Genomic DNA, 57,671 nt, shown 5'->3' on the forward strand with positions numbered 1-57,671 from the left:
GCGGAGATCGATCTCGGCACCACCGATGGCGCTTATTTCCTTCAGGCGCGTCTGTTCGTCAGTCTTCCTGGTGTTGAGCGTGACGTGGCGCACGGGTTGATCGAGCGCGCGCATCTGACCTGCCCGTATTCGAAGGCGTTGCGCGGTAATGTGGATGTGCAGACTACGCTCGTTTGAGCGTCGCTGAGGGTGGTGGCGGGGCCGCGCCGAAGCATCGCGTGGCCCCGCTACGCCGCAGGCGCAACCGACGCTCCCGCGATGTTGTGCCGCGCGAGCGATTGCGCGACAAAACCCGAGCCCTTCATCTCTTCGACAAACGATCGCAGCGCGTGAGCCGCCGCTTCGCCGCGGCTCTTCGGCACACCCATCGCCTGCCGGATCACCATGAAGCGCTCGTCTAGCAGCCGCAGACCGGGAGTTTGCTTCGCATCGGCCTCGAGTTGCTGCTTCACGCCTGCCGCCACTTCCAGATGCTGCTCGATAAACGTCGGCACGACGCTCGGCGAGCTCGGCGCGCGCACGATTTGCGCGGATTTCAGCTCGCGCGTCAGAAACAGATCGTATGCACTGCCTTTGCCGACGACGACCCGATTGTGCGCCCGATCCACATCCTGATTCGAGCGCACCGGCGAGTCGTCGCGCACCAGGTAGAAGCCTTCGATCAGCACGTACGGCGCCGTGAATGCAATCGTCTCGCCGCGCGACGGATCGATCGCGAAGAAGCCGAAATCCGCGCGCTCGTCGCCGACGGCCTGCACCGATTTGCCGGCCGTATCGAAGACCACCAACTCCAGTTCGACGCCCAGCTTCGCGGCGAACGCGCGCGCGAGATCGATCGATACGCCGAACGGCTCGCCGGAGTCGGCGTGACGATTGGCGAGGATTGGATTGCCGAGATTGATCGACGCGCGCAACTTGCCCGTGGGCGTGAATGCGGTGACGACGGAGGGATCGATGGTCATAGAGGCTCTCGTGGCGACGGCGTTGGGGCGAGCGAAGTCTCAGGGTTCAGAGATTTCGCTCGATCTCAAGCATGCTGCGCCTTCAGACTCTTCTGCAATGTCGGCGGGATGTCAAGACGCGTTTCGATGACCATGGTCGCGTCGAACGGTCGAATGGTCAGAAGCTGGTGAAGGTCAATTATTGATAAATCTATCTGATGCGCATGAACTGCGACCAATTTTCAGAGTTGGTCGATTGTGGCGCGCACAAATCTGATGAACGATCAAAGCGGATGCGGCGGAATCATTGCCACCATTCTCAATAGGCGCCTGACTTGCGTCACTGGCGCATTTTTCATTAAGGAGCACTGCAAAATGCCGGACACACGACAACGTAGTAGCAAGTTCTATCGGTTGGTCACAGGGGGAGGGCGTTATCGCAGCCCGGACGACGGAATGTGGATAGATATAGCTAGCAGTTCGGCCAGCAGCACCAGGCGTTATGGGACAGACGGCGTGCGATCCATTCACATCTATCCTGGTCATAGGGGGCGTAATGCCTGATGCACTTGGAACGGCACTAACGAACACCGATCCCAATTCGAATGTAACGGTCCAATCGGACCGGCTCGGCAAGCCTTGGCGTCTTTCGACAGACGGGTATACGTTTATGGCCGTCCTCGAAAGTGGCGTAGTAAATGGAACCTATCTTGGCATGCCCGTCGTAAACGGCTTTATTGTGAAGGTCTATGACGACGGTTACGGAATTCCGACAGTAGGCTTGGGGCATAAAGTGCTCCCACACGACAATCTCAGAATTGGCGATGTGATATCTGTTGAGCGAGCGAAGGCTTTTTTTGAGGTAAATTTGCGGCCAATTGAGAGAGCCATAAATAACGACATCCGGGTGCCCCTCTATCAATACGAGTATGACGCGCTTGTGTCGATCCTTTATAACTCAGGACCATATCCACGTGATGGCGATGCGTGGTATCCGAAATCGCGCTGCAAGTATCTCGCGGATCATCTAAACCGCGGTCAATACGACAGAATGCGCGATGTAATTCGCTCGTTCATCGCGCATAGAGTGCCGTGGCGTCGACGCCTGGAAGCGCAACTGTTTGTAACGGGGGTTTATGATGCGCGCCACTAGCATATTGGCGTTGCTCTGCCTGGCTGCGCAGCCGACTCATGCATCCACATCAATCTATGGATCGGCTTTCGACTATAAAAAGGCGCAGCCCGCAAGCGTATATTTCACTGGGAAAAGCTCCGCAGAGATTGCGTCGTATTGCCAGAAGGAGTATCTCGCGACGATGGATGTATCGGCTTGTGCCCAATTCGATTACGAAGTGGCAGCCAAAGCCCTAAACGGGAAGATTGCCGAAATAGAAATGATAACGAAAGGCTATGATCGCGAGCATCGAGCTAACGGAGAACCTGAGGCACTTCCTTTTTTTGAAAACGCGCAAGCGAACTGGCAACGTTACAGGGACAATAATTGTTACTCGGAGACTTATCAGGTTGGGCAAGCATCATTGCACTTTGTATACTTTTGGGACTGCATGACCCGAATGACAAAGAACAGGCTTGATGAATTGACCAGGCCGGACGCCAAGGAATGAAGAAGCGGCCCCCCGTGTCTGCGGGGCCGTGCTTGCAACGGCGAGGAACGCCCCCTATCCATACCACGTCCCCCCGCGCTCTCACCCACCAGCGCCACTTCAATCCCGCAACTTAACCGCCGTCATCCGCGGCATCAACAGATGAATGATGCCCAGCGCAACCAGATACGCCGACGCGCCGACCGTAAAGAGCGCCCAATACTGCCCGGTGCGCTGCAAAGTCTCGCCGATCACGCCGGAAAAGAAAAACGAACCGACCATCCCCGCCACGCCGCCGATACCGACCACCGTGCCGACCAGCCGCTTCGGAAACACGTCGCCGACCGTGGTGACGAGGTTCGCCGACCAGCCCTGGTGCGCCGCTGCCGCGAGACCAACGGCGAAGACCGCCCACCACAGGCTCTGGAAATACGACAACGTTGCGATCGGCACCACGCACAATGCACAAATGAGCATCGTGAGCTTGCGCGCGAAATTCGGCCTGTTGGTGCGGGCCATCAAACGCGACGATAGCCAGCCACCCGCCACGCTGCCGACCGATGACATCGTATAGATAGCGATCAGCGGCAGGCCCATGTTGCCGATGTCGATATGGCGCGACTCATTGAGCCACTTGGGCAGCCAGAACAGATAGAACCACCACACCGGATCGGTCAGCAGCTTGCCGAAGACAAACGCCCACGTTTCGCGGTACTTGAGCACCGACAACCAGCTGACTTTCTGCTCGACGAGTTCCTCGCGATCCGCATTGATGTAGTCGAGTTCTTCCTTCGACACCGACGGATGCTCCGAAGGCTGCCGATAAACCAGCATCCACACCGCCAGCCAGATGAAACCGGTCGCGCCGCCCGCGATGAACGTCGCGCGCCAGCCCCACATCACGGCAGCGATCGGCACGAAGGCCGGCGCCACGATGCCGCCGATCGTCGCGCCCATGTTCCAGAAGCCCGTCGCTAGCGCGCGTTCCTTCTTCGGAAACCACGTGGCGGTAGTGCGGATCGCAACCGGAAAATTGGCTGCCTCGCCGAAGCCGAGCAGACCGCGCACGGCCGCGAAGCCCGGCACGGTCGATGCCACCGCGTGGAGCATCGCCGCGAGACTCCACAGCGCCATCGCGCTGCCGTAGGCCTTTTTCGTGCTGACGCGATCCGCGATGCGGCCGAAGATCGCGAGACCCACCGCATAGGCGACCGTAAACACCATCACGGTCTGTGCATACTGCACCTGGCTCCAGCCGATATCCTTTTGCAGCAGCGGCGCGAGCAGCCCGAGCATCTGACGATCCATGTAGTTGATCGTCGTCGCGGCGAAGATCATCGCGCAGATGGTCCATCGGTATCGTCCGACGGCCGTGCGTGCGGCGGCCGTCGTGGCTTCTATCGTTTTCATTGTGTCTCCTTAAAGTTTCTGGGAATGGTGTCTATACGGTTGTTCGATGCAGTTAATGCGCGGAGGCTGGCATTGCTTCGCGCGGGCTCATGCGGGAGAAGAACACGACCCCGGCGGCCACCACCGACATCAGCGCGAGTCCAGTGAGGCCGCCCTCGATCGAGCCGGTCTTCTGTTCGAGGAAGCCGAAGGCCGCTGGCGCGACGAAGCCGCCGAGGTTGCCGATCGAGTTGATCAGCGCCAGCACCGCGGCGGAAATCCGCGCGTCGAGATAGCCCTGCGGGATCACCCAGAACAGTGACGAGGCGGCCTTGAAGCCGATCGCCGCAAAGCAGATCGCGACGAACGAAAACGCCGGGCCGCCCTGGCCGGCCGCATACATGCCGAGCGCGGCGATCAGCAGCACGCACGCGACCCACGCCTGCTGGAACTTGAAGCGCGCCGCGAGCATCGCGAACAGATACATCGCCGCGATCGAGATCAGCCACGGAATCGAGTTGTACAGGCCAACCTGGAAATCGTTGAAATGGCCCATCTTGCGGATGATGCTGGGCAGCCAGAAGGTCGCGCCGTAGATGGTCAGCGATACCGCGAAGTAGATCAGGCAAAAGATCAGGATTTGCGGATCGCGCAGCAGCGCTCCTATCGATGGCATGACCGGGTGCGCGGCGGCGCGTTGGCGTTGCTCTTCGTCGACCGCATCGAGCAAGGCGTCCTGCTCGGCGCGGGTGAGCCACGCGGCGTCGCGCGGCTTCGAGTCGAGCCACAGCAGGATGAAGCCCGCGAGCACGACCGAGAACATGCCTTCGATAATGAACATCCACTGCCAGCCGCGCAGCCCCGCGCCTTCGATCAGCATGAGCCCGCCGGAGATCGGCCCGGACAGCACCGAGGCGAGCGCCGAGCCGCTTAGGAAGATCGCCATCGCCTTGCCACGCTCGTTGCTCGGCAGCCATTGCGTGAAGTAGTAGATGACGCCGGGAAAGAAGCCCGCTTCAGCCGCGCCGAGCAGGAGCCGCATCGCGTAGAACGACGTCTCGCCGCGCACGAACGCCATGCCGGCCGCGGCCAGCCCCCACGTGAGCATGATGCGCGCGAGCCACAGCTTCGCGCCGTAGCGCTGCAGCAGGATGTTCGACGGCACTTCGAAGATCGCGTAGCTGATGAAGAAGAGCCCCGCGCCGAGCCCATAGGCCGCCGCCCCGATGCCCAGATCGGCGCTCAGATGCTGGCGCACGAAGCCGATGTTCACGCGGTCGATGTAGTTGACGATGAACATCACGACGAACAGCGGCAGCACGCGCCATTTGATCTTGCGCACCGCGCTCGCCAGCGCGCTGGCGCGCTCGGGCCGCGCCGGGTCGGCAATCGGGCTACTCATGGGGTTGTCTCCTTCGATGGCGAAGCGCGTTGCGCGTCGCAGGGCTCGTAGGCGCGGATTGGAAGTGGGAGTTAAAAGCGCGGATTCTTGCCGGTGAAGCCCAGCTCGTACTTGCGCATCTGCGAGAGGTCATCGCGACTGCGCACGCCGCACGACAGATACTGCGCATGCAGTTCGGCGAGCCGCTCGCGGTCGAGCTCGACGCCGAGGCCCGGCGTAGTGGGCACGCGCACCGAACCGTTGTCGAACTTCACGCGACCGCCCTTGATGACTTCTTCCTCCTGCCACGGGTAATGCGTGTCGCACGCATAGGTCAGGTTGGGGATGCTTGCCGCGACGTGCGTCATCGCCATCAGGCTGATGCCGAGGTGCGAGTTCGAATGCATCGACATGCCGAGATCCCACAGCTTGCACATGCGCGCGAGCGTCTGCGTCGCGCGCAGGCCGCCCCAGTAGTGGTGATCCGACAGCAGGACCTTGACCGAACCCATCTCGGCGCCGCGCCGGAAATCTTCCATCGTCGTGATGACCATGTTGGTCGCGAGCGGCAGGCGCGTGTGCTTCGCCAGTTCGGCCATTCCTTCGAGACCCGGGCACGGGTCTTCGTAGTACTCGAGCAGCTCGTCGAGTTCCGGTGCCGCCGCGATGCTCGTTTCGAGCGTCCAGTTGGCGTTCGGGTCGAGGCGCAGCGGCACGCCGGGGAACGCCTGATGCAGCGCGCGCATGCACGCGATTTCGTGTGCCGGTTCGAACACGCCGCCCTTCAGCTTGATGCTCTGGAAGCCATACAGCTCGATCATTCGCCGTGCCTGCGCGACGATCTGCTCGGGGCTCAGGCCTTCGCCCCAGGTGTCGGGCGCATAGGGCTTGTCGACGTGCTCGGCGTACTTGAAGAACAGATAGGCGCTGTAGGGCACGGCGTCGCGCACCTTGCCGCCGAGCAGATCGACGATCGGCGCGCCGACGATTTGCCCTTGCAGATCGAGCATCGCGACTTCGAGCGTGCTGATGACTTTCGGCGCGTTCTTCGCCGAGTGCGAGCCGGGCGCGAGTTCGAATTCGACCGCGCCCGGCCTCGCCTTGATCGACGCTCGCACGCGCTCTTCCATGCGATTGAGGTCGAACGGCGACAGGCCAGTCACTAGCGACTTCGCCTGTTCGAGCACGCGCAGCATCGGTTCGTCGCCATAGGTCTCGGAGATGCCGACGCGGCCGTCGCTCGTCTCCAGCTCGACGATGGCGCGCAGCGCCCAAGGTTCGTGGATTCCGGCGGCGTTGAGCAGCGGGCCGTCGCGGAAGGCGATCGGGGTGGTGCGCACCTGCGTGATGGTGATGTCGCGAGTCATGATGGCAATCGGCATAAGAGGAGTTTGATGGGACGGATGGTAAAGCACTAATGTATTAGTGCGTTACTGGGGTAAATACCCACGTGCACTTTTCGCGGAATTCCACTCGCAAGCCCGCTGGAAGGGGCGGGCGTCGGCTATAGTACTAGTGCCTCAGCGGACCGCCATGCCGGGTCACGCCTGCTTCCATGCTTCAGTTTCTGCCATGAAAAACCACGCTCATTCGTCGACGGTAACCCGGCTCGACCGCTCCCGCCACGCCGCGCCGCAAGTATTCGAACGACTGCGCGAAATGATCCTTTCCCTCGAACTCACGCCGGGTACGGTGCTGTCGCGCACCGAGCTGGCGAACCGCTACGGGCTCAGCCAGACGCCGGTGCGCGACGCGCTGATGAAGCTCGGCGAAGAAGGTCTCGTCGACATCTATCCCCAGCACGCGACGGTCGTCAGTCAGATCAACGTGACGTCCGCGCTGCAGGCGCATTTCCTGCGCCGCTCGATTGAACTCGAAGTGGTGCGCACGCTCGCGGAGCAGCGCGACGCCACGCTGATCGCTGAACTGCGCCTGACGATCGCGCGGCAAACGGAATTGCTCGACCTGAGGAACTATGAGCAGTTCTCGCTGCTCGATCAGGCGTTTCATCGGCAGATGTACGAGGCGGCCGGCGTGCCGCAGCTATGGGATCTGGTGCGTAGGTTGAGCGGCCATATCGACCGGCTGCGGCGCCTGAATCTGCCGGTGGAGGGCAAGACGATAGCGGTCGTGCGCGATCACAGCGAGATCGTCGATGCGATCGACAAAGGCGATGTCGAGGCGGCGCAGGCAGCGCTACGCAAGCATCTGTCGGGGACGCTGAGTCAGATCGATCAGATCCGCACAAGTCATCCGAATTTTTTGGCGGACGAGTGAGCGTTCGCTGATTCGCTGGCTACGGCTGGTTCACGGTCATTCTGAATGGACCGCCGTTCGCGGCCGCGTGGGATACCGCTTCGTTGAGCGGACCGCAGCATCCTCGTTTTCATGTTCATCGAACTGGAAGCGCGGCGCTGTTCGGACCCGCCTGGGAAAACGAAGCGCGCCGCATGATCGCGTTCTTTCGCGCACGCATGATCTCTTTGCCACCGACCCATCGTTCGTCGAGCTAGTGGAGCGCCTGCGTTCGTCCAGTGCGGAGTTCGCCGGCTGGTGGATCGCGCACGACGCGACGACCCTAGGACCTTGGTCCGATTGACGCGACAGCCACGCGTGGCACCCTTGTACAAAGCCGGCATACTCGTATTCAACCTGTCAGGGAGGTCGCCATGTTTTCATGGAGCCGGGAGTTCGGGGTCGCGGTCATGGCTGTGTCCGTGATGGCTTGCGCGGGAAGCTCCTGGGCAACCGAACAGGCTCAGCAGCGTCGCGCCGGACGTGACGTTCGCCAGGAGACACGCCAGGGTTCCCGCCACACGAAGCAGGAGTGCCGGGCCACAGACCAGAAGAGCAATTCGCAATGCCGGCAGGACAAGCGGCAAACCAAGCAGAACGGCCGTGAGGCGGCCAGGAATATCAAGTATTGAGCGTTTGCGTTCGCGTGCGCCAGCTGGGCACCGAACCAGCGACAGCACGGGAAGGCGGACGCCACGTCCACCAGATCAAGCGGGGAAGCTGATGCGAGCCTGCCGATATGTAGCGCTGTGCACTTTGCCGTTCATGATCGTCGGCTGTAACACGCCTCCGATCGCACCGGGTAAGCCGGTCGATATCCCGACTGCCCTCGAGCAGGTTCTCCAGGGCCTGTGCAATTTCCGCAAAGATCAGGCCGGCCGGAAGCAGGATCTGGGCGCTGCAATCGACTCTATCACCGTGGAACTCGACCTGACCGTCGACGGAGCGAGAAATCCCCCGGTGGCGGTCGCGCCGGATATTCAGTTCATTCCCACGGTTAGCTATGGTCAGATCATGACGGCAAACAGAGGTAGCAGACTCGTGCTTACGCTGAAAAACACCGACAGCGGTGCCCACGGCGGCGACTGCGATGTCACCGCGCCGGCCAGGTAGAGACCACTTTCGCTCGCCATAGCCTATGGCTTTGCGAAAGCGGCCTTTGCGACTGGAGGCATCGCGAATCAGACGACTGGGCACTTGCCGCGCGTTGAACAGCGCGGGTCGCGCCAGCGTTGCACGTCAACCTTGGGCGATGCTCTCCCACGCGCCCGATTGAGCCGAGCGGAACACGGCATCGATCACCCGCATATTCGCGCGCGCATCTTCTAGCGGAATAGCCTGCGGGCCTCCACTCAGGATCGCCTCCGCGAACGTGGCGGCGGCTACGCCATATTGATCACACACCGCAAGCTCCAGCCAGCGATCAGTCGCGACACCGTCGCTATTGTGCTCACTGATTAGCAGGCGAGTCGGTCGATCGTTTGGTGCATTGAACGGAATTTCGACTTCGATTCGCCCTTTGGTACCGTGAAATTGCATCCGCTGGTACGGATAGGTCTGAGTCGAGTAAAAGAAACTCGCCTGCACGCCATCGAAGTCCATCAGCACGGAGCCGAGCCGGTCCACTTTGAAGGTCGGATCCTGCTCCACCAGCGCAACTACGCGCCGTGGCTCACGCCCGATAGTGAAGCGCGACGTCGTGATCGGATAACAACCAATATCGAGCAGACCGCCGCCACCTAGCTCGCTCTTGTTGCGGATATTGTGTTCGTTCGTGTTGTGATAGGTGAAACCGCCGGTCACTGCCCGCAATTCGCCGATCGCGCCTTCGTCGATCAAGGTCCGCACCTTCAACCATTGCGGATGCGTGCGAACCATGAACGCTTCCTGGATGTATCGGCCGTCCTTGTCGCGCGCGGCGATCAGCCGTTCAACCTGTTGAGCGTCCAGGCTGATCGGCTTCTCACACAGGACGTGCTTGCCCGCCTCGACCGATTTGATCGTCCATTCCACGTGGAGATGATTGGGTAATGGAATATAGACCGCGTCGATTTCCGGGTCCGCGAGGAGCGCCTCGTAACTATCGTATGCGACAGCCAGACCATACCTGGCCGCGGCTTCCCGCGCCTTCTCCGGAGAGCGTGACGCGATGCCTTTCACCCGACACTTCGGCGCGTTGTGCATGGGCACGACCACCTTGTCGTTGATCTTTGCGGCGCCCAAAATTCCCCAGGCTATTTCATCCTTTGCCATGACATCCCTTTATTCGATTGCGTATCCGATGAGTCGAGCAGGCTGAACTTCGCGTGAGTCGACAAGTCGCGTGAGTCCGCGAACGACCAGAAGCACGCGATCGTATCAGTTTAACCGTGTCGACCCGCGATACCCGATACCCGGTCCGACCGAAGGCACGACCGCGACTCGTCAGCTAGACTTCGGTCCGCCTGAGCAGATAGCCGAGGCCGCCCACCCGATACCATCGGTAGCCGAACGGCTCGAGCACCACCGCGTGGCGGCCGCCATCGTCGGACTCGCTGTGGTCGTCGGACAGAAGATTGATCAGCGACTGTCTACCCGGTTCGTCGGAGCTTAGGCGGAATTCGACGGTACACGCTTCGGCGCGGAAATTATGCAGAAACAGCACGGAGTTGTTACGCCACTGATAACTGAGCGCGAGCACATTGTTTCGCGAGGTAGGCAGCACTTCGACGTCCCCCCAGCTGATTTCCGGCACTTCCTTGCGCATGCGAATCATCCGCTCCGTCCAGTTGAGAAACGAATCGGGATCGCGTCGCTGCTTCGCCACGTTGACCCGCTCGAAGCCATAAGCCCCGCCGCAGATCGTCGGGACGGGCGGGTTTGAATGACTGGTGAAGCCGCCTTGCGGCTCGCCCGACCATTGCATCGGCGTGCGCGCACATTGGCGCTCGGGCCGGCGCAGGTCGTCGCCCATGCCGATTTCATCGCCGTACCGGAACACGGGTGTGCCGGGCAAACTCAACATCAGGCTGTAGGCAAGTTCAAGGCGGCGTCTGTTGCCCGACAGCATCGGCGCAAGTCTGCGGCGGATGCCGCGCCCATACAGCTGCATGTCGGGGTCCGGAGCGAACGCGGCGAACACTGCCGCGCGCTGAGCGGGCGTCAGCCGGCCCAGATCGAGTTCGTCGTGATTGCGCAGAAACACCCCCCATTGCGCGCTCGGCGGCCGTGGCTTCGTCGCAAGGAGCGCGTCCTTCAACGGTTTCGTGTTGCCCGTCGCGAGCGTGTAGAACGTGTTTTGATTGACCCGGAAGTTGAACATCATCGGCAGGCGCTCGCCCTCGTCGCCGAAGTAGTGGAGGTCCGTTTTGGGCGGCACGTTGGCTTCGGCCAGAATGATCGCGTCGCCCTCGCGCCACTGCAGAAACTCGCGAAACGTTCGCAACATGTCATATTGCTCGACGGGGCGGCGCACCTTCGGGCCCTTCGTCGCGATGACGAAGGGCACCGCGTCCATGCGGAATCCGGAAACCCCCAGCTGGATCCAGAAGCCCATGATCTTCAGCAATTCCGCCTGCACATGCGGATTCGATGTATTCAGGTCCGGTTGAAAATCATAGAAACGATGGAAGTACCAGCGTCTCGCCCGCTTGTCGAAACTCCAGGTGGACTTCTGCACGCCCGGAAACGCGACGCCACGTTGCGCATCGGGCGGTTTGTCGTCCGACCAGACATACCAGTCGCGATACTTCGAAGCGGGATCGCTGCGTGCTTGCAGGAACCACGGATGCTGGTCGGACGTGTGATTGACCACCAGATCGATGATGACGCGCAAGCCCCGCTCGGCGCACGCATGCGTAAACTCGGCGAAATCACCGAGCGTGCCGTACTTCGGGTCGACGTTGTAATAGTCGCAAACGTCGTAACCGTTATCGCGTCCGGGCGAGGGGTGGAAGGGCATCAGCCAGATCGTCGTCATGCCAAGCCCTTGCAGGTAATCGAGCCTGCGCATCAGGCCCTGGAAGTCGCCTACGCCGTCGCCATTCGCATCCATGAAGGTGCCTACCGAGAGGCAATAAATGATCGCGTTCTTGTACCAGAGGTCATTGAGCATAGGTTCCCCGCGTAGCGCCAAAACGATCGATCGCCAAGAGGAATTGCAATGTCGGAGCTTGCGTGGTGGCAACGCGGCGTGATCTATCAGATCTATCCGCGCTCGTTTCAGGACAGTAACGGCGATGGCATCGGCGATCTACCCGGCATCAGAGCGCGCCTTGAATATGTCGCGGCGCTAGGCGTCGATGCGGTGTGGATCTCCCCCATCTACCCGTCGCCCATGGCCGACTTTGGCTATGACGTCGCGGACTACTGCAACATCGATCCGATATTCGGCACTCTGGACGGGTTCCAGCAATTGATGGGCCACGCACATCGGCTTGGGCTCAAGGTGCTGCTCGATTTCGTGCCGAACCATTCGTCGAGCCGGCATCCGTGGTTCGAGGAAAGCCGCTCGTCACGGGACGATCCGAAACGGGACTGGTATCTGTGGCGCGATCCCGCGCCCGATGGCGGGCCGCCGAACAACTGGTTGAGCCGCATGGGAGGCTCGGCGTGGGAGTGGGAGGAGATGACGGGACAGTACTACTATCACGCGTTTCTGCGGGAGCAGCCTGATCTGAACTGGAGGAACCCGCAAGTACGCCGCGCGATGGATCAAGTACTGCGATTCTGGCTGGATCGCGGGGTGGACGGCTTCCGCGTGGACGCGCTATGGCTGTTGATCAAGGACGCGCAGTTTCGCGACAATCCACCCAATCCCGGCTATCGGCCCGGCGAGCCTGAACATCATCGGCTCTTGCAAAGTTACACGGAGGATCAGCCGGAAGTGCATGAAATCGTCCGCTCGATGCGAGCCACACTGGACGAGTACGGCGAGCGCGTGCTGATCGGCGAAATCTACCTGACTGTCCCGCAACTGGTGAAGTATTACGGCGTGAACGGCGAAGGTGTGCAACTGCCGTTCAATTTCCAGCTGCTCAACGCGAGATGGGACGCGGAGAACATCGCCCGCATGATCCGGGATTACGACATCGCGTTGCCCGAATACGGGTGGCCGAACTGGGTGCTGGGAAACCACGACAATCCGCGCGTTGCATCGCGCGTCGGCGCGGCGCAGGCGCGGGTGGCCGCTGTGCTGCTGTTGACGCTCCGGGGGACGCCGACGCTCTACTACGGCGATGAGATCGGCATGCCGGATGGCTTTATCGCGTCAGATGCGATCCAGGATCCGGCGGAACTCCGGCAACCGGGCATTTGCCAGGGGCGCGATCCCGAGCGCACGCCTATGCAATGGGATGGCTCGCTGCCGAATGCGGGCTTTACCGACGGCAAACCGTGGTTGCCGATTGCGACGACGACCAGCGTGCGCGAACAGGACGGCGACATGTCGAGCATGTTGTCGCTCTATCGGCGCCTGCTGAGCCTGCGCCGCAGCAACGCCGCGCTCGTGCGGGGCACGATAGAGAACGTCGTTGCTGACGGCGACGTGCTGACCTATGAGAGGCGATACGGCAATCAACGCCTTTTCATCGCGCTGAACATGGGCGTCGAGGATGCCACCGTGCAATCGCGACCGGGCACGGTGTTGCTATCGACGGTGAGTACGCGCATCGGCGAAACCTTCGTGCAGGGCGCCAATTTGCTTGCCGCCAGCGAGGTGGTCATCGTGATTCTTACGCGAAGCTTGTCCGATGCCGTGCGGCCAACTAACGGGCCGAACGATGCAGTTCGGTAGTCGTCCCCCAAGGTGCTTCAACCTCATTGGTTTCCACGAGCAATTGCGGAGTCGCCTGAGTGCGATCCGGCGGCCGCGCTCGCGCGCTCGAGCGTCAAAGCCGATCACGCAGCGGTCAAAGGCGCGGCGCTGGCGCTCTCATCGATCGATGAAACGGTACTGCGGATGCGCGCGGCGATTCGCGCGTCGAGCGGCGTGTACACGAGCATGCTCAGGTCTGGCCGACCATCGACGGCGAACAGCGAATACTCCATTTCGATGGTCCCGAACGCAGGATGCAGCAGGCGCTTAACGTGCTGTCCTTCGCTGTGGCCGAATACCTGGTTTTCGCGCCACATGCGTTCGAAGTCCGGGCTCGCGCGACACAGATCGTCGACCAGATCGCCCACCTCGGAAGCGAGCCCCGCGCGAGCAACGTCCGCTCGGAACGTCCCCCACGACGAAGCGCGCGACACTCTCCCAGTCGTGCTGTTTTGCTCGGACGGCCGGATCGCCGAACAGGAAGCGCAGGATGTTGCGCTGGCCCGGCGGCAGCGCGCTGTAGTCGGTCAGCACGACGGCTGCGGCGCGATTCCACGCGACGACGTCCCACGTCGCGGTCTTGATGATCGACGGGCTGGCGTCGAGCGAATCGAGCACGCGCTGCAAGCGTGGGTCCACTGCGTCGGTGGACCGGTAGCGCACTTCCGGGGGGCGCCCGAGGCCCAGCATGAAAAGATGTTCGCGCTCGGTATTCGTCAGCATCAGCGCCGCGCAGATCCGCTCAAGCACCGCGGCGGATGGCGCGCCGCCCCGGCCCTGCTCGAGCCACGTGTACCACGTCGAGCTGATATTCGCGCGCTGCGCCACTTCTTCCCGGCGCAATCCGGGCGTACGCCTGCGGCCCGAGAAGCCGAAGCTGGCCGGATCGAGCCGCGTGCGGCGGCTGCGCAGAAAGTCCCCGAGGGTTTGGGCGGTGTTCACTGGGATGATTAACCTGTTAGTCGCTTTACCGGGATAAGCTCACTACTTCAATAGCATAGTGAATGATCGCATAGTGCGTCGGTGGCTATTCTGGAGACTTGACCATGCGAATCTTTCTGACGGGCGCAACCGGGTTTATCGGCTCGGCTTTGGTGCCCGAACTTATCCAAGCCGGGCATCAGGTCATCGGCATGACCCGGTCCGACCAGGGCGCGCAGGCGCTCAGCGCAGCCGGTGCGGAGGTCCATCGCGGCACGCTCGAAGACACCGACAGCCTGCGCAGCGGCGCCGCGAAGGCGGACGCCGTCGTTCACCTTGCTTTCGACCACGATTTCTCGCACTTCGTGGAGAACTGCGAGAAGGACAAGCGTGCTATCGCTGCACTGGGCTCGGTGCTGGCCGGCTCGGATCGGCCGCTTCTGATCACGTCGGGCACGGGCGTCGGCAGCCGCGATAACGGGCAGCCGGCCACCGAAGACGTGTTCAACACCAGTCACCCGAACCCGCGCATCGGCTCGGAGCTGGCCGGCAACGCGCAACTGGAGGCGGGCGTCAACGTGTCGGTGATGCGCTTGCCGCAAGTGCATAACCCGTACAGGCAAGGCCTCATCACGCCGCTCATCCAGATCGCGCGGGAGAAAGGCGTGTGCGCATATGTGGAGGAGGGACACAACCGCTGGCCGGCGGGGCATCTGTCGGATGTCGTGCGGCTGTACCGGCTCGCGATCGAGAAGGGCGAACGCGGTGCGCGCTATCACGCGGTCGGCGAAGAAGGCGTTAGCGCCCGCGAGATCGCCGAGGCGCTCGGACGCGGCCTGAAGTTGCCGGTCGTCTCGATCGCGCGCGACGAGGCGCAGGCGTACTTCGGATGGATGGCGATGTTCGCCGCGCTCGATATGCCGGCATCGAGCGCGCGGACGCAGGCGCGTTTGGGCTGGCGACCGACAGGTCCGACGCTTCTCGCGGATCTGAACGAAGCGCGCTACGTTCAGGTGTCCGCGTAGCTTTTGCTGTCGCTGTCAGCCGCCGTCGCACGAGTCAACCGAAACGAATCGACGGCCCACATTTCGCCGGCACGCAGATGCTGCTGTCCAAGGGCGGGCAACCATCGCCGCCATCATAGGTGTTTCATTACGCCACTCGCCAGCTTGCGCAGTTCGTCGAACTGCGTGACGAGCTGGAGGCACAGAATAAAGGCGAGCGTCGCTGCGGGCGCCGGGTGGCGTTCGGTCCATCGCAGCACCGGCGTCGCGTAGCGTACGCGGATCGCATCCCGCGTCATCACCAATGTAATCACGATTCCCACCGCGGCGCCCACCAGCAAATCGGTCGGATAGTGAAAGCCAAGATAGGCGCGCGGAAGGCAAATGAACAGCGCAGTATAGAGAAGCGCCAGCACGCCGACGCGCCGCGACATGAGGAAGATGCCGGTGGCGACCGCCATCCATAGCATCGCGTGATCGCTCGGGAAGGAACTCCAGTTGGTCAACACTGCGTCCTTGATTTCGCCGCTGGCAAAGCGCAGATGCAGTTCGGTGTTGTAGACGGGGCGCACCCTGAATGGCAACCAGTGGGTCAGCAGTCTTCCGACGAAGAGCGCCACGATGCCGCTGGCAAGCGTCGCGAGAACCATTTCTCGCCGCCATTCGCGGCACTCGTCTTGCTGAAACCACATCCACCACAGCACGGGAATGAGTACGAGGCCTTTGAAGGTGTACAGGTTGTCGATGGCCTGGATGGATAGAGTCGCGAAATTACCGAAGTGTATGTTGGACAGATATGTTTCGATGGACAGATCGAGGCTATTCATTATTTTCTACAGAAATTGAGCCGGTCGCGGATGTGGGTCAGCATAATTCATCGCACGCACGGCATTTTTTGGCGCTTACTTTCACTGACAATTTTTACTGCGCAATTTCATCGCTAACTCTTAGTGACCTCGTGGACGCTCATAACAACGGGAAGCGTGTGGTTGATATGCGCTCAGCATCGGAAGTTACTTCCGTGACAGCGCTAGCGAAGGACCTCGATCTTTCCAAGTCGTCCTGTCCAGCGCTGATTCACCGCGCAGGATGCGGCGATACACTGTAGCCGGATCTTTCAAGGAGGCCGTCATGAAACTGGTCGACTGGAACATTCAGTGGGGATGCGGCGTCGACGGCCGCGTCGACATCGGACGGATCGTGCGGGAAGCACGCGCGTTGTGCGACTTCGACGTCCTGTGTCTGCAGGAAGTCACGCGCGGCTTCAACGAAGAACCGGCGGCCGGCGGACTGAAAGGCGCGCCATCGTCCGATCAGTTCGCCGAACTTGCCGCTCTGCTGCCGGAGATGACCGTGCTCGATGCGATCGGCTCCGATCTGCCCTCGTTGGGCGTGAGCCGTCATCGGCGGCAGTTCGGCAATGCCATTGCGACCCGTTTGCCGGTTCGTCAGGTGCTGCGCCATTCTCTGCCGTGGCCCGCGGACCCCGCCAAGCCGTCGATGCTGCGCGTCGCGCTCGAAGCGGTGCTCGAAGCCGACGTCGGTCCGCTTCGTGTCATCACCACGCACCTCGAGTTCTATTCGGAGAAACAGCGGCTCGCACAAGTGGCGAGACTGCGCGAGTTGCATCAGGAGGCGTGCGCTCACGCGCGCGCTCCCGCGCGTGGCGAGAAGCCGGACAGCCCGTTTGCCGATACGGCGCGCCCGGTCAGCGCGATTTTGTGCGGAGACTTCAACAGCGCATTCGAAGACACCGCCTTTTGCCGGATGCTCGAACCGGTCACCGAGGCTCCGGCGTTCGTCGATGCGTGGGCCCGCGCGCACCCCGGCGAGCCGCGTGCCGCGACGGTCGGCCTATACGATCACGAGCAATGGCCCGACGGACCATTCGCGTGCGATTTCGTTTTCGTCACGGAAGACCTGGGCGCACGCATTGCATCGTGCGATGTCGATCAGCACAGCCGCTCGTCCGATCATCAGCCGATGTGGCTGGAACTGCGTTGAAGGGACTCGGCGTTACCGCCCGTTATTGGCGCAGGAAAATCTGACCGCGTGATTCGGTGGGATGCTTAAGGTGCTGTTAAGGATTGCTCTGCGATGGTTGAGCCGATGTTCAAGCCATGAGAATAGTGAGCACGTCACATGAATAGCAACCCGTCGCAAACTCGCGCGCATGCAGTCAGTAAAGTCCCGCAGATCACGCTGGGCTTCTGGATCATCAAAATCGCCGCCACGACGCTTGGCGAAACGGGCGGCGATTGGGTGACCATGTCGCTAAAATTGGGTTATCTGATCGGCACGGCGATTTTTGCGGTTATTTTTATTGGGCTGGTCGCAGGGCAGATCAGGGCGGAGCGGTTCAATGCCTCGCTCTATTGGGCGACCATCGTTGCAACGACCACGCTCGGTACCACGCTGGCCGACTTCTTCGATCGTTCGGTGGGAGTCGGCTATCCGGGCGGTGTAGTCATCGTCTTCGCGCTTCTGCTTGCGAGCCTGGGCGTCTGGTACAAATCGGAAGGTACGGTGGCGGTGCAGAGCGTGACCACGCCCAAAGCCGAGTGGTTCTATTGGGTGACGATCCTCTTTTCGCAGACACTGGGTACGGCCTTGGGCGATTGGGTGGCGGGATCGGACGAAGGCGGTCTGGGGCTTGGCTATGATTACGGCGCGTTGATCTTCGGTGCGGGTCTGCTGATCGTCGGTGCGCTTTATTACTGGTCGCGGCTGTCACGGACCGCTATATTCTGGGCGGCGTTCATCCTGACGCGTCCGCTCGGCGCGACCTTGGGGGACCTGCTCGACAAACCCATTTCTCAAGGTGGGCTCGAGATCAGCCGACTCTATGCGTCGGTGATTCTGGTTTCGTTCATGGCGCTCTGCGTGATTTTCTTACCGCAACGTCCTGCTGGGCGAGCGATGCGGTAGATGGCGCGAAGAGGCTACGAATGTTCGGGAATAGCCATTGCGTGCCCGCTTTCGCCGCGACACCGACGCGCAGAACGAGCGCGTCGACCTATCGGTAGCTCGCCCGCTCGACGTTCGTTCAATCGAGGCCGACATGAAGAATCCGTGGACGAAGAAGAACCCGTTCCTGAGCATGTGGTTAAGCGGCGCCAATACCGTCGCCAACTCAGCGCGGGTAAGAACGACAGCGGCAGCCAAACGCGCGACCTCCGCATTCTGGAGCGCCGCACTCACCTCACCGAAGCCGAAGAAAAGCAGAAAGACACGCCGCTGAGCGGACTCGTCCGCTGTCAGGCGAATATGCCGGCTGGCGTGCGCGTCCGGACGCACGGCGTGTCAGGATCGGGCGTTTCTCGACTCTCGGGTGGCGCCGCGTTGTTTGCCGTGTCTGCTCCTTCGATTACGGCAGCGACGAGTTTGACGCAACGCATTGGCACAGTGCCAATTCATCCTCGCGAAGCTCGGCCCCGGGAATTTCGCTGCGCGCTCAAACTGGATGCGGTCCTGTCAACTCGGCCAAAACGGAAAAACGAAGGAGCGCGATAGTCGCGCTCCGTTCATTCATGGGTTACAGCAGGCAGGCTTACTTGATCGCAGTCAGGTAAGAGCCGGACAGGAAGCGTTGCGAACGCGGAATGGTCGCCGTGTAGGCCTGAATCGCGGCTGCCAGCTGCGGACGAATCAGGTTACGGTTGTAGTCGTAGATCGAATAGCCGTCGCCTTCGCCATTGCTCGGATCGCCGTTACGCACGACATACCAGAACGCCTTTGCCACCGAACCGTTGTTCATCAGCACCTTCAACTGGTTGAATGCGGCCGTTTGTCCGGCGTCCGTACCGTTGGTGCCATTGTTGGTCTCGGTCAGCCAGATCGGCTTCGCGCCACTGCTGACGAGGTTCGACACCGTGGTCATGAATGCCTGCACCAGCATGTCGTATTCGGCGCTGCCGAAGTAGGGGTGAACGTCGACGACATCGATCGTGGTGTTCAACGGGCTGGAAGCACTCTTCGTGTTGTTACCCATTGCCTTGATGTAGTCGGTCGCCTGGATCAGCTCGTTTCCTGCGGGCGGTTGCCAGCCGTTATTCGGGTACGCCGAGTTGTAGAAGTACGAGATGCCCTGAGTGTGCAGAACCGTTTTGTAGCCCGACTGGCTTTTCGTGTTCAGGATCTGCCTGGCTTCCGAATAGAGCGTCTTGCTGCGATTCAGAATGTATCCGGAGATACCGTTCGGATCGCCGTAAGACGGGTCCGAAGCGGAGAACGACCAGTTGGTCTCATTGAACAGTTCGATGTCAGCCGTGAAGGGCAGAACGACGTCCATGAGCGAGCCGAGATACTTCGTGAACGTCGCGTCGCAGAAGTCGAGTCGCGGTGACGATGCGGTCGGCGGATTCCTGGTGGCCGGGCATTGGTATGCGCTAGACGGCGCGTACATGCCCACCTGGAACAGAATCTTCATGCCGCGCGTGCGTGCGGCGTTCAAAAGCGACTTCAGAAAGGCCACTTTGTTGGGGTCCAGCGTGCTGCCGTCGGCCAGCGTCATGAAGTCCCACGAAACGCCGAGGCGAACCGTACCCACGCCCAATCCGGCAATCAGATCCAGGTCCTTTGAGCATTCGTTCAGCGCCGTCTGATTCGCACTCCAGAGATTGCAGTTCACGTCCATTGCAAAACGGTCGTTTCCGCTTCCGGTGGGCGGCGGCTGCAGCGCCGCGAGTTGCTTGGCGGTGGCGGCGGTCGAACTCGTCTGGGAGAACGCTGGCATCGATTGCCCGCACAACAGGGCTAAAACGGCGAATAGTGAGTAGAGTCTGAGTTTCATGGCTTAGCTATAAATTGCTACTGAGCGGGGATGGGCCGAGAACGTTGGAATTACGTTTGCCGATGACCATCAGTTCCTGAAGCGATGGCATACGTAACGCAAACACGTCAAACGCGTGAGTCAACGGTCGCTGACATCACGATTGAAAATGCTCTTGCACGGGATATGCGGGTTTCGTATCGATCGTCGCGAAACGGTTCAATCGCCTTGTCCCGCCCGTTGCACCGGGGCGCGGTTGTAAGGCTGACCGTTCGCCTGAACCGGCGGAGAGCCATTGTCGGGGGGCACTACGCCGTTGCTGTACGGATCTGTAGCCGCGTTCGCGACTGTGTCGGCAGGGAGGGAGTTAGCGGTCACGGACGCGGTACTGCCATCATCGCTTGTTTCACCGCCACAACCCGCAAGGCTTAGTACTCCTGCGATAAATGCAAGCGCCGAAGCAGTTCTTGCGATCTGGGGAAGCCGACGAACTGACGGTTTTAGTCTTGGAGAGAGTGTGCTGGAGAAGGACATCTGTCTATCAAGGCCGATGGAACCTGGCCGCTAAAACGAACAACGTTCGCGTGATAAGGACGTCGCCACGAAAAAATACGCAACAACACGAAGTACAACTGAATAATGATCGGCTTTTGTCAAGAGCCGCCCGCTGCCGCACTCGCGTGGGGCACTAATCGCGTTTAATCTTCAGATTTAATGCGACCTAGAAAACCACTTTTATCACTTTCAATCGGAAGATTCGGTAATTCGTCGCAAATTGTGAAGTTTTTCCAATCGAATCAAAATCGACAAGGTTTTCCCTGAGTGATCTGATGAATACGAATGATACAGAATTGGAACAAATCTCGCGCCATCGGACGTAACTAAGCGTAACAACGAACTTTGTGGTACGTGAGCCTATCGGCAACGCGTCCCTCCTCCCTTCCCACGCGTATCCAGACGCGTTCTCACGCCCGAATTCGAGATTCACAAAACAACAAAAAAACCGTTACAAAATTGTTACTAGTCGCTTTTAGGCAGTCGGGCACTTTAATTTCCGCCAATGTATGGTTCCTATCGGGAGGGCTTGGGACCTAATTAAATGCTAATTAAATGTTTCGGTATGGTTTTAGAAAGAAAATAATGCTGCCGAGGTATTTATATGGGCCGCACCGGTTGCATCAAATAAATCGCGGAATGCGAATTTTGCCACGGTTTGACTTTGTGCTTCGGAACAAGGAGACGGCCGGGAGCCAGGGGCGCGGAACCTGCATATCATCGCCAGCGAAACGCGCGCAATGGCTCGCCGTGGTCGCGGCGAAACTCGAAGCCACCGGAACACCGGCGCTGCTTGCTATTCGCCAGCGCGGACTTGCCATCGTGCCGATGCTGAGGGCTTGTTGGGCAACCCCTTCGTTATAGGAGCAGGGTTTGGCAGTTCGGTAACGGTCAGCCGAGTCTCTTCGGCCAGACCGACCTGGTCCGCCTGCCTAACGCGTGTTGCCGCCACGTTTGAGCGCGCAATCCATTTTCGAGACTTCGGCCATTTCCGCCGCCTCACGACGAGTCTCGTTGCCCATGTTTTTCTTGCTCGGCGAGAACTGCAGTTCTCTGATTTGCCCGATCACGGACTGCCGTCCTGATACTGCTTGCGCCAGTGAAGCACCTGGTTCGGATTGAAGCACTGCTGGTGTGCAACCATCGACACCGACTTGCCCGGCTCAAAACGCTCTCGCGCCATCGTTAGCTTTTCATTGGCTGACCATCGCCTCCGGCGCTCCGGCTCCGTCAGCGCCTTCATCGCTTATTGCCGCCTGTTAGTCCGAAACGCAGGTGTATGCCTGGCTGCTGTTTTAAGCGGGAGATCTTGGTCGGTGATTCAGTGGGCTGCTCCAGATTTGCAGGACGACATAGGGTTTTGCTCGGGCTTTCTAAAACACCCAGTTTTTGAAGTTTCATTGTTATGTGGCCGACCTCACAAAGCGGAGCAACTCGCGGGCCTGACGCTGTCATTTTCCGGAAGGTTCTCTGCTACGCTCCCGAATACCGTTGATTCGCAATTAGAAAGAGAACGTAGCCGTCGCGCGACTCGTGCGCATTATCGCGCGGGTAACACGCAATAAGAGATGGCGACGAATGGTTCTGCGAGCCATTACACGTTGCAGGAGATCATAGTCATGTTCCATCAACACGCGCCGACTCGCGCGGCGTTGCGTGCGTGCGCGCCGGTCCGAAGTCCGGGACGCCGCGCGCTGCTGCGTGGCATATCGGCCGCGGCGTTAGCCGGCGTTTCTTTTCCGCTATACGCGCAGCACGCAAGCGTAGGACTCGTCACGCCGCCCATTCGTCTCGACGACTTCTGGCTGGTCGATCAAAGCGGCCAGAAACGGTTGCTAACCGACCTGTTGCGTCAGAAAGTGACTGCGTTGCAGACGATTTACACAGGATGCAGTTCAGTTTGTCCTTTGCAGGGTGCGCTGTTCAGCACCGTTCAGCAACGGATATCGCAGTTGCAGCACCGCTACCCCGTTCAGTTGGTGTCGATCGGAATCGATCCACTTTCCGACTCGCCGCCCGCGCTGCACGCATGGCTCATGCGCTTCCAGGCCGGACCCGAATGGCGGGCGGCCACGCCGACGTTGCAGGACGTCGACCGGATGCGCAGAGCGCTTTCGGGCAGCACCCTGCCACTCGGCAACATTGCCGATCACTCGACCCAAATCTACTGCTTCGACGCGAACGCAATGTTGCGCTGGCGAAGTGATGACCTGCCTCGCGCGGATCAAGTTTGCGATGTACTGGGCGCATTAGGGCGTGTGTAACCTATTGGACTGAGGCTATGTCAAAAAACCGGTCGTTTAGGATCCTCTCGCAATTGTTCGAGAGGTGCGTGAAAGCGTTGCTGCCAATCACATTCATGGCGGCGCTGTCGATGTTCTCTACAGCTGCCGACGCGCAGACATCGAGCACGCTCACCGTCAACGGCACGACCTTGTGCGCCGACGTGAACGCCGAATCGAAGACGCCTGGCGCCTCGGTTATCGAGTGGACGTGCAATGGCGGGAATAACGAGCACTGGACATTGACGCAGAACAACGGGCTTTATCAGTTCGTCAACGTCAACAGCAACCTTTGCCTCGACATCTACGGTGTCAGCATGGACGCCGGCGCTGGGGCGGACCAGTGGACCTGCAACGGCCAGGCGAATCAAAGCTTTCAGCTGATCCCGCAAGGTGGCGGCTTTGCAATCGTCGCGTCGCAGAGTCACCTGTGTCTGGCTGTTGCCAGCCTCACGGCGCAGGGCTCGCAGATAACGCAGCAGCCTTGCAGCGGAGCCGCTCCGCAGACGTGGCAGATCAGCGGTATGACCGCGAAAACATTGCCGGCGAAGTGGACTACACCCTATAACCTGTCGATCGTGCCGGCAGCTGCGGCGAATCTGCCAGATGGCACCGTGGTAGTGTGGTCCTCCGACAAGAAGCTGGACTTTACGGCTGGCGAAGTGACCCCCGGCAACACATACACCGCAATCTTTAACCCGACTACCGGCACGAGCAAACAGGTTCTCGTGACGAATACTGGCCACGATATGTTCTGCCCGGGCATCGTCAATCTTCCGGATGGCCGTATTTACGTCACTGGTGGCTCGAGCAGCGACGCGACGAGTTTCTACACGGCTTCGACCGGAAAATGGTCGTCAGGTCCTCCAATGAATATTCCGCGCGCCTACCACGGCAGCGTAACGTTGAGCAATGGCAACGTATTCCAGGTGGGCGGCTCGTGGAACGGAGGCGAGGGCGGCAAGACCGGCGAAACCTGGTCACCGAGTACGGGTTGGCAGGTCAATAGCGCCATTCTCGCCGACTACATCCTCACGAATGACGCGGCTGGCATTTTCCGCTCCGACAATCATGCATGGCTGTTTGCGGTGGCAAATGGGCGGGTCTTCCACGCCGGTCCGAGCGTTGCCATGCATTGGTTCGATACCGCTGGCGCGGGCAACGTGACGCCTGCCGGCAACCGGGGCAGCGATACCGATGCGATGAACGGCAACGCCGTTATGTACGATATCGGCAAGATCCTGGCTGTAGGCGGTGCGCCGAGCTACGAGTATTCCAACGCGACTGCGGACGCCACGCTAATCGACATCAGCAGCGGCACCGCGGTGACGCAAACGCTTACGCCGATGAATTACCGCCGCGCCTTTAACACCAGCGTGGTCTTGCCGAACGGTCAGGTGGTAGTCCTAGGTGGAGAGGCGTACCCGGTAACGTTTTCGGACGACACCGCCGTGCTGGCGCCAGAGTTGTGGGACCCTACCACCAAGACTTTCTCGGTGCTCCCGCCGCAAGCCGTGCCGCGTAACTATCACAGCATCGCACTGCTGTTGTCGGACGGTCGCGTACTGAGTGGCGGCGGTGGACTGTGCGGAAGCTGCTCGACAAACCATACGAACCTCGAAATTCTGACGCCGCCTTACCTGCTCAACGCGGACGGCTCGGCGGCAACACGACCGACCCTCACGGCCGCGCCCACCACCGCCCAGCTCGGTACATCGATCGCCGTAACGGGCAGCAGTGGCATCACGGCTTTTGCGTTGATGCGCATGTCTTCGTCGACCCACGCGGTCAACAACGAACAGCGGCGGGTACCCGTGACTTTCACGGTAGGAACGGCGGGCGAATATCTGATCAATATTCCTTCCGATCCGGGTGTCGTCGTACCTGGCTACTACATGCTGTTTGGCCTGAACGCGAAGGGCGTGCCGAGCGTTTCGCGCACGGTGCAGATCCAGTGATGGCGTTACGGTCACGGCGAACCGCGGCGCGCGCGCTGGCGCTGGCGCTGGCAAACATCACGTATGTCGCGCATGGCGCGCCGCTTTGTGAGTCGAACGATCTCGGGTGTTCGATCTTCAACGGGCAGCATTCGGTTGAGGCGCAATTGCGCGACGACGATCGTCTGTTGCCCGGCTCGACCACGCGGTGCGCGAACTGCCATTCGCAAACCGGCTCGGGCGACGCATTCGCACCACCCTTGACCGCCGGCAACCTGTTTCCTGCGAAGAGTCGAAGGGCCGGTCCGGCGAGCAGTTACGATCAGGCAACGTTCTGCAGGGCGCTGAGGGAAGGCATCGACCCAGTCAACGTGATGTTGCGCAAAGCCATGCCTCACTACCGGATATCCGAGACCGAGTGTTCGGCGCTCTGGCATTTCGTGACGAAGCGCTAGCACCGTTGCGTGCGGTTGCGCGAATTCGGCGCCGTTTGCTCCACCAGCTTTGTCGGTGTTTTCACGCTATACGAGCGCTTGTTCGAAATGATCGAAATAGCGACATCGCAATTGCGCATGACCCCGTTGGGGCGAAAGACGCGAATGTGCGGCAGCGTACGGAGGTGCGGCAAGCCGTCAGATAGGCTGCGATGACGTCTGCTATGAATAACTCGATTTCTGTTTGCTGGCGCAATACATCGGATGCGGAAAAATTAGAAGTCTGCGCCAGACCCGGCGGAAGTCCCTTTAAAACGATAAGACGATTTATTTCGAGCACGCGGCGGGGTGTAGATCATAGGGATTTCCTCTCCGGGTGCGTTGCGAGCAGGACTGACGTACTCGGCCTGTGCGTCCGATTTCAGCCGTCCCGTGACAAAAAACGAGATCTGGCAATGCCGCATCGCCTGCACATTAAATCCGGCTTCCACCCTTTTCGCACACCCGCCCCTGGGGTTTCGATGAATCAGAACTCTCTGCTTACGAATGCTGCCGTGCTCCGGAATAACGATGTAAGTCTTTCGCGTTATTTCGACGTTCTATTGGCCAACCGTTGGCTGGTCGGTGGAATCGCCGGCAGTGTGCTCGCCCTGGGCGTGGCCTACGCGTTTATCGCGCCGTCGGTGTACCAGGCCGATATTCTCGTGCAGGTTGAAGACAGCATTCCGACCAACAATTCAAAAAGCCCGCTGGGCGACGTCTCGAGCATGTTCGACGTCAAAACAGAGGCGACGGCTGAAATGGAAATCCTGCAGTCGAGAATGGTGGTCGGAAAAGCCGTCGACGATCTGCACCTCGACGTCAGCGCAAAGCCCAGGCGCTTTCCATTGATCGGAGACTGGTTGGGCCGGCAAGCCAGGAGTCTTTCCGAGCCAGGTATCTTTGGATTTGGCGGATATGCATGGGGCGATGAAGCGATCAAGGTGTCCAGTTTCGACGTCCCGGAAGCATTCGAAGGCGAGAAGTTCGTTCTGACGGTTCTGGAGGGCGAACGCTACCGGCTGGAGCAGTCGGATCTCAGCGAGCCGATCGAGGGTCGCGTGGGCGAAAAGCTCGACACGAAACTGCCCGATGGCGCGATCACGCTGCAGGTCGATTCGCTGAACGCAAAGCCGGGCACGCAATTCATTCTGGAGAGACAGTCGCGCGAAAAGACGGTGGAAAGCCTGCAAAACCGGCTGACGGTCTCGCAGAAGGGTAAGGACAGCGGCATCATCGGCGCGTCGCTGATGGGCTCTGAGCGGTTGCTGACGGCCAGCACGCTCGCCGAAATCGGCAATGCGTATGTTGAGCAGAATCTGAAGCGCAAGGCGGCGGAAGCCGAGAAGTCGCTTGCGTTCCTGAGCGAGCAGCTGCCGCAACTCAAGAGCGACCTGGAGCGCGCCGAGGGACGCTATAACGACATGCGCAACCGCATGGGCGTGTTCAATCTGAGTGAGCAGGGCAAGGCCTATCTGGATCAAAGCGTAGCCACGCAGCGCAGCCTGCTCGAACTGAAGCAGAAGCGCGCGGAGATGGGCGCGATCTACGCGCCGGGTCACCCCGCGATCCAGGCGATCGATCAGCAGATCGGCATGCTGAGCAGCAAGATCGGCAGCTTGTCGCAGCAGGAACAGGCGTTGCCGGACCTGGAGCAGAATGCGGTGCGCCTGACCCGTGACATGAACGTGAACAACGAGCTTTACGTCGGCATGCTGAACAACATGCAACAGCTCAGACTGGTTCGCGCCGGCAAGGTTGGAACGGTGCGGTTGATCGATAACCCGGTGGTGCCGAAAGAGCCGATCAAGCCGAACAAGCTTCTGGTGATTATCTATGCTGCGTTGGGCGGCCTGATTCTGGGCGTGGGTGCGGCGTTCGGGCGTACGGCGCTGTATCGGGGCGTGACCGACGCGCAGGAGATCGAGGAGCAAACGGGCCTGAACGTCTATGCGAGCGTGCCGCTGTCGCAGGCGAAAGTCGCGCGAATCGGCAAGACGCCGAAGCTGCCCGCTGGCGAGAAGTTCCTGCTGGCGAGCGAGTTTCCGCGCGACCCGTCGATTGAAAGCCTGCGCCGACTCAGAACCGCGCTTCATTTTGCCATGCTGGAATCGGAATCGGGCGACAATCGCGTGCTGCTGACGGGGCCGACGGAACAGGTGGGCAAGTCGTTCCTTTCGGCGAATCTGGCGGCGGTCGTATCGGCGGCCGGCAAGCGGGTGTTGCTGATCGACGCGGACCTGCGCAAAGGTCATCTCGAGCAATACTTTGGTCTCGACTCGACCCCCGGTCTGGCTGACTATCTGACGTCGGACGTGACGTCCGACCCGGTGATCATGCGTGACGTGCGTCCGGGCCTCGACTTCGTTGCGCGCGGAGCGATACCGGAGAACCCGGCCGAGCTTCTGGTGAGCGAACGCATGCAGCAATTCCTCGCGAAGACGAGCGAATACGATATCGTGCTGATCGACACGCCGCCGGTGCTCGCCGTATCCGACGCGACCGCGCTTGCGGATAGCTGCGGCACCGTGCTGCTGGTGACCCGCTTCGAGACCACTTCCATTGCGCAGGTGGTGGAGGCCACCAAGCAGCTCAGGCAGGCGAATGCCCGGGTGAAGGGCGTGATCTTCAACGCGATCGATACGGATGTCTATCGCTACAGTCTGGGCGCGCGCGCAGGCCTCTATCGCAGTGCTTCCTATCTCGATGCATTGCCCGCCAGCGGAAAGACGCAGAAAGACTAGCCTTCACGGCGCGAGGGCCGTCGTCACGAATGGCGATGAAAAATCAGCCGACTTTCGCGTGGATGATTGGCGGATATCAAAGACTCATTCGTCAGTGTCGCTGGAGTCGTACTGAGTCAGGCGCTCAATTTCGTTTCGATTCTATTGATCGGGAAGTTCTGCGGGCCGACGGTTCTCGGGTACTTTTTATCCGCTCGTTAATCGGCTTGCGTCTGGAGGTTGCGTGCATGGCGGCGGACAAGGCCCAAGCCGTGCGTGCAATGACGAGTTCCTGCGCCGTCGCCATACCGATCGGCCCGCGCCTGGTGGCCACGATCATTTCCGACCCCTCCGATTCGATTCCGGTGATCGCCTTCGCATTCAGCGTGTTTCTGCAACAGACGCTGGGTGAAGCGCTGACCAGCGAAAGGGAATACACGAAGATCGCCACGGTCCGTTTCTTACCGATCACTGCGTTCGCCGGGAACTTGATCTGCCTGATGGCGCTTTGGAAAGCTGAGCGCACGGGCACCGGCGTCTTCATCTATGGCGGGATCTTTTCGACCTCTCTGTTTGTGCCGGCCGGCGGCTGTCATTTTGATGCTGATGATATTCGTCCATCGCGACGCCGGCATCTTCGCGCTCTCCTACCGCGTCGGCTATTTACGTACGTCACGGGCTTCTGAACCCGCGCGCCCGCCGGCGATGCAATGCGGTTGCCATTCTGGAGTTTGGCGCCGAAAGCGTGGCTAAACCCGTGGTATAGTGAGTTCGATTGTTAGGTCGGCATCCATCCGCAAGCGGGACACTGCGCCCTTGTCAATCTCTGCCGGACTTTGGATTGCCTTCATCACACTGTCCGGTGCCGCTAGGGAAGATCTCAAGCCATAGCTACGCCACCGATGACATCGTGCTGTTCAACTTCTCAAAAATTCGATGTGGTCGTAAAGGGAGTGGAAGATGGTAACTTTCTTGACGCATGCCGCCTGTCTGCTGATCGGCGTGGCGATTGGGGTCTTCGCGTGCGCGCTTTGCGTTGCGCGCGCGAGAGGATCAAAGGAGGATAATTAGTCTCATCGCCCTCTTATGATTCATCCGTCATTGCGGATGTCCGCTGCCTGCCTCCTCTTTGCAACACCATCAAGCACGTTGGAGCAGGGCAGAACAGCAAAATGACGCAAACGCCGGAGTCGGCGTTCGCGTTCATCTCGTCGATTGCAATTAGACGCCTTCACTAGACCGGGGTCAGGTAGGGACCCGATAGGAATCGCTGCGATCGCGGGATGCTCGCGGTGTAGGCCCGAATAGCGGCTGCAAGCTGCGGACAAATCAGGTTGCGGTTGTAATCGTAGATTGAGTAGCCGTCGCCTTCCCCGTTGCTCGGATCGCCGTTTCGCACGACATACCAGAATGCCTTTGCCACCGAACCGTTGTCCATCAGCACCTTCAACTGATTGAATGCCGCGAGTTGTCCGGCGTCCGTACGGGTCGTCCCGTTGTTGGTTTCCGTGATCCAGATCGGCTTGGGACCGCTAGCAACCAGAGTCGAAACGGTCGTCTTGAACGACTGCATCAGCGTTTGGTAGTCGGCGCTGCTGAAGTAGGGGTGAACGTCGACGACATCGATCTCGACGTTCAACGGACTGGAAGCACTCTTTGTGTTGTTACCCATTGCCTTGATGTAGTCGGTCGCCTGGATCAGCTCGCTGCCTGCGGGCGGTTGCCAGCCGTTATTCGGGTACGCCGAGTTGTAGAAGTACGAGATGCCCTGAGTGTGCAGAACCGTTTTGTAGCCCGACTGGCTTTTCGTGTTCAGGATCTGCCTGGCTTCCGAATAGAGCGTCTTGCTGCGATTCAGAATGTAGCCATGGATACCGTTCGGATCGCCGTAAGACGGGTCCGAAGCGGAGAACGACCAGTTGGTCTCATTGAACAGTTCGATGTCAGCCGTAAAGGGCAGAACGACGTCCATGAGCGAGCCGAGATACTTCGTGAACGTCGCGTCGCAGAAGTCGAGTCGCGGTGACGATGCGGTCGGCGGATTCCTGGTGGCCGGGCATTGGTATGCGCTAGACGGCGCGTACATGCCCACCTGGAACAGAATCTTCATGCCACGCGTGCGTGCGGCGTTCAGAAGCGACTTCAGAAAGGCCACTTTGTTGGGGTCCAGCGTGCTGCCGTCGGCCAGCGTCATGAAGTCCCACGAAACGCCGAGGCGAACCGTACCCACGCCCAATCCGGCAATCAGATCCAGGTCCTTTGAGCATTCGCTCAGCGCCGTCTGATCCGCACTCCAGAGATTGCAGTTCACGTCCATTGCAAAACGGTCGTTTCCGCTTCCGGTGGGCGGCGGCTGCAGCGCCACGAGTTGCTGAGCAGTGGCGGTAGTCGCGTTCGTTGTCTTGGCGCGACCGTTCTTCGCGAAGGCCGACATCGGCTGCCCACACAAAAGTGTTAAGACGGCGAATAAAAAGAAAGGTGTGAGTTTCATTTCTCAACTATAAATGCTGTCGCCTGGAAGTGGTCCGAAAACGTCAAAGTTAAGTGTGCCGATGAACATCAATTGTCGAACACTCGCATCGAATACCGTGTCGACGTCAGAGTCCCGCACTGACACTACACTTCCGAACAGAGCGACTCAATCTTCCTAAGGATGCACCCCCTTGTTCGCGGGCTGTTTCGGCAATTATCACAGCATCACGCGGTTAGCGGCCGATGGGCGACTGCTGAGCGACAATGTCTGACTGTGAGACCGTTACGCGCATTTTCGCCATGCGCTCAGAGACGGCATCAGTCCCAGCTGAAGTTTGTTGTGTGACGCAATGTCTCACTATCAGATTTCCGACGCCGGTTGCGCCACGCTTGTCGGCATATCACGAAGTCTTCGCGTCGAACTCCGCAATGAGCGAATCGTCCGATCATGTACGGGAACGCACATCGATTCTTAGTGCCGAGCCGGGATACTTGCGACTTCGATGTGCAGCGCGAGTCATCGCATAGACCTTGCCGCGGTCAGTCATTACACAAGTTGTTCCTTCATCAAATTTTCTCTTTTTTCTTCATTGAACGCGCAAATAAGGTTTATGTGGAGATGAAAACTGTCGTCTCTCTTTAGACAAATTCGAAATCACGAGCTTTGGAAAGAACGGTTAAACGTCTGATAAAGGTATGCGTCTCACCTGATCGCTTTGTCCTGATATTTACGAGTGACACCTGGCGACAAGACCAATCAAAGAACGAAGACATGATTCGAATTCTGCGTATTTGATTGCCAGAAGAGCTGTCGGTGCGCCTAATGAAGGCGACGTGTCGCGATCGAACTGTACGATGGCGGGACTTTATGCGCTATTGCTAACATTCGGTCTTTGAGTGAGATGTTACGCTCGTCGTGACTCATCTGTGAATCAATGAAATTAGCGTCACTAAACGATTCATTTCCACACCAGAATCTGTTTTGCAAGCGCACGTGCCTACGCCGGCATCGTTCCCCACGAGTTTCCGAACTGAGGAGATAGCATGTTCGAACCCAACGCCACCGCGGTTCCGAAACTGGAAGAGGCGTGCCTTGAGGCGAATTCAAAACAGGTCGCCCTGGATGACTCGAACCCGCAAAGCGAGAACATCTTCGTCGCAAGGTGGGACGACGCAGTGAAGAGAACGATGGACGTTTGTGGGGCGTCGGTTCTACTCATCCTGCTCTTCCCGGTTCTTCTGATAATTGCGCTGGCAGTCATGAGCGATCACGGAAACGCCGTATATGGTCATCCGAGAATTGGCCGGGGAGGACGTACTTTCAAGTGCCTGAAGTTCCGCTCCATGGTCAAGAACTCGGATGAAGTTCTCGCCAAACTGCTCGCAACCGATCCGCAGGCTCGTGCGGAATGGGACCGCGATTTCAAGCTTAAAAACGATATTCGTGTGACGCCGGTTGGCCGCATTCTGCGCAAGACGAGCCTCGATGAGTTGCCGCAACTATGGAACGTGCTGCGCGGCGATATGAGCCTGGTGGGACCCCGTCCTATCGTGCAGAAGGAGCTGGTGCGATATGGCCGCGATGTTCGTTACTACCTCGCGCTGAAGCCGGGAATGACAGGCTTATGGCAGGTCAGTGGCCGCAACGACGTGGACTATCCGACGCGGGTTTCGCTCGATGTTAAATACGCAATGAACCGCTCGCTGACATTCGATATGTCGATTCTTCTGAGAACCGTCAAAGTGGTGTTCGCGAAAGACGGCGCCTACTGAGCCGGCTGAGGTCCTTTCCCGGTCGTAGATTGCATGTCGTCCCGATCGCCGTGACCGATCGGGGATGTGTTCCGCTATTGCTGCGCAATTCACGAGAAACATGTTATGAGAGTGGTCCACGTAATCGAATCGACTGCTACAGGAACGCTTGCAGTTGTGAGCACGCTTGCGACGCGCCTCGCCAAGGAAGGTCACGAGGTGTATGTGATCTATTCAGAGCGCGAGGAAACACCGAAGAATTTGCGCGCGATGTTTCACTCTGACGTCGTTCTGCGGCATCTGCAGATGAAAGGGCCATCATTGGCACGGATCATGTCTGTCTTGCGCCAACAACTCATCGAATTGAACCCGGATATCGTCCATCTGCACTCGTCATTCGCAGGTTTCCTGGGACGAATGTCGACCTTGTTTGCGTTGCCGTCAACGGCGCTTCTTTATAGCCCGCACTGCATCTCTTTCGTACGGCGAGACATAGGCAGGTTGAAGCGATACTGTTTCGCCGCGTTGGAGTTGCTTGCGTGTGTGAAGAACTGCACATACGTTGGCTGCTCCGAGAGTGAATGCGCCGCTATTCGCCGCTATCTTCGGCGAGATGCAGTACTGGTCGAGAACGCGATCGATCGGGCTGTCAGTGTCCAGGGCACCAATCGTTTGGAAAGCGCCGAAAAAGTCGGATCGACGAAAAGGCGAAAAATTGTGACTGTCGGCGGCATTCGTGTGCAAAAGAATCCGCGGTTGTTCGCGGAGATTGCACGCTCGTTTGATCGGGACGGCGTCGAGTTCGTATGGATCGGCGACGGCGACGCAGATCTCAGGAGGGCGCTCGAGGACGTCGGCGTGCGCGTGACCGGTTGGCTTACGCGTGCTGAAGTAATCGCGGCTGTGGCGCAAGCGGATATTTATTTGTCGACAGCTTCCTGGGAGGGAATGCCGATTTCTCTGATTGAGGCAATGACGCTCGGCACACCCGTTGTGGCGTCAGATTGTCCCGGCAATATAGACACCATTCGTCACAATTCGACCGGCGTTCTTTATCGGACGGCTGCGGAAGCGACTTCGCTGATCGTGAAGTTGATAGCCGAGGATAAATTTCGTGAAGGTTTATTGCGGCGCGCGCAGGAGGAAGCGCGCAACAGATTCAGTGAAGATCGTTTCTTCAACAACATCGCGCTGCTTTATTCGGCCCAGTTGAGAAGCATTCGCCAGGGCCGTTCGGTGCTGAGCGAGTGACTACGTGAAGCTGCGCGGCGGGGCTTAGCGAGATTTTCCGGCGAAGAGGGGACGCGGCGCCGGTTTCAGTTGCTTGCGCAGACTGCGCGATTTGCAGCAAGCCGTCGTCTGGGACCGATCGCATACAGTGCTCTTGCCGAAGTGAAGAGTAGCGGACAAAAGCCTCTTCACGCGCGTGACCATCAACTCTTCATCGATTCGCGCAGTCGGGACGGGCGAAGAACTTGCCCGAACGTGCCGATGGGGCGCGGCAAGAATCGAAGCACCACTCCGTAACCAACGTTCACGGAACGCCGATCGCGACGAGACTGACTTGCGCCGATCGAAACGTCGTTACCGAGCTGGTTGCTCTGATTGGATGAAACCGCCTCCAGGCGCGTCTCGCGCGGTTCGCGCATTTTTTGATTCGATCAGGAGATTCGAAAAAAACAGCATCCGGTTATTTTCGTATTAGCGACGCAGCTTTCGTGGAAACGATTCGAGAATTCGCTTTTTCAGAAATGGTTTGCGTGTGTCATCGCGCAAACCATTTTAATTTTTAGAGCCGCGCGAGATATCGATCCACGCCCGAGGCGGCGATTATATCTGTCCACCGCAAATGCAGCAGCGTGGAGGGGTCATTTTTCGGCACCATATCGCCGTGGAAATTGCAGATGCTAGAGAATACGTCTGGGCCCGTTACTTTACATAGAATTCCAAACTTGGCGGCGGCGTTCAGATTCGAAGGCGAGTCATTGCAGATGATTCTTTTGCCGAGCGCAGCATATTCCAGAAGCTTGGTCGGCGTCTGCAGGTCGTACGGACGCTTGTACGGGATGGTTGAAATAGCAATCTCGCAGTTGCGAACCACCGCGAGGGCATCGCGTTGCGCAAGGCGTCCCGTGAACAGGATGCCGGGCGATCGAAGATATGCGTCGGAGATTTCCTTTTCAACAGGCCCAATCAGAACGAGGGTATCCGAGTCGCGCTTGGCGGCCAGGAAGTCCCTGATGAAGCCGACAAAGCCGCGTTCCCGCGTTATCTCGCCCAGATAACAATACGTTCCCGACGGAAGCGCCTGGTTGCGGTCAGCATCCGTCGTGAAAATCCAATCGGGTACGCCCATCGGCAGGAAAACGGTATCGACGCCGTCGCGGAAGTCCATGACTGCACTCATTGAGTCGTTCTGAAATATTCGAAGATCGGGCCGTGATTGAAACGTTTTCTTGATGCTGTCCTTTAGCGCACTGTTACGCCCGACCGACAGCGAGCGGTAATCGTGGATGACGTATTTTGCAGCAGGGATCCTGGGGTAAAAGCCCATGATGCACCAGAGAACGTACTCCTCCGGATTCTTGACTTTTTTGTAATCATCCAGTGTCCCTGACGTTACCTTACAGTCGTTTCTCACAAAATACCTGGTGTAGGCATCTATCTCAGGATAATTCGCCCTGCCGGGGTGAAGGATGAATATCTGCATGTCATTGCCACCGTTCAAGTGTCTCTTCGGCTGACTCAGCGCTACCAAGGGCAGTTCGGGTCGCCTTCGTTGAAATGTCGCACGTCAATGGATTGGTCAAGCGTTGGTTAGCTTGATATCCTTCGGCAGAAACGCCGCGACGTTGGATTGCTCTATCACCCGGTCCCAAATGAGGTCTGCGAAGTCCGTCCGACGATTCGCTGTCGCACCGCGCGCGGCGTCTTCATCGATTCCGTCAAAGATGTTCGCCGTGGTGATCACACTATGGATGCCCATCTCTTCACAGCATCTGATATTCGACGGCGAGTCGTTGCACACGATTTTCTTGCCGAGCGCAGCATACTCGAGCAGCTTGGTCGGCGTTTGATAGCAGTGCGGCCGGTGATAGGGGAAATAGCACACCGCAACATCGGATTCGACCACGTGCTTCAGCGCCTCACGCTGCGGCAACGGCCCAGTGAAAATGATATTTTTTGCATCCGAAAATCTTTCGTAGATGCGCGGGTCCGGTTTTCCCACCAGGAGGAGGGAGACGTCGCGCTTCTGAAAGTTGTTTATAAATGCTTCCAGCACGCGATCGAAGCCCCGCTCGACGCTCATTTCGCCGATATAACAGAAATCAGCTTTCTTTTCGGTCTGACCGCCATCCCGCACCTCGAAGATCCAGTTCGGCACGCCCATGGGCAGGATCACACTGGGTACGCCGTGACCGAAACCCATGATCTCCTGTTGCTGTTTGTTCTGGAAGATCCGCAGATTCGGCTGGCAATTGAAATACCGCTTCGCGACGTCTTTCATCGCCGGCCAGCCGCCCACGGAGAGAGAACGGTAGTCATGGATGACAAAGTCGGATTCAAACCGGTTCGGATAAAAACCCATGATTTCCCACAACACGAAATTTCGTTTGTTATCGAGGGCGCGGTAATCGCTGATTGTTCCGACCACCACATCCACGCCGCGCGCTTTAAAATAGTTTTGATAGGCAGTAATTTCCGGATAATTGGCGGTACCCGGAGACGTGATGAAGATTTTACGCATGCCGCCTTCCTTTTTAACCGTGGAGATAAGGAACAATAAGGCCGTTACGAATATTGCACTGGCGGTCCGGTTGCGCCTTTGATTGACAGGTGCTCGAACGTTGACCGCTTGTTCTGCTCGAAGCCGAGATCGCGCGCGATAGTATTTTTATTAGCGAATACCTTATCGTGACGATTCGCTGCCCTGGGTTGGATGCAGCGCGGTGCACGACGGTGTCATACGCCGCTGCGCGAGTTGTCGCGTCGGCGCTCGGTCGACATCTCCCGGCCTCGGCAGTTTCTGTCAGCGCGCTGTCGTCGGCGGCGCGGTGCTTTCTACGCCTGGTTCAATGCACGTGGCCTGCTAAAGATGCGCTGAGCCAGGCGCCTGACGCGCCCCAGTCGCAGATAGCGCGGCACCAACGTCAGGCCCGTGAGCTGCGCGGCGAACCACGACACGGAAGAGTCATCGTCAATGTCGAACGCCTTGAGTCGGAACGGGTCGCTTCCTTCGTCATTCCAGCCTACGTCGGTCGTGCGTGCGGTCTTGTAGCCGGCGGCCTTCAGCAGTTCGACTTCGCGCGGACCATAAATGCCATAGGGATACGCGAAATGCTCGCAAGGCTTACCTACAATCCGTTCTACCTCCGACTTTGATAGCGCAAGCTCTTCAAAGCATTCGTCATCGTCACAGAAGGTTAGTGTCGGGTGATAGCGTGTGTGAGACTGAAAGTCGACATAGGGGCGCATCTCTTCAATATGGGCGGCGCTGAGGCCACTAATCGTCGCCGATGAGTCTGGCAAGTCCTGACGAAAGCCTCGCGCGTCGAGTTCAGCCAGGCGCTCGTGATTTTTCATGCGAATCAGCCGCTTCACACCCGCATCCCTCGCGACAGGATGTAGGAACCAGTGAGTACGATCGTGCGCCACGACACTGCTGCAGATGTAAATGGTCGGGTACACGCCGTACTTGATGAATACGGGCAGCAGATTTGCATTGCCGATATGGCCGTCGTCAAACGTGACGGCCACGCGCGGGCGACCACTACCTCGCGAATTTGCCTGCGACAACGGCACGAACTCGACCTTGTCTTTCAGGTACTCAAAATGAGCTTCGAGCGTGGCGGGCGACGGATCGTGATAGAGCAGAATCGCGGTGCGATCGCGCCAGAGAAATGCTCGAATCGCCGCGGGGGTTCCACTGAAAAGCAGCGCGCGTGTGAATATCTCACGCATCAATTGTTTCATATGCATCCCAGGCTAACGGCGTTGAATGGGATTGTGCCGTCACGGCCACGGAAGCGATGTGCGTTAGCGTACAGAGGTGATGACCGTCTTCAGATAGTCTGGGATACATTGTTAATGTGAAATATGCGCTAATTTTCCACCGAGGAATCTACTGCGGGAAAACAGTGGTTAAGCAGAGAATTAGGCAGTCTTATGTTTGTACGGTAAGACGATTATTCTGAAGTTGGTGGCGCGCAAAGCAGAGGAATTGTTGACAGATTGCGTTGCACACCGAACTGACGCACGCAGCGCCAGCACCCAAAATGTTGCCATCTCGTGACAAAAAACGAGATCTGGTAATGCCGCATCGCCTGCACATTAAATCCGGCTTCCACCCTTTTCGCACACCCGCCCTGGGGGTTTCGATGAATCAGAACTCTCTGCTTACGAATGCTGCCGTGCTCCGGAATAACGATGTAAGTCTTTCGCGTTATTTCGACGTTCTATTGGCCAACCGTTGGCTGGTCGGTGGAATCGCCGGCAGTGTGCTCGCCCTGGGCGTGGCCTACGCGTTTATCGCGCCGTCGGTGTACCAGGCCGATATTCTCGTGCAGGTTGAAGACAGCATTCCGACCAACAATTCAAAAAGCCCGCTGGGCGACGTCTCGAGCATGTTCGACGTCAAAACAGAGGCGACGGCTGAAATGGAAATCCTGCAGTCGAGAATGGTGGTCGGAAAAGCCGTTGACGATCTGCACCTCGACGTCAGCGCAAAGCCCAGGCGCTTTCCATTGATCGGAGACTGGTTGGGCCGGCAAGCCAGGAGTCTTTCCGAGCCAGGTATCTTTGGATTTGGCGGATATGCATGGGGCGATGAAGCGATCAAGGTGTCCAGTTTCGACGTCCCGGAAGCATTCGAAGGCGAGAAGTTCGTTCTGACGGTTCTGGAGGGCGAACGCTACCGGCTGGAGCAGTCGGATCTCAGCGAGCCGATCGAGGGTCGCGTGGGCAAAAAGCTCGACACGAAACTGCCCGATGGCGCGATCACGCTGCAGGTCGATTCGCTGAACGCAAAGCCGGGCACGCAATTCATTCTGGAGAGACAGTCGCGCGAAAAGACGGTGGAAAGCCTGCAAAACCGGCTGACGGTCTCGCAGAAGGGTAAGGACAGCGGCATCATCGGCGCGTCGCTGATGGGCTCTGAGCGGTTGCTGACGGCCAGCACGCTCGCCGAAATCGGCAATGCGTATGTTGAGCAGAATCTGAAGCGCAAGGCGGCGGAAGCCGAGAAGTCGCTTGCGTTCCTGAGCGAGCAGCTGCCGCAACTCAAGAGCGACCTGGAGCGCGCCGAGGGACGCTATAACGACATGCGCAACCGCATGGGCGTGTTCAATCTGAGTGAGCAGGGCAAGGCCTATCTGGATCAAAGCGTAGCCACGCAGCGCAGCCTGCTCGAACTGAAGCAGAAGCGCGCGGAGATGGGCGCGATCTACGCGCCGGGTCACCCCGCGATCCAGGCGATCGATCAGCAGATCGGCATGCTGAGCAGCAAGATCGGCAGCTTGTCGCAGCAGGAACAGGCGTTGCCGGACCTGGAGCAGAATGCGGTGCGCCTGACCCGTGACATGAACGTGAACAACGAGCTTTACGTCGGCATGCTGAACAACATGCAACAGCTCAGACTGGTTCGCGCCGGCAAGGTTGGAACGGTGCGGTTGATCGATAACCCGGTGGTGCCGAAAGAGCCGATCAAGCCGAACAAGCTTCTGGTGATTATCTATGCTGCGTTGGGCGGCCTGATTCTGGGCGTGGGTGCGGCGTTCGGGCGTACGGCGCTGTATCGGGGCGTGACCGACGCGCAGGAGATCGAGGAGCAAACGGGCCTGAACGTCTATGCGAGCGTGCCGCTGTCGCAGGCGAAAGTCGCGCGAATCGGCAAGACGCCGAAGCTGCCCGCTGGCGAGAAGTTCCTGCTGGCGAGCGAGTTTCCGCGCGACCCGTCGATTGAAAGCCTGCGCCGACTCAGAACCGCGCTTCATTTTGCCATGCTGGAATCGGAATCGGGCGACAATCGCGTGCTGCTGACGGGGCCGACGGAACAGGTGGGCAAGTCGTTCCTTTCGGCGAATCTGGCGGCGGTCGTATCGGCGGCCGGCAAGCGGGTGTTGCTGATCGACGCGGACCTGCGCAAAGGTCATCTCGAGCAATACTTTGGTCTCGACTCGACCCCCGGTCTGGCTGACTATCTGACGTCGGACGTGACGTCCGACCCGGTGATCATGCGTGACGTGCGTCCGGGCCTCGACTTCGTTGCGCGCGGAGCGATACCGGAGAACCCGGCCGAGCTTCTGGTGAGCGAACGCATGCAGCAATTCCTCGCGAAGACGAGCGAATACGATATCGTGCTGATCGACACGCCGCCGGTGCTCGCCGTATCCGACGCGACCGCGCTTGCGGATAGCTGCGGCACCGTGCTGCTGGTGACCCGCTTCGAGACCACTTCCATTGCGCAGGTGGTGGAGGCCACCAAGCAGCTCAAGCAGGCGAATGCCCGCGTGAAGGGCGTGATCTTCAACGCGATCGATACGGATGTCTATCGCTATAGTCTGGGCGCGCGCGCAGGCCTCTATCGCAGTGCTTCCTATCTCGACGCATTGCCCGCCAGCGGAAAGACGCAGAAAGGCTAGCCTTCAGACGATAACCATCGTCGTGTAGAGCGATGAAAAATTCACCCGGACTTCGACGTAGATAAATTGTGAATATCAAACACTCGATCGTCAGTATCGCTGGAGTCGTACTGAGTCAGGCGCTCAATTTCGTTTCGATTCTATTGATCGGGAAGTTCTGCGGACCGACGGCTCTCGGGTATTTCAGCCAGCTCATGGCCGGTGGTCTTTTTATCGGGTCGGTGATCGGCTTGCGTCTGGAGGTTGCGTGCATGGCGGCGGACAAGGCCCAAGCCGTGCGCGCAATGACGAGTTCCAGTGCGGTCGCCATAGGGATCGGCGCGACGCTCGTGGTGGCCACGGCAGCGGCCGGGCATACGGAATACCTACCTGTTATCGGGCTGGCACTTGGCGTGTTCCTGCAACAGGCGTTGTGCGGAGCACTCACCACCGAAAGAAAGTACGCGCAAATCGCGACGATCCGGTTCTTCCCTAATGCCGCGTTCGCCGTCTACTTCGTCTGCATGATGATGTTTTCGAAAGGGGAGTGCACAGGCACCACCGTATTCAACATCTATAGCTGGATTTTTCTGGCCTCGACCGTTGTGCCCGCCGCGATCTGCCTTTACTCGGCGCGCCGGATGATCCCGTTGGCCTTCATCAGGTTCTCCGCGCTTCAGATCCAGTATGCAAAATTTGGTGTGCCGACCACTACGCTGAATTCATTCGTGATCTATGCGTCCGCCATTTTGATGCCGATGATCTTCGACCATCGTGAAGCCGGCATCTTTGCGCTGGCGTATCGTGTGGGGTACTTCCCTGCGTCCCTCTTGTCGCAAAGTTTGGGCGCTGTCTTCCGCCGCGATCTGATCGATTATTTCGACGGCCACAGAAAAGACAGAGTGAATCCCTCGAAACAGTTTTTTATTATGCTGACGTTTATCAGCATTTCTCTGGTGGCAGCGTGCTATGCAGGCCTTAGCCTCATTATCCACATGAAGATGGGCGACGAATGGGAACCGTCGATGTCTGTGTACCTGATCTTTATTCCCTATTTCATCACGATGGCGATCTATGGCTCGATGGCTCAGGTATTCATTGTCGCGAACCGGCTGAAGATCGACTTGATGATTCAAGCAGTCAATGCCGTATCGATCTTCCTGATCTTTGCGACGGCTCAATTCCTCGGCGTCGGGTTCATCCACTCGCTTCTTCTGCTCAGCGTCTGTGGAACGATCGTGGCAAGTGTGGGGACTTACCAGGCGCTCAAGATCGGCAAGGAGCCGGACGCTTATTTGAATCGCCAACCTAGTTATGAAGCGCCGTGATCTCTGCGCTCAAAAATCAGCGACGCTGCAAGTTTAGCTCCTCCACCGCGAGGCGAGTCGCTCACTTGTTCAGGGAAAGAGTATGCGCATTGTAAAACTCCCCGGCATCATCGGCAGGAATGCGAGTCCAGGCGTGTCGGCCGTGGTCTGGTTCATTCTGTTCATCGCACTTTATGCGATCTCCGCGTTTCACGACAGCACGTTGCCGGCGCGTTTTCTGTTCGATGAACTGGTGATCTTCGACCGGATGAAGACCGTCACGGCTTTCAGGGCGTTTGGCGACTCATTTGACAATCTCGCGTGGCTATTCAACTTTTTCGGTCTCCAGGGTTTCTCCATTTCTTTGATAGGATTTCTCGCCTCGACAATCGGCATGTTCTTCGCCATCTGGCGTTCCGGTGTCACTTCGCTAAAACCGGCCGAGTTCTTTCTGGTTGCCTTCTGGCTCGCCAATCAGACCGTCTACATCGGCGTTCCATCGAAAGAACTCATCATTTCGGTTCTGGTTCTTTTGTTGCTGTTTTACGACTCGTCGCGTGCGATATTGGCTTTGTTTGTCGTCCTGGCAGCGCTGGTAGCCATGTACTTCAGATCGTACTGGGGTATCACACTGGCCGCAACCGTGTTTCTTTATTTGGCGCCAAACGGCTTCAAAAGGCCGGTTTCATTGATCTTTTTCGCACTGGCCATGTTTGTGATGGTCGCCTTCGTGTTCCAGAAGGCCTATGGCGAATCACTGGATTTCGCAAGGCAGAACGCCAATGAGTGGCGGGACCCGGAGGAAGTGGGGTCGATGATCGTACAGTTCATTCCAGGCAGTGGTATGTTCATTGGCGTGGCGAACGTCGCCATCACGCTGGCGACCTTCGTTTTGCCGGTGCGGTTGATTACGTCGGGTTCTCCGCTGCAAATGGTGGGCGGCATTGGCGTGTTTTTCACTTTTGCGATTGTGTTTGTGCGTTATCGCTCCGCGGCGGCGCTATTTCCGGTGGGCCGATTCGAGACACTTTGTTTTTGTTTTCTGGTCAGTTTCCTGTCAACGCAAGCTATTTTCGAGCCGGACTACGGGTCATTTCTGCGGCATCTTTCGCCGGTGTCGCCGATGATCATGTTTCTCGTCCTGCGGCTCTCGTACGATGAACACATAACGGTATCGGCGCAGAGTGCGTCGCGAGTGAACGACGGCGACCATCACCAGTCCACATTGTCGAAGCATCGCAGCGCCTCCTGAATCGCAATGACGGTCCGCTGATTCAGTAGGCCGTCGATGAAGCGATTGTCGCCAGCATCACGGAAATGATCTTCGTGACGGGTCGAAGCAAGCGCGCCATTGAAAATCACTTCGACAAATCGAATGAGATCGGCGCGGAGCTGGAGGCGCGCGGCAAAAGGGCGCTTTGGGACCCGCGCTCGGCGTCGAACCTGTTGATGTCGGCTGTTTTATGTCATCAGGCCGACGCGTTGGGTTTCGCACACGCCAAACGGGCGATACCGCGCAATGTCGTCAACACATCAGACCCGCTCTCTCAGAGCAAGATGTTGTCAGACAGAAACCCTCCTGCGCGTGGGGCCGTGTGGCCGGAGCTCCACAGTTCGTCGCCGCCGTGACCTACGACGTGCCTGCCTTGCCGGGCCTGCAGGTCGGCGCGGACGCGAAGTTCACGGGCAGCACGAAGGTGCGTCCGGCAGGCGACCTGGAGACGGGCGGCTACATGATCGTAAACATCGGGGCGAACTATCTGACGCGCATCGGTGGGCACGACGTGACGCTGCGCGCGGCGATCGACAACATCACGAATCGCCGCTACTGGATGTTCCATTACTCGGACTACATCGCGCCGGGCGATCCGCGCATGGTCAGCGTGAACGCGAAGATCGATTTCTGATTTGAGTGGCGCGGTGTCGCGGGCCGTGGCGGGCTCACTGTGCGCCGCCGGCGCGCATGGCCCGGTATTCCCGCTGCACGATGTCCATCAGCTCCGCCACCGAAGTCAGCGCGCTCTGTTGCTCGTAGGTCACGCGGCCTCGCTGCATCAACATGATGCGATCCGCGATATCGAGCGTCTGCGCATAGTTGTGCATGATCATGATGATCGAGAGGCCGCCTTTTTCCTTCAAGCGCATCAGAAGGTCGATGATGAGTCCCGCCTCGCGCGCGCCCATCGCGGCGAGCGGTTCGTCGAGCAACAGGATTTTCGCGTTCGAATGCACGGCGCGCGCCACGGCGATCGCCTGGCGCTGGCCGCCCGAAAGACGCTCCACGGGCAAATCCACCGAAGGCACGTGCACGCCGATATCGTCGAGGCATTGCGCCGCGCGCTCGCGCATCCGTTTGTGGTCGAGCAGCCTGAACGGCCCGCGCCGCACGATTTCGCGGTTCAGGAACATGTTGTGATAAATACTCAGCGAATTCGCGAGCGCGAGATCCTGATACACGCATTCGATGCCGAGCGAACGCGCATGATCGACCGAGCGCAACAGCGTCTCCTCGCCGTCGATGTGGAGCGTGCCGCTCGTTTGCTGATGAAAGCCCGTGAGGATCTTCACGAGCGTGGACTTGCCCGCGCCGTTGTCGCCGAGTATGCCGAGGATCTCGCCCTTGCCGAGCGTGAGCGAGACGCCATCGAGCGCCGTCACCGCGCCGAAGCGTTTGACGAGGCTGTCGCCGCGCAGCGCGAGCGGGGCGTTCGGTGCGCTGCGCGCAGCGGCCGTGGCATTGGCGCCCGCGGAGGAGGTTTGCGATTGGTCCATCATCGTCCACCCTTGCGGCGAATGCGCCCGACGTGGATGTTGAAGATCATCGCCGCCAGAATCGCGGCGCCAAGAATGATGTTGAACGTAAACGCGTTGATACCGATGAGCGTAAAGCCGTCGTTCAGAATGCCGAGCACCGCTGCGCCGATGAGGCCGCCCACGATGGTGCCCGAGCCGCCCGTGAGCGGCGTGCCGCCGATCACGGCGGCGGCCACGGCAAGGAACATGATCTGGTTGCCGCCCGCCTGCGGGTCGATCGAGGTAATGCGAAAGGCTTCGAGCATGCCGGTGAAGCCCGCTAGCACCGCGGCGAGGACGAAGTTGCCGAGGCGCAGTCGCTTCACATGTATGCCGGCCTCGCTCGCGCCGAGCGGATTCGCACCCGCGGCCTGCGTATGCAGGCCCCAGCGTGTATGTCGCAACAGCACGTGCATCGCGGCCGCGATCACCAGGGTCCAGATGATCTCGCTGTAGCCCCACGCGCCCATGAACGCGGCGAAGGTGGGCGATCCCGGCGTGGCGGCGGGCGTGCCGCGCGAGATCGTGAGCGTGATACCGTTGATCAGAAAGAGCGTGCCGAGCGTCGTAACGAACGAGGGCAGCCGCAGCCAAACCGACACCGCCCCGTTCACGAAGCCGACGATTCCCGCGGCCACGAGCCCCGCGATCACGGCGAGCCACATCGGCGCGCCCGCGTCATTCGCGAACACCATCATGAATGGCGCGAACGCGAACACCATGCCCGCCGACAGATCGATGTCGCCGCCGATCATCAACATGATTTCGCCGAACGCGATGATCGCCACCGGCGCGATGAACTGCGACAGGTTGACGAGGCTCGCGTTGGTGAGCAGGAAATCGTGGTTCGCGAATTCGAAGTAGGCGGCCAGCAGCACGGCCACGAGCAGGATGCGCAGCTCGGCCGCCCATTGAGACGCGAATGAAACACCCGCGCGCCGGGGCGCGCGGACCGCTTCGGTGTTGCTGGGTTCGTTCACTGTATTCATCAGGACTTGATTGCGCCGGATCTCGGGACGATTTGCTGCTTGTCGGTCTTGCCTTCGAAGCGCGTCGAGGTATTCAGGTACGGCTCGACGTTATCCTTTGTCACGAATTTCAGGCCGGTGTTGATTTCGGCCGGGCCGACGAGGCCGCCGGAGCTGAGGAACACGAACGCCTGCATCACCGTATAGAAACCTTGGACGTAGGGCTGCTGATCGATGGTGAAGTCGAGGAAACCTTCGTGGATCAGCTGGATCGTGGTCGGCAGCAGGTCGAAGCCGCCGCCGTGCACGCCTTTGGACGGCAGGTTCGACTCTTTCATCACCTGCGCGACGCCCTGCGTGCTGCCCGCATCCACCGCGAACATGCCTTTCAGGTCCTGGTGACCCAGGTAGAACGCCTTGATCTTCGAAAGCTCCTCGTTGACGGTCGCGCCCGTGGCCACGGTCTGGATGTCGATCTTCTTGCCGGACTTCTTGATGGCGTCGCTCGCACCGTCCAGACGCGGCTGGATGTTGAGCTGCCCCGGCGTGGCGATGAACAGGCCGACCATGCCGCTGTCGATCAGACTGACGATGCGCTCGCCCATCTGGTAGCCCGACAGATACAGGTCCTGGCCGATATACGCGAGGCGCGGATTCTTCTTGCCGCGCGGCGCGTCGGCGTTGTACGCGAACACCGGAATTCCGGCGTCGAGCGCGGCCAGGATGGGCTTGTCGAAAGCGCTCGGATCGACGATCGGCACCGCGATGGCGTCGGCCTTCGCGGCAATCGCCGAGTTCACGGCGCGGACCATTTCGCCCGCGTCCGAAGTGGCCGAGCCGGTCCACTGATAATCCATGTTGAGCAGTGAGCAGGCATCCTGAATGCCGTACTGCGTGGGCACGAAGAACGGGTTGGTGGTGACGTGATTGACGAACACGATCCTCCACTTCTTGTGCGACGGAAAAGCCGTCTGCGCTGCCTGCGCGGTGCCGATCAGTCCGCCCGCGCCGCCTAGCGCACCCATCAGCGAAAGCGCCGCGCCGAGTCCCGCGCCCTGCATCAGCCCCCGCCGCGCCGTGCTGAACCCGTTACCGTTGTGTTCCTGATCGTCATCCCGTTGCTGTGCCATCTCATCCTCCGGTTCTTGTCTTCGTTGATCGATGTGGTCGACGTTGCGTCGATTGTGCGCAGATGCTGGACGGCACCGGGAGTGCGCTGGGCAGCGCGAGAGTTTGGCGTGGCCACGTGCAACCCCGATTCGGAGGCGCTCGATACGCGCCGTGCGGTACCGCAAAAATGTTAGTGCAGTGCGGTTGCACCGCCTAATCCATGTATACCCGTAACCGTTCCGAAGATTGGGACGCCGGGTCAGGATGCGTGTTTACCACGAGCGGTTGATCGCGCGGATGGGTGCGCGGCGCTCAAAGCTCGCCGCCCGCCAACACGGTCGCCACGTGCTCGCGCAACGTCGGCAGCACCGTGCCCTCGAACCAGGCATTGCGCTTGAACCACGCGATATTGCGCGGCGACGGATGCGGCAGCGGCATCACATGCGGTCCAAACTCGGCCCACCTGACGAGCGTATCGGTCAAGGTCGGGCCAAACTTGTCGCCGAGGCCAAAGCGCTGCGCGTATTGTCCGATCAGCAGCGTCAATTTCACCGAACGCATTTGCGCGAGCAATTCGCGGTGCCAACGGCCGGCGCACTCGGGCCGAGGCGGCAGGTCGCCGCTCGCGCCGCGGCCCGGAAAACAGAAGCCGATGGGCACGATGGCGAATCTGGAAGCGTCGTAGAAGGTCGTGTCGTCGACGCCGAGCCATGTCCGCAGACGCGCGCCGCTCGCGTCGCTCCACGGCACTCCCGACGCATGCACGCGCGCGCCTGGCGCTTGCCCGATGATCAGAATACGCGCCCGCGTGGACGCCGCGAGCACCGGGCGGGGCGCGTGCGGCAGCATGGGTGCGCACAGCGTGCAGGCGCGGATGTCGTGAAGCAGCGTGTCGAGCGACGTGTCGAGTTTCGACGGACGTTTGGTGGTAACAGCCATAAAGCGGTGCGAGGTGACCGGTGCGCAGTCGTGTCGTGAGTCGGCTCAGTTCTGCGCCTGAGCCGGATAGATCAGCGTGCCGTCGGCCTGGGGCTCGGCGCCCGGCGTCATCGTGGCGGCGTTCGTGTGATGCGCGTCCATGATGTGCAGCACGGTTTCATCGTGCATCAGCAGATAGTCCGTAATGATACGCCGGTGGCAGCGCCACCAGACCGCTTCCGAGCACATGATCGCGCAGCGCTGCCGATGACCGAGCGTCAGAAGTTGCGCCAGTCCCTCGCGGAACGCGTCGCTCATTGCATAGTCGGCATAGTTGCGAAAGGCCGGATGCGTCCAGTACGCATTCGGCGACGGCGCGTCATCCTTGCGCCTGCTGCGGCGTCCGCCGAGCGCGGCGAGATGCACGTAGTCGATATGTTCCGGCGCGAGCGAGGCGGGCAGCGTGTCGCGATTGAACTGCGGGTTGGTCCGCGAGCGCGGGATGCTGCGCACGTCGACGAGCAAGGCGATCTGCTCGCCGTTCAGTAAGTCGACGAATTCCTGCAACGGACGCGTCGAGTGGCCGATCGTGAAAAAAGGGCGTTTCGTTTTCATGCGTGCTTCGCCGGCGCTGATAGCGGCGACGATCCCTACAGATTTAAAACGTGTGGCGCAGTAACGTCCACTGTGTCCCGATTCAGGTGTTGCACGTGTCATGCCTGACGAGCGCGCGTATGCACGCGCTCGCGAATCGCAAGACCCCGGGGAGACAAGCCGGGTAGCCATCATTCCGGTATCGAGTGCAACCTTGCTCCCGCGAGTCGGAGTTGCAACAATGCACCCGCGACGGCGCCCGCGCGGCACGTAGTCGCCCGCGCATTTTCTTTCAACCCGCTTGCACCATGACCGACGGCCTGCCCAATCCCCAACGTGCGTTTGCGTACATCGCGATCGCCATCGCGATGACGATGTCGGTGCTCGACACCTCGATCGTCAACGTCGCGCTGCCCACCATCAGCAACGACCTCGCGGTATCGCCCGCGAACGCGATCTGGGTCGTCAACGCATATCAGCTGGCGATCACGGTGTCCTTGCTGCCGCTCGCGGTGCTCGGGGACAGCCTCGGCTACAAACGGGTCTACTGCTACGGACTCGCGCTTTTCACGCTGGCGTCGTTCGCCTGCGCGAATGCGCACACGCTGCTGGTGCTTGCGGTCGCTCGCGTGTTTCAGGGCTTCGGCGCGGCCGGCATCATGAGCGTGAATATCGCGCTGGTGCGCTTCGTTTTCCCGAAGGCACGGCTTGGCGTCGGCGTCGGTTATTCGTCGCTGGTGGTGGCCGTTTCGTCGGCGGCGGGGCCGAGTATCGCGTCGGCGATTCTGTCGGTCGCGCACTGGCAGTGGCTGTTCCTCGTCAACGTGCCGCTCGGCGTGCTGGCGCTGTCGATCGGCGCGCGCACCTTGCCCGCGACGCCGACCTCGGGGGCTCGCCTGAGCGGCCTGAGCGTCCTGCTCAACGCGCTCACATTCGGCCTGCTGATCTCCGGTCTCGCGGCATTCAACCAGGCGGGCGCGACGCAGCGCGGCGCCATGATGGTCGCGATCGCCTTGGTGGCCGGCGTGCTGTTCGTGCGACGCGAAAGCCGGCTCGCGACACCGATGCTGCCCATCGACCTGCTGCGCATGCCGGTGTTTTCATTGTCGATGGCGACGTCGATCTGCTCGTTCGCGGCGCAGACGATGGCGTACATCGTGCTGCCGTTCTACTTCGAGCAGACGCTGAAGCTGTCGGAAACACAGACCGGCATTCTGATGACGCCGTGGCCGCTCGTGACCGCTCGTGACCGCGTTGATCGCACCGGTCGCGGGCCGGCTGTCCGATCGGTGGGCGCCGGGACGCATCAGCAGCGTCGGGCTCGTCGTGTTCGGGTGCGGACTCGCGATGCTCTGCCAGCTCGGCGAGACGGCGACGCGTTTCGACATCGTGTGGCGGCTCGCGGTCTGCGGCCTCGGCTTCGGTATCTTTCAGTCGCCGAACAACCGCGTGATCATCGGCAGTGCGCCGCGGCATCGCAGCGGCGGCGCGTCCGGCTTGCAATCGATGGGTCGTCTGCTCGGCCAGTCGAGCGGCGCGGTGGCGGTGTCCATCGTGTTCGGACTCGTGCATGGCCGGCACCTCACGTTGATTGCCGGCATTGCCGCGGCGCTCGCGTTGATCGCGGCCGGCGTGAGTTCGGTGCGGCGTATGACCGAGCACAGCGACGCCCCGCAGGAACAACAGGCTACGCCAACGCGGCCGGTCTCCGAGCGTTGACGCGGGTGCGGCGTCGTTCCGCAGCCCATACGCCTACGCGAGATTCGAAGGCGCCGCCTTCAGCACGTCGACGTGCTTAGGAATCAGGCCGAGATCGAGGAACGTATCGGCGATCTGTTGCTGCTCGCCGAGAATCGCGCGGGTAATCGGCTGCGTGCCGAACTGCTGACGCTGCACCGCCACGTCCACGACCTGCTTCGGCAGACCCCATAGCTGCGCGAGTTCGCTGGCGAGCTGATCCTTGTTCTGCTTGTCCCACTGATCGACCTTGTCGAGTTCTTCGATCAGGATCCGGATCACGTCGGGATTGTTCGCCGCATAACTCTGCGACGAGTAGAACGCCCGATTGCCGACTACGCCGCTTGCATCGGCAATCACGCGAGCGCCGAGCGATTGCTCCGCCGCGGCGAAGAAAGGATCCCAGATGACCCACGCGTCGATCGACGCCCGCTCGAACGCGGCGCGTGCATCGGCGGGCGCGAGGAACACGAGCTTTACGTCGCCGTATTGCAGGCCATGCTGACGCAGTAGTTTGACGAGAAAGTAGTGGACGTTGCTGCCTTTGTTGAGCGCGATCCGTTTGCCCTTCAGGTCCGCGACCGAGCGGATCGTCGATTGCGGCGGCACCAGCACCGCTTCCGACTGCGGCCGCTTGACGGTCGCCGCCACATAGGCCAACGGTGCGCCGGCGGCCTGAGCGAAGATCGGCGGTGCTTCGCCGACGTCGCCGAAATCGATCGAGCCGACGTTCAATGCTTCCAGTTGCACGGGGCCCGCCGCGAACTCGGTCCATGTAACCGATACGTTCAGCGGCGCGAGCCGTTTTTCGAGCGTGCCGCGGCCCTTCAGCAGATTCAGGTAACCCTTCTGATTGCCGACGCGCAGCGTGCGCGCGTTGCCTTGCGCGAACGAAAGCGGTGCTGCCGCGGCCGCTGCGGCGCCGAGCGAAAGTGTCAGGAAGGTGCGGCGGTCGTGGAGCGTTCTGTTAATGGACATGACGGACGATACGATCAGGAGGGCAATGAAGAAGGCAGGATGCGCGACGGCCGAAGCGCCGCGGCTTGAGACGTGGGTTGTTCGTGCGTCAGGTTAGTGCTGGGGCGCGCCATCCCATGCCGGCAGCGTGGCGCCGTGATAAACGGTCAGGATCGCCGCGGCGACGTTGGTCTGCTGGTAGCTGTCGACGATCGTCTTCACCCACACAGCGTTCGCGTCTTTCGCGTTGACCGCGATGAAGTTGCGGTACGGGTTGCCCGGCACTTTCTCCTGCGCGATGCGTTCCTGCGGAATCTTGATGCCCGCTTTGATCGCCCAGTCGGTATTGACGACGGCAGCGTCGAGGTCGCCAATCGCGCGGCCGACGATGCCGGCGTCGAGTTCCTTGATCTGGATGTGCTTCGGATTCTCCGCGATGTCGCGCGCGGTCGGCAGCAGGCCGACGTCGGGGCGCAGCTTGATCAGTCCATTCGACTGCAGCAGAAGCAGCGCGCGGCCTTCATTGCTCGGATCGTTCGGCACGCCGATCGCCGCGTCCTGCGGCAGCACCGCGACCGATTTCACCTTGCGCGAGTAGAGACCGATCGGCTGCACGTAGGTATAGCCGACTGGCACGATCCGATAGTGGCGCGCCGCGATCTGCGCGTCGAGATACGGCTTGTGCTGGAACGAATTCGCATCGAGGTCGTGTTCCGCGAGCGCTTCGTTCGGCTGCGTATAGTCGGAGAAGGTCGTGATCTTGACGGTGACGCCCTGCTTGGCGGCATTGGCCGCGTACCGCACGCCACACGTCTTCGTCCTCGCCGGACATGATGCCGACTCGCACCGTTTGTCCCGCCGCGAGCGCCGGTTGCGCGTTGACGATGCCGCATGTAACGAGAACCGGGAGGAGTGCGGCCTTGAGCGCTTTTGTCGTAGCCATGTTTTGAAATGAGATCGAAGTGAAGGTCCGGAGATCGTAGAGAGGCGCTCGTTAGTGCACAAATAATATCGAGCGCTATCGTTATCGCGCTTGAGCGTAAGCGGCGGTACGACGTGCATGGCGCTGCTGGGAATAAGCCAAGCGCGATCGCCGCGCTGGCATGAGGCGAGCCGCAGCGGGGTTGGCGGACGCCGGATCGTGCGAATGTCCGCTGGCGCGGTTTTCGTTTCAGGTTGCGTGCCGGAACAAATGTGCGGGCTCGCGTGCGTCGTCCGTCATTTGATCTGGAAAGGCACCCGGTTCTAACCAGGCGGCGGCAACAGTGCCGAAAGCAGCCGGCGCAACTGCGCCAATTCGCTTGCCGTCAGCCTTTCAGTGAGAATGCGCTCGACCTGCTCGACGCGCGGACGCAAGGCCGAGAGCTGCTTCTTACCGGCAATGGTGAGAAACAGCACATAACTGCGCTTGTCGACAGGATCGTCGGCGCGCGTGATCTGGCCATTGCGCACCATGCGTGCAACGAGATCGGCAATCGTCGAACGATCCACGTCGAGTTTGTCTCCGAGTTGCCGCTGACTGACGCCAGGCGTCTCGTGCAAGACCTCGAGCGCCGCGTACTGCACGCTCGTGATCTCCGCGGAAACCTCGCTCAGCCAGACCGCTGCATGGCGCTGTTGGGCACGGCGCACCAGGCTGCCAGTAAATTTGGGGAGCGCGCCGGCGTCTTCGGGTTTGATCGGCAATTTCGAAGGTTTGGGTTTCGTTGTGGTTTAACGCACGCGAAAGATAGGCCGAAAGAAGGCGTTCAACTCCGCATACGCATTCAATGGGAGAACATGGGCCACGTATTGATCGGGACGTACCACGACGAGTGCACCTTGTTCGCGATCGATGCCGCGCTCGTCGAAGATATCAGTCGTCGCGTCGCTCGTAAATGCCTTTTCGTAGTCGATGAGGCCGTGGCGACCCTTGCGCGGCAGCAGGAGGGCGGGGACGTCTCCGAGGCGGACTTCGCGATGCGGCTGTTGCAGCACCGCGCGCAGATCGAGAACGCTGTCCACGTCGGCGTCCTTCGGCGTGCAGAGCCTCAAAACGGAATCGGGCGACGTGTCGAGATGCTCGCACAGCGCATCCAGCGCACGATGCGACGCGTCCGCGAAAGCGTACAGGCGCCAGCGGCCGTCCGCTTGCGCGGCATGCCCTAGATGGAACGGTTTTGCATCAGCGAGGCGAACGACAGGCGACGAGTGAAAGCGCGTACCGATCGCAAAGCCTTTGGCGAGCGCCTGATGCGTCGCTTCACCGGTCAGGGTGGCCGGCCGGTAACGCGTTGCGACGCCAGCCGTGTAGCGGCCAGCGCGGACGAAGTACGCCTGAAGCTCCGCGGGATCGACGCTGCCCGCCTCGGGCCGGTTCGGATCCTTCGGCGGCGCGGCCATCATCGCCGACCATTCCTTGTCGAAATCGATCAGCTCCTGCGCAATAGGTTGGCGCTCGTCCGAATACGTGCGCAACAGAGCGGCGTCGCTGCGGCCCTCCAGCACCGCGCCGAGCTTCCAGCCGAGATTGAAGCCGTCCTGCATCGACACGTTCATGCCCTGACCCGCTTTGGCGCTATGCGTGTGGCAGGCGTCGCCCGCGATGAACACGCGAGGCTCGCGCGAAGTGCCGTCGGCGGCGATGGCATCGTCGAAGCGGTCGGTGAGGCGCTGCCCGACCTCATAGACCGAGAACCACGCCACTTCTTTTACGTCGAGCGTATAGGGATGGAGGATGCGCTGCGCCGTCTCGATGATGCGATCGACCGTGATCTGCTTGATGCTGTCGCGGTTCTCCGGGGTGACATCGCCGAGGTCGACGTAGAAGCGGACCAGATATCCGCCTTCACGCGGAATGATCAGCAGGTTGCCCCTACTCGCGGACTGAATCGCCGCTTTCAGCCGGATGTCCGGAAAGTCGCTGACCGCCAGCGCATCCATCACGCCCCACGCATGGTTGGCCGCGTCACCGCGCAGCGTTTGTCCGATGGCGGTGCGTACGCGGCTGCGAGCGCCGTCGCAACCGACGACATAGCGCGCACGCACGGACATCGTCTCGTCGAGCCGCGCGGGATCGGTATGGCGCAGCGTGACCAGCACCGGGTATTCGTGCGTATCGTCGCGCTGAACGTCGACCACTTCGAGGCCGTAGTCCGGTTCGATCCGTCGCGCGGAGCGGCGCATCACGTCGAGCAGATATTCCTGGATGCGGGCCTGATTGACGATGACGTGCGGAAATTCCGAAAGGCCTGTTTCGGTATCCTGAACTCGGCCGGTACGACTGATCGCGCCGCGGTCATTTGCATCGGGTCGCCAGAATACTGTTTCATTGACCCAATAGGCTTCTTGCAGCAGGCGGTCACTGAGGCCGAACGCATTGAACATCTCGACGGTACGGCACGCCACGCCATCGGCCTGTCCCATCTGCAACGGTCCGTCGCGACGCTCGACGACGCGCGTGCCGATCGACGGGAATTGCGACAGTTGCGCCGCCAGTACGAGGCCGGCAGGGCCGCTGCCGACGATCAGCACGTCGAGCGTCTCGGGCATCTGCGCAGCATGCGTATTGCCGATGACTGGCTCGATCGTCGGATCGCCGGCCCGGAAACCGTTGAGATGAAATTGCATGACGTCCTCCTCCGTTCAGTAGATATCTGCTGAACGCAAATATACTCCGTACCCCAACCATTTTGAAGTACTTCGTGGGAGGATGGATGTTTACCCTGGTTCGGAAGAGCTGGTGGATTGTCGGGAACGACGGTCGATGCGGGATCGACACCGCGTCATGGCCCTGGATGCGGCGCAACCGCATGCCGTCGTTTCCTTCGAGAACGTCTGATTCAATGGCCGTGCCAATGACCCCCATGGCCGCCCCAGTAGCCGCCAATGCCGATGCCGAGGCTCACGGACGGCGCGACGTAATACCCGGGGGCATAGCCATAGGCGGGCGCTGGCTCATAACCGTAGCCATAGCTGGGCGGCGGCGGGGCGACGACGCAGCCCGCCAGGCCGACTGCCACGATGATTGCAAAGAGTAGTCTGGTCATGATTGTTTTCCTCCAATCATTGGGGAGCCGCAAGATTCAGTCCAGCCGTCTTCTGGCGCCACGTCGACAGTACCCATTCGTCGGCGGCAAAGTGAAGCGACAGCTTCGCCGGATAGGCGAGGCTGTTCCGATACGCGATGCGATGAACCGCGGAATTCTGGTTCCCGACGTATTTGCTGAAGACAAACACCACGTCGCGACCGACGGCACGCCGATCGCAGTCATCGTGACGGGCTGTCAACCGCAGCGACATCACACTGTATCCTTTGCGCCTGCTGCCTTCGTCAGCGCCGGCGTGATCTGATAGCGAAAAGTCATTCTTCGCCGTCGCTCCACCGCCCGCGCCCATTGCGATGACATTTCAACGCCCCCCCGCATCCGCTCTCACACCAGCCATCAACGCAACCCCACTAACCACAAGCAGCCCCGCAAGAAGATAAACGGCAAGATCCATACTCCCCGTCGTCGTGCGAATCTGACCGATCACCCACGGACTGACGATCCCGCTCGTAATCCCAATACTGCTAATAAACGCGATCCCCGACGCAGCCGCTTTCCCGGACAGATAGCTGGTAGGCACCGCCCAAAAGATCGGCAGCGCCGCGAAAATCAACACGGCAGCGAGCGACAAGATAGCCAGCATCGCAGGAAAGCTGCTCAGATGCAGCGTAAGCGCCGCGAGCGCGAGACCCCCGCCCACCGTGCAGAAAGCAAAATGCTTACGCCGTTCCCCAGTTCGATCCGAGCGGCGCGCAATCAGAAGCAGACCCACCGCACCGATCGCATTCGGCACCACGGTATAAAGACTCACCGCCACGACATCCTGAACCCCAAAATCGCGGATCATCAACGGCATCCAGAAATTGAGCGTCAGCGACGCACAGGTCAGCGAAAAATAGATGAACGCGAACAGATAGACGCGCGGATTGAGCAACGCGGCGGCGAAGCTGCGACTGTCGTGCCGGTGGTCTTTCGACTGGCCTTGCGCGCAAAGCGCGACGAGTCGCTCTTGTTCGTCCTGCGTGAGCCAGCTTGCCTCGTGCGGCTTGTCGACCAGATAGCGCCACGAGAGCAATCCGAGAATCACAGCGGGTGCGCCTTCGATCGCAAACATCCACTGCCATCCGAACAGGTTCAGCACGCCGCTCATGTCGCGCATGATCCAGCCGGAGAAAAGTCCGCCGAGCACGCCCGCGACCGCCACGCCCGCGAAAAACACCGAGATCACGGCGGCGCGCCGGCTGGCGGGAAACCAATACGTCAGATACAGCACGATGCCCGGGAAAAAGCCCGCCTCGAAAACGCCCAGCATAAAGCGCAGAACGTAAAAGTGCGCGGGCTTCGACACGAACATCATGCACATCGACGCGATGCCCCACAGCAGCATGATCCGCATGAAGGTTTTACGCGCGCCGTATTTGGCCAACAGGATGTTGCTCGGCACCTCGCACAGCACGTAGCCGACGTAGAACACAGCTGCGCCGAGTCCGTACATCGCGTCGCTGAAGCCGAGATCATGCTTCATCTGCAATTGCGCGAAGCCGATGTTGATCCGGTCCAGAAACGACACGACATAACAAAGAAACAGAAACGGCACGATGCGCCACGCGACCTTCCTGAACATCGAATCGTCGCTCGCGACGGGCGCGGCGTGGCCAATGGCGTTGCCATCGAGGGAATGCTGCATGTCTCGCTCCAGGTGCGGAGCGCGCCTGTGCGAAGACGAGCGCGCCCGAGGCGTCTAGCGCGCCTTCATGGTTTGAACGGAAAAGAGGAAATACCGAACGGCCTTTCCCGAGTGCGCGGCGCGATCAGTTCTGCAGCGCGTCCCACATTTCCTTGTCGCGCTGCGCGGTCCAGATGCGCGGATGGCTGATGCCGCTTGCTTCGTCGTAGGCTCGCGACACGTCGAACGGCAGGCAATGCTCGTAGATGAAGACGTTGCCGAACTTCGGGTCCATGGACTTGCGCGTGAGCGCCATCGCGCCCTTCAGATCGAGCTTGTCCCTGAATGCGTCACGGCCCGCCTGCAATAGCGTGGTGACGAAGTCTTTCGTGTAGTCGAGGCCCTTGTTCACTTCCGCCGGCGACAGCAGCGCGGGGCCGCGACCCGGCACCAGCTTCTCCGCGTTCAGGGCGCGCAATGCTTCGAGCGTTGCCGGCCATTGTTCAAGTTGCGCGTCGCCGCAATAGCAGGCCGCGTCGTACTCGACCAGGTCGCCGGAGAACAACACCTTCTGCGACGGCAGCCAGACGACCGTGTCGCCCTTCGTGTGGCCCGAGCCGAGATGCGCGATGCGCACTTCGAGCTTGCCGAGAAAGAGCGTCATTTCCTTTTCGAACACCAGCGTCGGCCGCGTCAGGCCGGGCACCGTTTCGACGCCTGCAAAAAGGCGCGGGAAGCGTTCGATCTCCGATTTCATATCGGCTTCGCCGCGCTCGACGATCATTTCGTAGGTGCCGCGGCTGGCGATCACCTGCTGCGCGCCTTCCTTGAAGTACGCCGACGCGCCCAGCACGCGCACCGCGTGATAGTGCGAGAGCACGACGTATTTGATCGGTTTGTCGGTGACGCTGCGGATCTTCGCGATCAGGTCTTGCGCCATGGCCGGCGTGGCGGTGGTGTCGACGATCAGCACGCCGTCGTCGCCGATGATCACGCCCGAGTTAGGGTCGCCTTCGGCCGTGTAGGCATACGCGTTTTCCGACAATTGGGTCCACGTGATCTTCTTCTCTTCCAGGTCGGCCTGGGATGCGAAAGCCTTCGCCATGTCTGTCTCCGTCTCACGACTCGTTGGGGGATGACTAATAGTCGTCGTCACGCTTATATTTGTCAATGACAAAATACCTTGTCATTCACTAAGTTAGGGTAAACTCCGTTGGTTGGTCGGCACGGTCCGATCGGATACCATCTAGGCCTTCCACGGGCGACACCGGACGGGCCGAATCTCCTTCGGGTCAAGGGCGGACAACACGATGGCTGATACTACAAGCGAAAAGAAACAGCGGGGGATTCAGAGCGTCGAGGTCGGCGGACGTCTGCTGCAGGCGCTGGCGCGACAGCGCGAACCGCTCGGGCTGACCGAACTGGCCGGCGAGGCGCAACTGTCGTCGGCGCAGGCGCATACCTATCTCGTGAGCCTGACGCGCCTCGGCCTCGTCAAGCGCGATGCCCTAACCGGCAACTACGAGCCGGGGCCGCTGTCGTTGCGGCTTGGCCTCATGCATATCGAACAGCAGCCGGTCTATCGCATCGCGGCTGCCCACGCGGCTTCGCTCGCGGAGCGGATCGGTCTTAGCGTGGCGATCTGCGTGGCGGGCGTGCAGGGCCCGACCATCGTCCGAT

46 protein-coding genes and 6 pseudogenes (2 of these 52 only partly in view) are annotated in these 57,671 nt (G+C 60.0%); 26 read left to right on the plus strand and 26 right to left on the minus strand.

What is annotated here, in order from left to right; translation table 11 throughout:
- On the plus strand, positions 1–177 hold the 3' portion of the coding sequence (locus OKW28_RS16430) for an organic hydroperoxide resistance protein (RefSeq protein WP_429447318.1). Its footprint begins 240 nt before the window's first position; only the last 177 of its 417 coding nucleotides appear in the window; its start codon lies beyond the left edge, outside the window; it ends in the stop codon at positions 175–177.
- A gap of 50 nt (positions 178–227) precedes the next feature.
- Here the strand turns inward: OKW28_RS16430 and OKW28_RS16435 are convergent, their stop codons facing one another.
- Complete coding sequence (locus OKW28_RS16435; protein ID WP_429447320.1) at positions 228–962, minus strand: ABC transporter substrate-binding protein; 735 nt, start codon at positions 960–962, stop codon at positions 228–230.
- Between the two features lie 535 nt (positions 963–1,497).
- Here OKW28_RS16435 and OKW28_RS16440 point away from each other — a divergent pair.
- Together OKW28_RS16440 and OKW28_RS16445 are read left to right on the plus strand one after the other, a co-directional pair.
- Positions 1,498–2,094: a lysozyme gene (locus OKW28_RS16440; RefSeq protein WP_429447322.1), complete on the plus strand. Its 597-nt coding sequence runs from the start codon at positions 1,498–1,500 to the stop codon at positions 2,092–2,094.
- Complete coding sequence (locus tag OKW28_RS16445) at positions 2,078–2,566, plus strand: lysozyme inhibitor LprI family protein (RefSeq protein ID WP_429447324.1); 489 nt, start codon at positions 2,078–2,080, stop codon at positions 2,564–2,566. Before OKW28_RS16440 ends, OKW28_RS16445 begins: the two co-directional genes overlap by 17 nt.
- A gap of 99 nt (positions 2,567–2,665) precedes the next feature.
- Here OKW28_RS16445 and OKW28_RS16450 read toward each other — a convergent pair whose 3' ends face one another.
- The 3 genes from OKW28_RS16450 to OKW28_RS16460 all read right to left on the minus strand — a co-directional run bounded on the left by OKW28_RS16450 (position 2,666) and on the right by OKW28_RS16460 (position 6,682).
- Entirely contained in the window at positions 2,666–3,955 is a 1,290-nt protein-coding gene (locus tag OKW28_RS16450; protein WP_429447326.1) for an MFS transporter, read from the minus strand.
- A gap of 52 nt (positions 3,956–4,007) precedes the next feature.
- The gene (locus tag OKW28_RS16455) at positions 4,008–5,336 is read right to left on the minus strand and encodes an MFS transporter (RefSeq protein WP_429447327.1); all 1,329 of its coding nucleotides are present in this window, start codon (positions 5,334–5,336) and stop codon (positions 4,008–4,010) included.
- Positions 5,337–5,407: 71 nt separating this feature from the next.
- Complete coding sequence (locus OKW28_RS16460; protein ID WP_429447329.1) at positions 5,408–6,682, minus strand: glucarate dehydratase family protein; 1,275 nt, start codon at positions 6,680–6,682, stop codon at positions 5,408–5,410.
- A 205-nt stretch (positions 6,683–6,887) separates the two neighbouring features.
- Between OKW28_RS16460 and OKW28_RS16465 the strand changes: the two genes are divergently transcribed.
- From OKW28_RS16465 to OKW28_RS16475, 3 genes are all read left to right on the plus strand, one after another.
- Positions 6,888–7,592, plus strand: a complete 705-nt coding sequence (locus OKW28_RS16465) for a GntR family transcriptional regulator (RefSeq protein WP_429447331.1) — start codon at positions 6,888–6,890, stop codon at positions 7,590–7,592.
- Between the two features lie 392 nt (positions 7,593–7,984).
- A complete protein-coding gene (locus OKW28_RS16470) occupies positions 7,985–8,242 on the plus strand; it encodes a hypothetical protein (protein ID WP_429447333.1) in 258 nt (85 codons plus the stop codon).
- Between the two features lie 133 nt (positions 8,243–8,375).
- Positions 8,376–8,723, plus strand: coding sequence for a hypothetical protein (locus OKW28_RS16475; RefSeq protein WP_429448735.1), 348 nt, complete (start codon positions 8,376–8,378; stop codon positions 8,721–8,723).
- Positions 8,724–8,849: 126 nt separating this feature from the next.
- Here the strand turns inward: OKW28_RS16475 and OKW28_RS16480 are convergent, their stop codons facing one another.
- Positions 8,850–9,863 (minus strand): Gfo/Idh/MocA family protein, encoded by a 1,014-nt coding sequence (locus tag OKW28_RS16480; protein ID WP_429447335.1) that lies wholly within the window; start codon positions 9,861–9,863, stop codon positions 8,850–8,852.
- Between the two features lie 175 nt (positions 9,864–10,038).
- A complete protein-coding gene (locus OKW28_RS16485) occupies positions 10,039–11,703 on the minus strand; it encodes an alpha-amylase family protein (RefSeq protein ID WP_429447336.1) in 1,665 nt (554 codons plus the stop codon).
- Positions 11,704–11,751: 48 nt separating this feature from the next.
- Here OKW28_RS16485 and OKW28_RS16490 point away from each other — a divergent pair, with 48 nt between their 5' ends.
- A complete protein-coding gene (locus OKW28_RS16490) occupies positions 11,752–13,383 on the plus strand; it encodes an alpha-amylase family glycosyl hydrolase (protein ID WP_429447338.1) in 1,632 nt (543 codons plus the stop codon).
- Positions 13,384–13,487: 104 nt separating this feature from the next.
- Here the strand turns inward: OKW28_RS16490 and OKW28_RS16495 are convergent.
- A pseudogene (locus OKW28_RS16495) lies at positions 13,488–14,352 on the minus strand (helix-turn-helix transcriptional regulator).
- 98 nt (positions 14,353–14,450) lie between these two features.
- Here OKW28_RS16495 and OKW28_RS16500 point away from each other — a divergent pair.
- Entirely contained in the window at positions 14,451–15,350 is a 900-nt protein-coding gene (locus tag OKW28_RS16500; RefSeq protein ID WP_429447340.1) for an SDR family oxidoreductase, read from the plus strand.
- Between the two features lie 113 nt (positions 15,351–15,463).
- Here OKW28_RS16500 and OKW28_RS16505 read toward each other — a convergent pair whose 3' ends face one another.
- The gene (locus OKW28_RS16505; protein WP_429447342.1) at positions 15,464–16,156 is read right to left on the minus strand and encodes a phosphatase PAP2 family protein; all 693 of its coding nucleotides are present in this window, start codon (positions 16,154–16,156) and stop codon (positions 15,464–15,466) included.
- 304 nt (positions 16,157–16,460) lie between these two features.
- On the opposite strand from OKW28_RS16505, the gene OKW28_RS16510 reads away from it, so the two are divergent.
- The 3 genes from OKW28_RS16510 (at position 16,461) to OKW28_RS16520 (ending at position 18,842) form a co-directional block, all read left to right on the plus strand.
- Positions 16,461–17,333 (plus strand): endonuclease/exonuclease/phosphatase family protein, encoded by an 873-nt coding sequence (locus OKW28_RS16510; RefSeq protein ID WP_429447344.1) that lies wholly within the window; start codon positions 16,461–16,463, stop codon positions 17,331–17,333.
- A gap of 138 nt (positions 17,334–17,471) precedes the next feature.
- Positions 17,472–18,257 (plus strand): COG4705 family protein, encoded by a 786-nt coding sequence (locus tag OKW28_RS16515; protein WP_429447346.1) that lies wholly within the window; start codon positions 17,472–17,474, stop codon positions 18,255–18,257.
- A gap of 144 nt (positions 18,258–18,401) precedes the next feature.
- Positions 18,402–18,842, plus strand: coding sequence for a hypothetical protein (locus OKW28_RS16520; RefSeq protein ID WP_429447348.1), 441 nt, complete (start codon positions 18,402–18,404; stop codon positions 18,840–18,842).
- 37 nt (positions 18,843–18,879) lie between these two features.
- On the opposite strand, the gene OKW28_RS16525 is transcribed toward OKW28_RS16520, so the two are convergent.
- Together OKW28_RS16525 and OKW28_RS16530 are read right to left on the minus strand one after the other, a co-directional pair.
- On the minus strand, positions 18,880–20,064 hold the full coding sequence (locus OKW28_RS16525) for a glycosyl hydrolase (RefSeq protein ID WP_429447350.1): 1,185 nt from the start codon (positions 20,062–20,064) through the stop codon (positions 18,880–18,882).
- A 1,547-nt stretch (positions 20,065–21,611) separates the two neighbouring features.
- Positions 21,612–21,898 (minus strand): annotated as a pseudogene (locus OKW28_RS16530) (transposase); the annotation flags it as partial.
- Between the two features lie 376 nt (positions 21,899–22,274).
- Between OKW28_RS16530 and OKW28_RS16535 the strand changes: the two are divergent.
- From OKW28_RS16535 to OKW28_RS16555, 5 genes are all read left to right on the plus strand, one after another.
- On the plus strand, positions 22,275–22,919 hold the full coding sequence (locus tag OKW28_RS16535; RefSeq protein WP_429447352.1) for an SCO family protein: 645 nt from the start codon (positions 22,275–22,277) through the stop codon (positions 22,917–22,919).
- Positions 22,920–22,936: 17 nt separating this feature from the next.
- On the plus strand, positions 22,937–24,895 hold the full coding sequence (locus tag OKW28_RS16540; protein WP_429447354.1) for an RICIN domain-containing protein: 1,959 nt from the start codon (positions 22,937–22,939) through the stop codon (positions 24,893–24,895).
- Entirely contained in the window at positions 24,895–25,329 is a 435-nt protein-coding gene (locus OKW28_RS16545) for a hypothetical protein (RefSeq protein ID WP_429447356.1), read from the plus strand. Before OKW28_RS16540 ends, OKW28_RS16545 begins: the two co-directional genes overlap by 1 nt.
- Before the next feature lie 500 nt (positions 25,330–25,829).
- Positions 25,830–28,091 carry a polysaccharide biosynthesis tyrosine autokinase gene (locus OKW28_RS16550; RefSeq protein ID WP_429447358.1) on the plus strand — a complete coding sequence of 754 codons (2,262 nt, stop codon included), beginning with the start codon at positions 25,830–25,832 and terminating at the stop codon, positions 28,089–28,091.
- A gap of 35 nt (positions 28,092–28,126) precedes the next feature.
- Positions 28,127–28,756, plus strand: a complete 630-nt coding sequence (locus OKW28_RS16555; RefSeq protein WP_429447360.1) for a hypothetical protein — start codon at positions 28,127–28,129, stop codon at positions 28,754–28,756.
- Positions 28,757–29,304: 548 nt separating this feature from the next.
- On the opposite strand, the gene OKW28_RS16560 is transcribed toward OKW28_RS16555, so the two are convergent.
- Positions 29,305–30,387: a glycosyl hydrolase gene (locus OKW28_RS16560; protein WP_429447361.1), complete on the minus strand. Its 1,083-nt coding sequence runs from the start codon at positions 30,385–30,387 to the stop codon at positions 29,305–29,307.
- A gap of 1,331 nt (positions 30,388–31,718) precedes the next feature.
- Between OKW28_RS16560 and OKW28_RS16565 the strand changes: the two are divergent.
- A pseudogene (locus tag OKW28_RS16565) lies at positions 31,719–32,315 on the plus strand (sugar transferase); the annotation flags it as partial.
- A gap of 105 nt (positions 32,316–32,420) precedes the next feature.
- Entirely contained in the window at positions 32,421–33,545 is a 1,125-nt protein-coding gene (locus OKW28_RS16570; protein ID WP_429447362.1) for a glycosyltransferase, read from the plus strand.
- Positions 33,546–34,083: 538 nt separating this feature from the next.
- Here the strand turns inward: OKW28_RS16570 and OKW28_RS16575 are convergent.
- The 3 genes from OKW28_RS16575 to OKW28_RS16585 all read right to left on the minus strand — a co-directional run bounded on the left by OKW28_RS16575 (position 34,084) and on the right by OKW28_RS16585 (position 37,268).
- Complete coding sequence (locus OKW28_RS16575) at positions 34,084–35,004, minus strand: glycosyltransferase (RefSeq protein WP_429447364.1); 921 nt, start codon at positions 35,002–35,004, stop codon at positions 34,084–34,086.
- Between the two features lie 96 nt (positions 35,005–35,100).
- A complete protein-coding gene (locus OKW28_RS16580; protein ID WP_429447366.1) occupies positions 35,101–36,042 on the minus strand; it encodes a glycosyltransferase in 942 nt (313 codons plus the stop codon).
- 314 nt (positions 36,043–36,356) lie between these two features.
- Positions 36,357–37,268, minus strand: coding sequence for a polysaccharide deacetylase family protein (locus OKW28_RS16585; RefSeq protein ID WP_429447367.1), 912 nt, complete (start codon positions 37,266–37,268; stop codon positions 36,357–36,359).
- 404 nt (positions 37,269–37,672) lie between these two features.
- Between OKW28_RS16585 and OKW28_RS16590 the strand changes: the two genes are divergently transcribed.
- From OKW28_RS16590 to OKW28_RS16610, 5 genes and pseudogenes are all read left to right on the plus strand, one after another.
- Positions 37,673–39,934, plus strand: a complete 2,262-nt coding sequence (locus tag OKW28_RS16590) for a polysaccharide biosynthesis tyrosine autokinase (RefSeq protein ID WP_429447369.1) — start codon at positions 37,673–37,675, stop codon at positions 39,932–39,934.
- A 68-nt stretch (positions 39,935–40,002) separates the two neighbouring features.
- Complete coding sequence (locus OKW28_RS16595; RefSeq protein ID WP_429447370.1) at positions 40,003–41,241, plus strand: lipopolysaccharide biosynthesis protein; 1,239 nt, start codon at positions 40,003–40,005, stop codon at positions 41,239–41,241.
- 82 nt (positions 41,242–41,323) lie between these two features.
- Positions 41,324–42,472 (plus strand): hypothetical protein, encoded by a 1,149-nt coding sequence (locus tag OKW28_RS16600; RefSeq protein WP_429447372.1) that lies wholly within the window; start codon positions 41,324–41,326, stop codon positions 42,470–42,472.
- Between the two features lie 65 nt (positions 42,473–42,537).
- Positions 42,538–42,849, plus strand: a complete 312-nt coding sequence (locus OKW28_RS16605; protein WP_429448837.1) for a hypothetical protein — start codon at positions 42,538–42,540, stop codon at positions 42,847–42,849.
- A pseudogene (locus tag OKW28_RS16610) lies at positions 42,813–43,127 on the plus strand (TonB-dependent siderophore receptor); the annotation flags it as partial. The gene OKW28_RS16605 and the pseudogene OKW28_RS16610, both read left to right, overlap by 37 nt.
- Before the next feature lie 34 nt (positions 43,128–43,161).
- On the opposite strand, the gene OKW28_RS16615 reads toward OKW28_RS16610, so the two are convergent.
- From OKW28_RS16615 to OKW28_RS16635, 5 genes are all read right to left on the minus strand, one after another.
- Complete coding sequence (locus OKW28_RS16615) at positions 43,162–43,992, minus strand: ATP-binding cassette domain-containing protein (protein WP_018422193.1); 831 nt, start codon at positions 43,990–43,992, stop codon at positions 43,162–43,164.
- Positions 43,992–45,002, minus strand: coding sequence for an ABC transporter permease (locus OKW28_RS16620; protein WP_429447374.1), 1,011 nt, complete (start codon positions 45,000–45,002; stop codon positions 43,992–43,994). The genes OKW28_RS16615 and OKW28_RS16620 overlap by 1 nt, the downstream gene beginning before the upstream one ends.
- Positions 45,002–46,111, minus strand: a complete 1,110-nt coding sequence (locus tag OKW28_RS16625; RefSeq protein WP_429447376.1) for a sugar ABC transporter substrate-binding protein — start codon at positions 46,109–46,111, stop codon at positions 45,002–45,004. The genes OKW28_RS16620 and OKW28_RS16625 overlap by 1 nt, the downstream gene beginning before the upstream one ends.
- Before the next feature lie 292 nt (positions 46,112–46,403).
- Entirely contained in the window at positions 46,404–47,030 is a 627-nt protein-coding gene (locus tag OKW28_RS16630) for a uracil-DNA glycosylase family protein (RefSeq protein ID WP_429447377.1), read from the minus strand.
- Positions 47,031–47,075: 45 nt separating this feature from the next.
- Positions 47,076–47,624 (minus strand): DUF488 family protein, encoded by a 549-nt coding sequence (locus OKW28_RS16635; RefSeq protein WP_429447379.1) that lies wholly within the window; start codon positions 47,622–47,624, stop codon positions 47,076–47,078.
- A 287-nt stretch (positions 47,625–47,911) separates the two neighbouring features.
- On the opposite strand from OKW28_RS16635, the pseudogene OKW28_RS16640 reads away from it, so the two are divergent.
- A pseudogene (locus tag OKW28_RS16640) lies at positions 47,912–49,322 on the plus strand (MFS transporter).
- A gap of 33 nt (positions 49,323–49,355) precedes the next feature.
- Here OKW28_RS16640 and OKW28_RS16645 read toward each other — a convergent pair.
- The 5 genes and pseudogenes from OKW28_RS16645 to OKW28_RS16665 all read right to left on the minus strand — a co-directional run bounded on the left by OKW28_RS16645 (position 49,356) and on the right by OKW28_RS16665 (position 54,325).
- Positions 49,356–50,318, minus strand: coding sequence for a sulfonate ABC transporter substrate-binding protein (locus OKW28_RS16645; RefSeq protein ID WP_429447381.1), 963 nt, complete (start codon positions 50,316–50,318; stop codon positions 49,356–49,358).
- Between the two features lie 93 nt (positions 50,319–50,411).
- Positions 50,412–51,240: pseudogene (locus OKW28_RS16650) on the minus strand (MetQ/NlpA family lipoprotein).
- A gap of 302 nt (positions 51,241–51,542) precedes the next feature.
- Positions 51,543–51,983: a MarR family winged helix-turn-helix transcriptional regulator gene (locus OKW28_RS16655; RefSeq protein WP_429447383.1), complete on the minus strand. Its 441-nt coding sequence runs from the start codon at positions 51,981–51,983 to the stop codon at positions 51,543–51,545.
- Between the two features lie 27 nt (positions 51,984–52,010).
- On the minus strand, positions 52,011–53,906 hold the full coding sequence (locus tag OKW28_RS16660) for an FAD-binding monooxygenase (protein ID WP_429447385.1): 1,896 nt from the start codon (positions 53,904–53,906) through the stop codon (positions 52,011–52,013).
- Positions 53,907–54,118: 212 nt separating this feature from the next.
- A complete protein-coding gene (locus OKW28_RS16665) occupies positions 54,119–54,325 on the minus strand; it encodes a hypothetical protein (protein ID WP_184055610.1) in 207 nt (68 codons plus the stop codon).
- On the opposite strand from OKW28_RS16665, the gene OKW28_RS16670 reads away from it, so the two are divergent.
- Entirely contained in the window at positions 54,324–54,629 is a 306-nt protein-coding gene (locus OKW28_RS16670) for a hypothetical protein (protein WP_429447387.1), read from the plus strand. The two genes, OKW28_RS16665 and OKW28_RS16670, sit on opposite strands and share 2 nt — an antisense overlap.
- 57 nt (positions 54,630–54,686) lie before the next feature.
- Here the strand turns inward: OKW28_RS16670 and OKW28_RS16675 are convergent, their stop codons facing one another.
- Both OKW28_RS16675 and OKW28_RS16680 read right to left on the minus strand, forming a co-directional pair.
- Positions 54,687–56,012, minus strand: a complete 1,326-nt coding sequence (locus tag OKW28_RS16675) for an MFS transporter (protein ID WP_429447389.1) — start codon at positions 56,010–56,012, stop codon at positions 54,687–54,689.
- A gap of 124 nt (positions 56,013–56,136) precedes the next feature.
- The gene (locus OKW28_RS16680; protein WP_429447391.1) at positions 56,137–57,096 is read right to left on the minus strand and encodes an MBL fold metallo-hydrolase; all 960 of its coding nucleotides are present in this window, start codon (positions 57,094–57,096) and stop codon (positions 56,137–56,139) included.
- Positions 57,097–57,301: 205 nt separating this feature from the next.
- On the opposite strand from OKW28_RS16680, the gene OKW28_RS16685 reads away from it, so the two are divergent.
- Positions 57,302–57,671, plus strand: the start of a protein-coding gene (locus OKW28_RS16685; protein ID WP_429447393.1) for an IclR family transcriptional regulator. 434 nt of this gene lie beyond the right edge of the window; the window shows 370 of its 804 coding nt (coding positions 1–370); its start codon is at positions 57,302–57,304; the stop codon falls past the right edge of the window.

The organism is Paraburkholderia sp. 40 (genome assembly GCF_050434105.1).
GTDB lineage: Bacteria > Pseudomonadota > Gammaproteobacteria > Burkholderiales > Burkholderiaceae > Paraburkholderia > Paraburkholderia tuberum.

What these genes read in the sequence shown, in the direction of transcription:
- OKW28_RS16435 (WP_429447320.1), bottom strand. Translation starts at nt 962, where the DNA reads ATGACCATCGATCCCTCCGTCGTCACCGCATTCACGCCCACGGGCAAG.
- OKW28_RS16545 (WP_429447356.1), top strand. Translation starts at nt 24,895, where the DNA reads ATGGCGTTACGGTCACGGCGAACCGCGGCGCGCGCGCTGGCGCTGGCG.
- OKW28_RS16600 (WP_429447372.1), top strand. Translation starts at nt 41,324, where the DNA reads ATGCGCATTGTAAAACTCCCCGGCATCATCGGCAGGAATGCGAGTCCA.
- OKW28_RS16445 (WP_429447324.1), top strand. Translation starts at nt 2,078, where the DNA reads ATGATGCGCGCCACTAGCATATTGGCGTTGCTCTGCCTGGCTGCGCAG.
- OKW28_RS16475 (WP_429448735.1), top strand. Translation starts at nt 8,376, where the DNA reads ATGATCGTCGGCTGTAACACGCCTCCGATCGCACCGGGTAAGCCGGTC.
- OKW28_RS16555 (WP_429447360.1), top strand. Translation starts at nt 28,127, where the DNA reads ATGAAAAATCAGCCGACTTTCGCGTGGATGATTGGCGGATATCAAAGA.
- OKW28_RS16540 (WP_429447354.1), top strand. Translation starts at nt 22,937, where the DNA reads ATGTCAAAAAACCGGTCGTTTAGGATCCTCTCGCAATTGTTCGAGAGG.
- OKW28_RS16500 (WP_429447340.1), top strand. Translation starts at nt 14,451, where the DNA reads ATGCGAATCTTTCTGACGGGCGCAACCGGGTTTATCGGCTCGGCTTTG.
- OKW28_RS16535 (WP_429447352.1), top strand. Translation starts at nt 22,275, where the DNA reads ATGTTCCATCAACACGCGCCGACTCGCGCGGCGTTGCGTGCGTGCGCG.
- OKW28_RS16580 (WP_429447366.1), bottom strand. Translation starts at nt 36,042, where the DNA reads ATGCGTAAAATCTTCATCACGTCTCCGGGTACCGCCAATTATCCGGAA.
- OKW28_RS16660 (WP_429447385.1), bottom strand. Translation starts at nt 53,906, where the DNA reads ATGCAATTTCATCTCAACGGTTTCCGGGCCGGCGATCCGACGATCGAG.
- OKW28_RS16515 (WP_429447346.1), top strand. Translation starts at nt 17,472, where the DNA reads ATGAATAGCAACCCGTCGCAAACTCGCGCGCATGCAGTCAGTAAAGTC.
- OKW28_RS16440 (WP_429447322.1), top strand. Translation starts at nt 1,498, where the DNA reads ATGCCTGATGCACTTGGAACGGCACTAACGAACACCGATCCCAATTCG.
- OKW28_RS16620 (WP_429447374.1), bottom strand. Translation starts at nt 45,002, where the DNA reads ATGAATACAGTGAACGAACCCAGCAACACCGAAGCGGTCCGCGCGCCC.
- OKW28_RS16570 (WP_429447362.1), top strand. Translation starts at nt 32,421, where the DNA reads ATGAGAGTGGTCCACGTAATCGAATCGACTGCTACAGGAACGCTTGCA.
- OKW28_RS16670 (WP_429447387.1), top strand. Translation starts at nt 54,324, where the DNA reads ATGATTGTTTTCCTCCAATCATTGGGGAGCCGCAAGATTCAGTCCAGC.
- OKW28_RS16665 (WP_184055610.1), bottom strand. Translation starts at nt 54,325, where the DNA reads ATGACCAGACTACTCTTTGCAATCATCGTGGCAGTCGGCCTGGCGGGC.
- OKW28_RS16630 (WP_429447377.1), bottom strand. Translation starts at nt 47,030, where the DNA reads ATGGCTGTTACCACCAAACGTCCGTCGAAACTCGACACGTCGCTCGAC.
- OKW28_RS16635 (WP_429447379.1), bottom strand. Translation starts at nt 47,624, where the DNA reads ATGAAAACGAAACGCCCTTTTTTCACGATCGGCCACTCGACGCGTCCG.
- OKW28_RS16465 (WP_429447331.1), top strand. Translation starts at nt 6,888, where the DNA reads ATGAAAAACCACGCTCATTCGTCGACGGTAACCCGGCTCGACCGCTCC.
- OKW28_RS16480 (WP_429447335.1), bottom strand. Translation starts at nt 9,863, where the DNA reads ATGGCAAAGGATGAAATAGCCTGGGGAATTTTGGGCGCCGCAAAGATC.
- OKW28_RS16505 (WP_429447342.1), bottom strand. Translation starts at nt 16,156, where the DNA reads ATGAATAGCCTCGATCTGTCCATCGAAACATATCTGTCCAACATACAC.
- OKW28_RS16645 (WP_429447381.1), bottom strand. Translation starts at nt 50,318, where the DNA reads ATGTCCATTAACAGAACGCTCCACGACCGCCGCACCTTCCTGACACTT.
- OKW28_RS16585 (WP_429447367.1), bottom strand. Translation starts at nt 37,268, where the DNA reads ATGAAACAATTGATGCGTGAGATATTCACACGCGCGCTGCTTTTCAGT.
- OKW28_RS16615 (WP_018422193.1), bottom strand. Translation starts at nt 43,992, where the DNA reads ATGGACCAATCGCAAACCTCCTCCGCGGGCGCCAATGCCACGGCCGCT.
- OKW28_RS16605 (WP_429448837.1), top strand. Translation starts at nt 42,538, where the DNA reads ATGATCTTCGTGACGGGTCGAAGCAAGCGCGCCATTGAAAATCACTTC.
- OKW28_RS16575 (WP_429447364.1), bottom strand. Translation starts at nt 35,004, where the DNA reads ATGCAGATATTCATCCTTCACCCCGGCAGGGCGAATTATCCTGAGATA.
- OKW28_RS16675 (WP_429447389.1), bottom strand. Translation starts at nt 56,012, where the DNA reads ATGCAGCATTCCCTCGATGGCAACGCCATTGGCCACGCCGCGCCCGTC.
- OKW28_RS16510 (WP_429447344.1), top strand. Translation starts at nt 16,461, where the DNA reads ATGAAACTGGTCGACTGGAACATTCAGTGGGGATGCGGCGTCGACGGC.
- OKW28_RS16485 (WP_429447336.1), bottom strand. Translation starts at nt 11,703, where the DNA reads ATGCTCAATGACCTCTGGTACAAGAACGCGATCATTTATTGCCTCTCG.
- OKW28_RS16560 (WP_429447361.1), bottom strand. Translation starts at nt 30,387, where the DNA reads ATGGACGTGAACTGCAATCTCTGGAGTGCGGATCAGACGGCGCTGAGC.
- OKW28_RS16525 (WP_429447350.1), bottom strand. Translation starts at nt 20,064, where the DNA reads ATGCCAGCGTTCTCCCAGACGAGTTCGACCGCCGCCACCGCCAAGCAA.
- OKW28_RS16625 (WP_429447376.1), bottom strand. Translation starts at nt 46,111, where the DNA reads ATGGCACAGCAACGGGATGACGATCAGGAACACAACGGTAACGGGTTC.
- OKW28_RS16450 (WP_429447326.1), bottom strand. Translation starts at nt 3,955, where the DNA reads ATGAAAACGATAGAAGCCACGACGGCCGCCGCACGCACGGCCGTCGGA.
- OKW28_RS16455 (WP_429447327.1), bottom strand. Translation starts at nt 5,336, where the DNA reads ATGAGTAGCCCGATTGCCGACCCGGCGCGGCCCGAGCGCGCCAGCGCG.
- OKW28_RS16470 (WP_429447333.1), top strand. Translation starts at nt 7,985, where the DNA reads ATGTTTTCATGGAGCCGGGAGTTCGGGGTCGCGGTCATGGCTGTGTCC.
- OKW28_RS16680 (WP_429447391.1), bottom strand. Translation starts at nt 57,096, where the DNA reads ATGGCGAAGGCTTTCGCATCCCAGGCCGACCTGGAAGAGAAGAAGATC.
- OKW28_RS16490 (WP_429447338.1), top strand. Translation starts at nt 11,752, where the DNA reads ATGTCGGAGCTTGCGTGGTGGCAACGCGGCGTGATCTATCAGATCTAT.
- OKW28_RS16550 (WP_429447358.1), top strand. Translation starts at nt 25,830, where the DNA reads ATGAATCAGAACTCTCTGCTTACGAATGCTGCCGTGCTCCGGAATAAC.
- OKW28_RS16590 (WP_429447369.1), top strand. Translation starts at nt 37,673, where the DNA reads ATGAATCAGAACTCTCTGCTTACGAATGCTGCCGTGCTCCGGAATAAC.
- OKW28_RS16460 (WP_429447329.1), bottom strand. Translation starts at nt 6,682, where the DNA reads ATGACTCGCGACATCACCATCACGCAGGTGCGCACCACCCCGATCGCC.